Annotated in this window: 46 protein-coding genes (1 of these 46 running past the window's edge); 20 read left to right on the forward strand and 26 right to left on the reverse strand. The window is 60.0% G+C overall.

Annotated elements, in window-relative coordinates; all coding sequences use genetic code 11:
- Positions 1 to 564: 564 nt before the first annotated feature.
- The 9 genes from ABNT42_RS14605 to mltG all read right to left on the reverse strand — a co-directional run bounded on the left by ABNT42_RS14605 (position 565) and on the right by mltG (position 7,077).
- Complete coding sequence (locus ABNT42_RS14605) at positions 565 to 867, reverse strand: DUF5076 domain-containing protein (protein ID WP_348698126.1); 303 nt, start codon at positions 865 to 867, stop codon at positions 565 to 567.
- Positions 868 to 919: 52 nt separating this feature from the next.
- The gene (locus tag ABNT42_RS14610; protein WP_348698128.1) at positions 920 to 1,660 is read right to left on the reverse strand and encodes a CPBP family intramembrane glutamic endopeptidase; all 741 of its coding nucleotides are present in this window, start codon (positions 1,658 to 1,660) and stop codon (positions 920 to 922) included.
- Between the two features lie 307 nt (positions 1,661 to 1,967).
- Complete coding sequence (locus ABNT42_RS14615; RefSeq protein ID WP_348698130.1) at positions 1,968 to 2,654, reverse strand: ankyrin repeat domain-containing protein; 687 nt, start codon at positions 2,652 to 2,654, stop codon at positions 1,968 to 1,970.
- 15 nt (positions 2,655 to 2,669) lie between these two features.
- Positions 2,670 to 3,449, reverse strand: a complete 780-nt coding sequence (locus ABNT42_RS14620; protein ID WP_348698133.1) for a TatD family hydrolase — start codon at positions 3,447 to 3,449, stop codon at positions 2,670 to 2,672.
- Between the two features lie 56 nt (positions 3,450 to 3,505).
- A complete protein-coding gene (locus tag ABNT42_RS14625) occupies positions 3,506 to 4,027 on the reverse strand; it encodes an N-acetyltransferase family protein (RefSeq protein WP_348698135.1) in 522 nt (173 codons plus the stop codon).
- A 5-nt stretch (positions 4,028 to 4,032) separates the two neighbouring features.
- Positions 4,033 to 4,413 (reverse strand): PilZ domain-containing protein, encoded by a 381-nt coding sequence (locus ABNT42_RS14630; protein ID WP_348698137.1) that lies wholly within the window; start codon positions 4,411 to 4,413, stop codon positions 4,033 to 4,035.
- Positions 4,414 to 4,423: 10 nt separating this feature from the next.
- Positions 4,424 to 5,458 carry a DNA polymerase III subunit delta' gene (locus ABNT42_RS14635; RefSeq protein ID WP_348698139.1) on the reverse strand — a complete coding sequence of 345 codons (1,035 nt, stop codon included), beginning with the start codon at positions 5,456 to 5,458 and terminating at the stop codon, positions 4,424 to 4,426.
- A 2-nt stretch (positions 5,459 to 5,460) separates the two neighbouring features.
- Entirely contained in the window at positions 5,461 to 6,084 is a 624-nt protein-coding gene (gene tmk, locus ABNT42_RS14640; protein ID WP_348698141.1) for a dTMP kinase, read from the reverse strand.
- A gap of 3 nt (positions 6,085 to 6,087) precedes the next feature.
- Positions 6,088 to 7,077 (reverse strand): endolytic transglycosylase MltG, encoded by a 990-nt coding sequence (gene mltG, locus ABNT42_RS14645; RefSeq protein ID WP_348698143.1) that lies wholly within the window; start codon positions 7,075 to 7,077, stop codon positions 6,088 to 6,090.
- Positions 7,078 to 7,242: 165 nt separating this feature from the next.
- On the opposite strand from mltG, the gene ABNT42_RS14650 reads away from it, so the two are divergent.
- Genes ABNT42_RS14650 through ABNT42_RS14660 form a run of 3 tightly spaced genes read left to right on the forward strand, consistent with a single transcriptional unit; the run spans position 7,243 to position 9,282 of the window.
- Positions 7,243 to 8,259 (forward strand): folate-binding protein, encoded by a 1,017-nt coding sequence (locus ABNT42_RS14650; protein WP_348698145.1) that lies wholly within the window; start codon positions 7,243 to 7,245, stop codon positions 8,257 to 8,259.
- A 1-nt stretch (position 8,260) separates the two neighbouring features.
- Positions 8,261 to 8,548, forward strand: a complete 288-nt coding sequence (locus tag ABNT42_RS14655; protein WP_348698147.1) for a DUF4936 family protein — start codon at positions 8,261 to 8,263, stop codon at positions 8,546 to 8,548.
- Entirely contained in the window at positions 8,539 to 9,282 is a 744-nt protein-coding gene (locus ABNT42_RS14660; RefSeq protein ID WP_348698149.1) for an NRDE family protein, read from the forward strand. Before ABNT42_RS14655 ends, ABNT42_RS14660 begins: the two co-directional genes overlap by 10 nt.
- 27 nt (positions 9,283 to 9,309) lie before the next feature.
- Here the strand turns inward: ABNT42_RS14660 and ABNT42_RS14665 are convergent, their stop codons facing one another.
- The 6 genes from ABNT42_RS14665 to ABNT42_RS14690 all read right to left on the reverse strand — a co-directional run bounded on the left by ABNT42_RS14665 (position 9,310) and on the right by ABNT42_RS14690 (position 14,483).
- A complete protein-coding gene (locus ABNT42_RS14665) occupies positions 9,310 to 10,659 on the reverse strand; it encodes a 3-oxoacyl-ACP reductase (RefSeq protein WP_348698151.1) in 1,350 nt (449 codons plus the stop codon).
- A gap of 16 nt (positions 10,660 to 10,675) precedes the next feature.
- Positions 10,676 to 11,107, reverse strand: coding sequence for a GNAT family N-acetyltransferase (locus ABNT42_RS14670; protein WP_348698153.1), 432 nt, complete (start codon positions 11,105 to 11,107; stop codon positions 10,676 to 10,678).
- Positions 11,107 to 12,117 (reverse strand): NADP-dependent oxidoreductase, encoded by a 1,011-nt coding sequence (locus ABNT42_RS14675; protein WP_348698155.1) that lies wholly within the window; start codon positions 12,115 to 12,117, stop codon positions 11,107 to 11,109. Before ABNT42_RS14675 ends, ABNT42_RS14670 begins: the two co-directional genes overlap by 1 nt.
- Positions 12,114 to 12,896, reverse strand: coding sequence for an SDR family oxidoreductase (locus ABNT42_RS14680; protein ID WP_348698156.1), 783 nt, complete (start codon positions 12,894 to 12,896; stop codon positions 12,114 to 12,116). The genes ABNT42_RS14675 and ABNT42_RS14680 overlap by 4 nt, the downstream gene beginning before the upstream one ends.
- 3 nt (positions 12,897 to 12,899) lie before the next feature.
- On the reverse strand, positions 12,900 to 13,202 hold the full coding sequence (locus ABNT42_RS14685) for a Dabb family protein (protein WP_348698158.1): 303 nt from the start codon (positions 13,200 to 13,202) through the stop codon (positions 12,900 to 12,902).
- Between the two features lie 102 nt (positions 13,203 to 13,304).
- Positions 13,305 to 14,483 (reverse strand): acetyl-CoA C-acyltransferase, encoded by a 1,179-nt coding sequence (locus ABNT42_RS14690; protein ID WP_348698161.1) that lies wholly within the window; start codon positions 14,481 to 14,483, stop codon positions 13,305 to 13,307.
- Between the two features lie 194 nt (positions 14,484 to 14,677).
- Here ABNT42_RS14690 and ABNT42_RS14695 point away from each other — a divergent pair, with 194 nt between their 5' ends.
- A complete protein-coding gene (locus ABNT42_RS14695) occupies positions 14,678 to 16,387 on the forward strand; it encodes an MFS transporter (protein WP_348698163.1) in 1,710 nt (569 codons plus the stop codon).
- 12 nt (positions 16,388 to 16,399) lie between these two features.
- Here the strand turns inward: ABNT42_RS14695 and ABNT42_RS14700 are convergent, their stop codons facing one another.
- From ABNT42_RS14700 to ABNT42_RS14710, 3 genes are all read right to left on the reverse strand, one after another.
- Positions 16,400 to 17,041: a PEP-CTERM sorting domain-containing protein gene (locus ABNT42_RS14700; RefSeq protein WP_348698165.1), complete on the reverse strand. Its 642-nt coding sequence runs from the start codon at positions 17,039 to 17,041 to the stop codon at positions 16,400 to 16,402.
- A gap of 164 nt (positions 17,042 to 17,205) precedes the next feature.
- Complete coding sequence (locus ABNT42_RS14705) at positions 17,206 to 19,293, reverse strand: 3-hydroxyacyl-CoA dehydrogenase NAD-binding domain-containing protein (RefSeq protein WP_348698167.1); 2,088 nt, start codon at positions 19,291 to 19,293, stop codon at positions 17,206 to 17,208.
- 110 nt (positions 19,294 to 19,403) lie between these two features.
- Entirely contained in the window at positions 19,404 to 21,056 is a 1,653-nt protein-coding gene (locus ABNT42_RS14710) for a 3-(methylthio)propionyl-CoA ligase (protein WP_348698169.1), read from the reverse strand.
- 156 nt (positions 21,057 to 21,212) lie between these two features.
- On the opposite strand from ABNT42_RS14710, the gene ABNT42_RS14715 reads away from it, so the two are divergent.
- The 7 genes from ABNT42_RS14715 (at position 21,213) to ABNT42_RS14745 (ending at position 26,600) form a co-directional block, all read left to right on the forward strand.
- Positions 21,213 to 22,682, forward strand: coding sequence for a protein adenylyltransferase SelO (locus tag ABNT42_RS14715; protein ID WP_348698171.1), 1,470 nt, complete (start codon positions 21,213 to 21,215; stop codon positions 22,680 to 22,682).
- Positions 22,683 to 22,710: 28 nt separating this feature from the next.
- Positions 22,711 to 23,106: a peptide-methionine (R)-S-oxide reductase MsrB gene (msrB, locus tag ABNT42_RS14720; protein WP_348698173.1), complete on the forward strand. Its 396-nt coding sequence runs from the start codon at positions 22,711 to 22,713 to the stop codon at positions 23,104 to 23,106.
- A gap of 10 nt (positions 23,107 to 23,116) precedes the next feature.
- A complete protein-coding gene (locus ABNT42_RS14725; protein WP_348698175.1) occupies positions 23,117 to 23,746 on the forward strand; it encodes a septation protein A in 630 nt (209 codons plus the stop codon).
- Positions 23,743 to 24,015 carry a BolA family protein gene (locus ABNT42_RS14730; protein WP_348698176.1) on the forward strand — a complete coding sequence of 91 codons (273 nt, stop codon included), beginning with the start codon at positions 23,743 to 23,745 and terminating at the stop codon, positions 24,013 to 24,015. The genes ABNT42_RS14725 and ABNT42_RS14730 overlap by 4 nt, the downstream gene beginning before the upstream one ends.
- 122 nt (positions 24,016 to 24,137) lie before the next feature.
- A complete protein-coding gene (locus ABNT42_RS14735) occupies positions 24,138 to 24,917 on the forward strand; it encodes a peptidyl-prolyl cis-trans isomerase (protein WP_348698178.1) in 780 nt (259 codons plus the stop codon).
- 99 nt (positions 24,918 to 25,016) lie between these two features.
- Positions 25,017 to 25,793 (forward strand): peptidylprolyl isomerase, encoded by a 777-nt coding sequence (locus ABNT42_RS14740; RefSeq protein WP_348698180.1) that lies wholly within the window; start codon positions 25,017 to 25,019, stop codon positions 25,791 to 25,793.
- 63 nt (positions 25,794 to 25,856) lie between these two features.
- Positions 25,857 to 26,600, forward strand: coding sequence for a DNA alkylation repair protein (locus ABNT42_RS14745; protein WP_348698182.1), 744 nt, complete (start codon positions 25,857 to 25,859; stop codon positions 26,598 to 26,600).
- 75 nt (positions 26,601 to 26,675) lie between these two features.
- Here ABNT42_RS14745 and purL read toward each other — a convergent pair whose 3' ends face one another.
- Complete coding sequence (gene purL, locus ABNT42_RS14750; protein WP_348698184.1) at positions 26,676 to 30,725, reverse strand: phosphoribosylformylglycinamidine synthase; 4,050 nt, start codon at positions 30,723 to 30,725, stop codon at positions 26,676 to 26,678.
- Positions 30,726 to 31,017: 292 nt separating this feature from the next.
- Here purL and ABNT42_RS14755 point away from each other — a divergent pair, with 292 nt between their 5' ends.
- The gene (locus ABNT42_RS14755; protein WP_348698186.1) at positions 31,018 to 32,733 is read left to right on the forward strand and encodes a response regulator; all 1,716 of its coding nucleotides are present in this window, start codon (positions 31,018 to 31,020) and stop codon (positions 32,731 to 32,733) included.
- A gap of 208 nt (positions 32,734 to 32,941) precedes the next feature.
- Here the strand turns inward: ABNT42_RS14755 and ABNT42_RS14760 are convergent, their stop codons facing one another.
- Positions 32,942 to 36,553: a hydantoinase B/oxoprolinase family protein gene (locus tag ABNT42_RS14760; protein WP_348698188.1), complete on the reverse strand. Its 3,612-nt coding sequence runs from the start codon at positions 36,551 to 36,553 to the stop codon at positions 32,942 to 32,944.
- A gap of 99 nt (positions 36,554 to 36,652) precedes the next feature.
- Between ABNT42_RS14760 and ABNT42_RS14765 the strand changes: the two genes are divergently transcribed.
- Positions 36,653 to 38,182, forward strand: coding sequence for an NAD(P)H-hydrate dehydratase (locus ABNT42_RS14765; RefSeq protein WP_348698190.1), 1,530 nt, complete (start codon positions 36,653 to 36,655; stop codon positions 38,180 to 38,182).
- A gap of 16 nt (positions 38,183 to 38,198) precedes the next feature.
- Here the strand turns inward: ABNT42_RS14765 and ABNT42_RS14770 are convergent, their stop codons facing one another.
- On the reverse strand, positions 38,199 to 38,927 hold the full coding sequence (locus ABNT42_RS14770; protein ID WP_348698192.1) for an ABC transporter ATP-binding protein: 729 nt from the start codon (positions 38,925 to 38,927) through the stop codon (positions 38,199 to 38,201).
- 58 nt (positions 38,928 to 38,985) lie between these two features.
- On the opposite strand from ABNT42_RS14770, the gene ABNT42_RS14775 reads away from it, so the two are divergent.
- The 6 genes from ABNT42_RS14775 (at position 38,986) to ABNT42_RS14800 (ending at position 50,224) form a co-directional block, all read left to right on the forward strand.
- The gene (locus ABNT42_RS14775; protein ID WP_348698194.1) at positions 38,986 to 39,600 is read left to right on the forward strand and encodes an arylesterase; all 615 of its coding nucleotides are present in this window, start codon (positions 38,986 to 38,988) and stop codon (positions 39,598 to 39,600) included.
- Positions 39,597 to 40,655 (forward strand): tRNA 2-selenouridine(34) synthase MnmH, encoded by a 1,059-nt coding sequence (gene mnmH, locus ABNT42_RS14780; RefSeq protein WP_348698195.1) that lies wholly within the window; start codon positions 39,597 to 39,599, stop codon positions 40,653 to 40,655. Before ABNT42_RS14775 ends, mnmH begins: the two co-directional genes overlap by 4 nt.
- 452 nt (positions 40,656 to 41,107) lie before the next feature.
- Positions 41,108 to 44,119 carry a TonB-dependent receptor gene (locus tag ABNT42_RS14785; RefSeq protein WP_348698197.1) on the forward strand — a complete coding sequence of 1,004 codons (3,012 nt, stop codon included), beginning with the start codon at positions 41,108 to 41,110 and terminating at the stop codon, positions 44,117 to 44,119.
- A 62-nt stretch (positions 44,120 to 44,181) separates the two neighbouring features.
- Positions 44,182 to 45,783 (forward strand): DUF5597 domain-containing protein, encoded by a 1,602-nt coding sequence (locus ABNT42_RS14790; RefSeq protein WP_348698199.1) that lies wholly within the window; start codon positions 44,182 to 44,184, stop codon positions 45,781 to 45,783.
- Positions 45,784 to 45,797: 14 nt separating this feature from the next.
- Positions 45,798 to 48,677, forward strand: a complete 2,880-nt coding sequence (locus ABNT42_RS14795) for a TIM-barrel domain-containing protein (RefSeq protein ID WP_348698201.1) — start codon at positions 45,798 to 45,800, stop codon at positions 48,675 to 48,677.
- On the forward strand, positions 48,674 to 50,224 hold the full coding sequence (locus ABNT42_RS14800; protein ID WP_348698203.1) for a beta-xylosidase: 1,551 nt from the start codon (positions 48,674 to 48,676) through the stop codon (positions 50,222 to 50,224). The genes ABNT42_RS14795 and ABNT42_RS14800 overlap by 4 nt, the downstream gene beginning before the upstream one ends.
- A 9-nt stretch (positions 50,225 to 50,233) precedes the next feature.
- Here the strand turns inward: ABNT42_RS14800 and ABNT42_RS14805 are convergent, their stop codons facing one another.
- The 3 genes from ABNT42_RS14805 to ABNT42_RS14815 all read right to left on the reverse strand — a co-directional run bounded on the left by ABNT42_RS14805 (position 50,234) and on the right by ABNT42_RS14815 (position 55,114).
- On the reverse strand, positions 50,234 to 51,583 hold the full coding sequence (locus ABNT42_RS14805; RefSeq protein ID WP_348698204.1) for a tryptophan halogenase family protein: 1,350 nt from the start codon (positions 51,581 to 51,583) through the stop codon (positions 50,234 to 50,236).
- Positions 51,583 to 53,835, reverse strand: coding sequence for a glycoside hydrolase family 3 C-terminal domain-containing protein (locus ABNT42_RS14810; RefSeq protein WP_348698206.1), 2,253 nt, complete (start codon positions 53,833 to 53,835; stop codon positions 51,583 to 51,585). The genes ABNT42_RS14805 and ABNT42_RS14810 overlap by 1 nt, the downstream gene beginning before the upstream one ends.
- Before the next feature lie 112 nt (positions 53,836 to 53,947).
- Positions 53,948 to 55,114, reverse strand: coding sequence for a glycoside hydrolase family 5 protein (locus ABNT42_RS14815; protein WP_348698208.1), 1,167 nt, complete (start codon positions 55,112 to 55,114; stop codon positions 53,948 to 53,950).
- A gap of 221 nt (positions 55,115 to 55,335) precedes the next feature.
- Between ABNT42_RS14815 and ABNT42_RS14820 the strand changes: the two genes are divergently transcribed.
- Positions 55,336 to 56,244: an alpha/beta hydrolase gene (locus tag ABNT42_RS14820; RefSeq protein ID WP_348698209.1), complete on the forward strand. Its 909-nt coding sequence runs from the start codon at positions 55,336 to 55,338 to the stop codon at positions 56,242 to 56,244.
- A 29-nt stretch (positions 56,245 to 56,273) separates the two neighbouring features.
- On the opposite strand, the gene ABNT42_RS14825 is transcribed toward ABNT42_RS14820, so the two are convergent.
- Positions 56,274 to 57,635: a GDSL-type esterase/lipase family protein gene (locus ABNT42_RS14825; protein WP_348698211.1), complete on the reverse strand. Its 1,362-nt coding sequence runs from the start codon at positions 57,633 to 57,635 to the stop codon at positions 56,274 to 56,276.
- Between the two features lie 12 nt (positions 57,636 to 57,647).
- A protein-coding gene (locus tag ABNT42_RS14830) for an alpha-L-fucosidase (protein ID WP_348698212.1) crosses the window boundary here: on the reverse strand, positions 57,648 to 57,671 show its 3' end. 1,596 nt of this gene lie beyond the right edge of the window; only the last 24 of its 1,620 coding nucleotides appear in the window; the start codon falls outside the window, past its right edge — the gene reads right to left on this strand; its stop codon occupies positions 57,648 to 57,650.

Raw genomic sequence — 57,671 nt, forward strand, 5'->3', positions numbered from 1 at the left:
GCTTACCTGAGTGTGCGGTGAACAGAACTGTGAGTATCGTCCCCAATATAGCAATAACAATGGCGAACAACCTCCAAGGCTTACTGTCAAAAACATCCAACGTTATTGGTCATCCCTAAATTTATTGTGGCATCAGTCTGCTATTGGCCGAAGTCGGCCTCTACTACGAGCGTTATCAAAGTTGGATTTTCTTTGTTACAGATTCGCATCAGTGCTGGTTTTGGCTTCATTTATTAACAAGGATATAGTAAGCAAGGCCCAACATTAAGAGTGCCGAGAATAGGTACGCTAAAAGGAAGCAGTAAAATGGCCCCGGTGTATCGATCAACTTAATTATTGATGTCCCATAGGCTCGCGATGAAACTTCCAACTCACCGGTAAAGTAGGAATATCCCACATATCCTAATGTGCTGATTCCAGCCATCAGGACGAGCCAAGCCAAAACTCGAATATATCTAAGAGACATGCTTTATCTTTTGTAGTGAGCACATTGTTGCCGAATTGCACATCATTCCCCTGCGGCCCGCAAGAGGCAACGGTCTGTTAAGGGCCGGGTGGAGCCGCTTATACGAAGCCACCTTTGATGTCTGAGGTCGGCGCTGCAAGTTCCTCGTTTAACCGATTGAGCATTTTTTGCAAGGTAGCCGACTCCTCCGCAGCATTTTCAGGATGAAGGGCTCGCGCAATATGTCGAGCCGCATCAGCCAATATCACTCCCCAAGCCAGCTCCTCATCGACGCCCATTCCGTCCCGGTACATGCCGATCTTCAGCGAGCAATGTAGCTGCTTTTCAGCAACCCATACACGCAGCATTTCTACAGAAGCAGTATCTCTTTGTGCAGCGGCGGGTATTGGGCGTTCGTTCATAAAATCTATATTTAAAATTTCAATGGCTGCTTTTGGCCGAAGACCGCCGTCTTTATTCGACTGGAAGTGCTACAGCGTCGATTGATTTCGTTCGGTTTAACTTACGAACTGCAAATAGCATCGAAACTGGTACAGCAGCATGAAGCATAATTAGCCACCATAGGCTTGCAGTGTATGCATATCCAACAGTGAAAAGAAGTGACGTAATAATCGAGCCTGCAAACTGTTTTGAACTTTCAAAGCCATGTCCAGCTCCGTAAGCAATGGCCGCCAGAAGGATAGAAAATGGCAACCCCACCAAAGGTGTAAGCACCAGTATTAGATAGCCTCGAAATAGAACTTCCCACGTGGTAGTCATGCTGACCATGGTTATAAGGTAGGTCGCACTTTCCATTCGCGTCTGAGGCATTATGAACGGCAAATTTCGCAGTCTTTCGGCAAGCTTGTCGAGCTCTGCTGCAGACATCTTCGATTCCTGCCATGTCCCCAAAAAATGCATGACAGTTAATGCGATGAGAGCTATCCCTAGCCCCCAAGTCCCAGCGCTTGAGGGTGGAATAGCCAGCCCAAGCTGATGGGCAGAATGATTCTCTAGCCAACACACCAACAACAATGCTGCGAGATGAGCCAGGACATATCGCCCTTGTCTCCAGTAACTCTGTAGTGCAGATAGCTCTAACTTCGGTGCCTTTACCGATAAACTGCGCCGAATGCCATCAACCGGAAAATACACCAGCAAATACAAAGAAAATACTAGGTCGGCAAATGGTAGGCGAAAGAAATCTAGTGTCACTTCAATCCTCTTCGTGAAACGTGTGGCGATTGTGAGCTAAAAAACGTCTAATATTGGCCGATATGTTGGCCGCTCCGCGCTGGTGCTCAAAGAATATCATTTTGTCCATCTGAAAAATGCGCTAAATCTCACCGGCCTTAACGGCGACGGTGCACAAGAACCAGTGACTGCGGACGGTAAACGTAGGTGGCGGCACCCGATCAGAATGGGGGGCGGTGACTTATGAGAATTGGTGGCGGTGACTTATGAGAATTGGTGGCGGCAGTGATGAGAATATTTAAAGTGCCCACTAAGCCGATCTAGGCGCTTAGCGCTTACTCTGCCGGGCAAGGAAATCATTAATTGCCTTGGCGATCCAGGGCTTCTCGGCGCGCATGGCAAATTCGGCAGCAGTCTGATGGAAGCCGCCATCCTTGCGGCTGGCGTCGGCACCGCGTTCGAGCAGGAACATGACTGCCTTTTCCTGCCCCTCGCGCGCCGCCAGCATCAGCGGCGTCATGCCGGACGGCGCTTCCGCATCGATATGCGCATGGCGTTCCAGCAGTAGCTCCGCCACTTCGATACTGCCGGAAGCTACGGCATAGTGCAGTGCTGTCCAGCCCGCTTGCTCGACACGTGCGCCATGCGCCAGCATTTCCAGCACGGCGGGTTTGCTACCACGGAAAGCCGCCATCATCAGCGCCGTATTGCCATTCGGCGCCTGCGCTTCCAGATCGATGCGGGGATGCTTCATCAGTACGCTGGCGACGCGGTAGGCTTCGTAGCGCATCGCCACGATCAGCGCCGTCTCGCCAGCACTATCGCGCGCGTTCGGATTGGCACCACGGGCCAGCGCAGCGTTGACGCCGGAAACGTTATCCAGTTGCGCTGCACGCAGCAGCGTTACCTCGTCGTCCGTCTCGGCATGCGCCACCAGCGGCATCAGATTCCCAGCCCCCATCAGCGCCAGAACGGCTGAAGCAGCAAAACGGCGGCGACGCATGAAGATAGCCATGACGGAACTCCGGATTTAGGCCTGCAGTTTGAACAGTTGGAAGAAGTTGGCCGTGGTCTGCTGTGCCACCTGCTCGACCGGCACGCCTTTCAACTTGGCGATATATTCGCCCACATGGGCGACGAAGCCCGGCTCGTTCATCTTGCCCCGATACGGCACGGGCGCCAGATACGGCGCATCTGTTTCGATCAGAATGCGCTCCAGCGGCAGTTCCAGTGCCACCGCCTGTAATTCCTTGGCACTCTTGAAGGTCACGATGCCGGAGAAGGAAATATAGAAGCCCATCTCGATCGCTGCTCGCGCCACTTCCAGCGATTCGGTGAAGCAGTGCATCACGCCGGCCACGCCGCCCGCGTCAGTACCGGCGCCCTCTTCGCGCATGATGCGCAAAGTATCTTCGCTAGCGCTACGAGTATGGATAATCAGCGGCTTGCCGCACTGGCGCGAAGCACGGATATGGGTACGGAAACGCTCGCGCTGCCACTCCAGATCTCCTTGCAAACGGAAATAATCGAGCCCGGTCTCGCCGATGGCGATAATTTTAGGATCGTTGGCCAGTTCGACCAGCTGTTCCACGCTCGGTTCGGGCGTGTCCTCGTAATCGGGATGCACGCCGACCGACGCGTAGATATGCGGATACTGATGGGCCAGCGCCAGCACTTGGGGAAAATCCGGCAAATCCACCGATACGCACAGCGCATGGGTGACTTTGTTGTGGGCCATCTGGGCCAGCACTTCGGGCATGCGAGCAGCCAGCTCGGGGAAATTGATATGGCAATGGGAATCGATAAACATGCCGCGATTGTAACCCAAGCCGCCACTGCCCTGCAGCGCGGCAGCCACGCTACGCGTCAGGCTACCCGTTTGCCGAGAATGATCAGATCGCGCTCGACACCATCCAGATTGGCCACCTTGGGCAGCTGCGCCCACGTGGCAAAACCGAACTTATTGAACAAGCCCAGACTAGGCTGGTTATGCCCGAAGATGAAGCCGAGCAGCGTATGCACCTTGATGGCAGGTGCATGGGCGATAGCCTGCGCGATGCAGTAGCCGCCCACGCCTTTACCGCGCCACGCCTCGGCGATGTAGATGGAGATCTCCGCCGTGCCGGAATAGGCCGGACGGCCGTAGAAATTGGAGTACGACATCCAGCCCAGAATTTCCGGCTGCGCGGAACTATCGTCGGCACGCTCGATGATCCACAGCGGGCGCTTTTCCGGCGTATGGTCATGGAACCATGGCAGACGCGATTCGACCGAGACGGGCTCGGTATCGGCCGTCACCTCGCGCGATGCAATCGTGCTGTTATAGATGGCGACAATGGTTGGTAAATCTTCTAGATTGGCAATACGGTGGCGAAATTCGATGGTCATGGAATTCAGATGGTGTGGGTAGCGCGCGCAGAACGCAATGCCGCGCCAAGAAACTCTTCAATACGCTGACGGGCACGCTGGCCGCTTTCGTCGTCGGGGAAATGCACGCCTATGCCCTGCGCGCGGTTGTTATTGGCACCGGCAGGCGTGATCCACGCCACTTTGCCAGCAATCGGGTATTTATTGGGATCGTCCATCAGCGACAGTATCAGATAGATCTCGTCGCCGATCTTGTAAGGCTTCTGGGTCGGCACGAACATACCGCCATGCTTGAGAAACGGCATATAGGCCGCATACAGTGCGGCTTTTTCCTTGATCGCCAGCGACAGCACCGTCGGCCGCGGCTGGGCCGTGGCAGTCTGGGTGATGGGGTTGACGGTCGACATAATGGTTTCCTCAGGCACAGCTGGCCGCATAATCTAGCAGCATATCTTCCAGGAACAGCTTGGGCGACAGCGGATGTTCGGCCACGGCACGCCGCTCGTTGGCCCGCTTGATCACTGCCAGCAGCCGGCTCACATGGATCTTATCGGCCAATTGTGCCAGTTCCTTCTGATAGCGCGGATAGTAACGGATGTTTCCTGCCAGTTTGTAGGAAAACACATCATAAAGCCAGCGCTGCAAGCAGGAAACCTGCGTACTGAGTGGCAATTTCTGCAATTTATCGGCCACTTTCAGCGCACTTTCCACGCTAGGCCGTGCCAGCATCTGCAGCAATATCTCCAACTCCTCCCGATTACCGCCTTCCGACTGGGCCAGCGCCGTCAGCGGCGCACCGCCCTGCTCGCGCAGCCAGCTATCGGCATCCGGCACACCTTGCGCCTTGAGCCATGCCAGCGCTTCCTGATGGCTAGGCATGGGCAGGGCAAACTTGCGGCAGCGCGACAGGATGGTCGGCAGCAAGCGATCCAGACTGTTAGACGACAGCAGGAACACCGTACCCGGTGGCGGTTCTTCCAGCGTCTTCAGCAAAGCATTCGAAGCCGGCAGATTCAGCGCTTCGGCCGGATACAGCACCACCACCCGCAGGCCCTGCCGGTGAGTGGAAATGTTCATGAAATCGGCCAGATTGCGGATCTGCTCGATCTTGATCTCGCGCGAAGGCGCTTTACTGGATTTGGCCGATTTTTTCGTCTCGGCTTCCCCCTCTTCGCCTTCGGCCGGCAATTCATCTTCCAGCGCTTCGGGCCGCACACGGCGGTAGTCAGGATGGTTGGCTTGCTGGAACCAGCCGCAGGACGCGCACTGGCCACAGGCATGGCCATCGGGCAGCGCCGCTTCGCACAACAGGCTCTGGGCAAAGCGTTCGATAAAATCAGCTTTGCCCGTACCCGCCGCGCCATGGAACAGGATTGCGTGCGGCATACGGCTGCGCAGCGTCTGCAATTGCTGCCATGCGGATTGCTGCCATGGGTAGATGGAGTCGCTCATGCTCAGGCCGCAATCAACGCATCAAGAATACCGGCCAGTTCGAGCTGTATCGCTTCAATACTGCGGGTGGAATCGATGATGCGGAAACGCTCGGGGAACTGGGCGGCACGGCGCAGATACTCGTTACGGGTGGCAGCAAAGAAGTCCGCCTTTTCCTGCTCGAACTTGTCCAGATCGCGGGTGGCATCGAGACGGGCGCGTGCCACCTCTAGTGGCACGTCGAACAGAAAAGTCAGATCCGGTTGCAGGTCGGGATGGACCCACTGCTCCAGCGCATCCAGTTTCGCCAGCGACAGGCCACGGCCACCGCCCTGATAGGCGAAGCTGGCATCGGTAAACCGGTCGGACAGCGCCCACGCACCGCTGGCCAGTGCCGGCTCGATCACCTGGGCAATATGCTCGCGGCGGCTGGCAAACATCAGCAGTGCTTCAGTTTCCAGATGCATCTTTTCGTGCAGCACCAGATCGCGCAGCTTTTCGCCTATCGGCGTCCCGCCCGGCTCGCGCGAGCTGACCAGCGCGATGCCGGCGCGCTCGATATGCGCGCTGACAAAAGCGATATGGGTGGATTTGCCGGCACCGTCTATGCCTTCGAAAGTGATGAATTTACCGCGTTGTTGAGTCATTGATTATCTTTGGTACTTGTTGACGGCCCGGTTATGGTCCGTCAAATTATCGGAGAACTGGCTGGTGCCGTTGCCCTTGGAAACAAAATACAGCGCGCCCGTCTTGGCCGGCGCCAGTGCTGCGGCCAGCGACTGCAGACCGGGCAAAGCGATAGGCGTAGGCGGCAAACCATTGCGCGTATAGGTATTGTACGGCGTGTCCGTCTCCAGATCGGACTTGCGGATCTTGCCATCGTAGCGTGCGCCCATGCCGTAGATCACGGTCGGGTCAGTCTGCAGCATCATGCCGATTTTCAGGCGGTTGACGAACACACCGGCGATCATGCCCCGCTCGGACTTCTGCCCCGTTTCCTTCTCGACAATGGACGCCATGGTCAGCGCTTCATATGGACTCTTGTAGGGCAGCGCCGGATCGCGCTTGGCCCAGGCGTCGTTGAGACGGGTCAGCAGCATGGCGTGGGCCTGACGGAAGATATGCAGGTCGCTCGAGCCTTTGGCAAACAGGTAGGTATCGGGGAAGAACAGCCCCTCAGCCTGGGTATATTCGGAACCGATGGCGCTCAGCAGCTCCTTATCGCTGAGGGCGATGGAATCATGCTTGAGGCCCTGATGGGCAGCGACGGCGGCGCGCATCTGGCGGAAAGTCCAGCCTTCGATGATGGTCAGCTGTTCCTGCGCGAACTCGCCGCGCACCAGCTGGTCCAGCAGGCCCAGCGGCGTAGTGCCCGGTTTCAGTTCATAGGTACCGGCCTTGAGCTTGCCGCTCTTGCTGGTGATGCGTGCCAGCAAATTGAACAGCAAAGGCTGCACGGGGGCGCCAGCCTCGGCAATTTGCTGCCCTGCAGCATGCGCACCGCTGCCGGGTACGATGGAAAATTCTATCGGTTCCACTTCATCGCCGATGATGGGATGCTGCGACCAGTACATGAAATAGCCTGCGCTGGCCAGCGTGCCCAGAACGAGCAATATGAATATTTTCTTAACAAATGCCATGGTCAGAACCGGATGGTGGGTCTATTGTCGACTAAATCGCACAGCTTGCCAGTTCTTGGCTGACAGCGCCAGTGTCATGTTTTGCGCCGTGTCCGACGCGATCTGCTCGACATCACTATAATGAGCCCGTAATGATAATGCCTTAATCGTTAAATCGAAAAAATTATGTCTCTCTGGAACGAATTATTAGCGCCCAAGGCGCAGTCCCTGAACACCACCCAGCTGGCCGTCGGCTTTGTCGCGCCCATCCTCGATCAGGGCCTGATTGCGCTGGACGGCGAAGAATCCGCCCATTTCCTGCATGGTCAGCTGACCAATGACGTGGAACACCTCGGCAACGAGGAAGCCCGTCTGGCCGGCTACTGCTCGCCGAAGGGCCGCTTGCTGGCCTCCTTCCTGATGTGGCGTAGCGACAATACCCTGCTGCTGCAACTGCCGCGCGAAATACAGGCTGCCGTGCAGAAGCGTTTGTCCATGTTCGTGCTGCGCGCCAAGACTAAACTAAGCGACGCCAGCGAACTGCCTGCGCATCAGGTCGTTATCGGTCTGGGCGGCGGGCTGGCCGAAGCCGTGCTGCAGAACTGGTTCGAACCGCTGCCGGCACGTGCTTACGGCAAACTGAGCCACCCGCTCGGTACGCTGATCCGTCTGGCCGACGCGTTTGGCGCGCCGCGCTACCAGTGGCTGATGAGCGCGGAAGTAGCGCGCACCGTGCTACCGGAACTGGCCGAACGGCTGGCCGTGGGCGATGCAGCTAGCTGGCAGCTGTCGGCCATCCATGCCGGCGTGCCGCATATTAGCAAAGCGACACAGGAGCAGTTCGTGCCGCAAATGATCAACTTCGAACTGCTGGGCGGCGTGAGCTTCAAAAAAGGCTGCTACCCCGGTCAGGAAATCGTTGCGCGCAGCCAGTATCTGGGCAAACTCAAGCGCCGTACCACGCTGGTGACGATACAGGACGAGGCCGCTGTGGCTGGTGCCGAAGTGTTTGCCACGGCCGATCCGGAACAGCCCTGCGGCATGATCGTCAACACGGCGCCGAATGGTCGCGGCGGCATCGACGCGCTGGTGGAAATGAAGCTGGCCGCCATCGAAGCGGCATCGGTACGGCTCGGTTCGGCCAGCGGTACGCCGCTGGAATTCCACAGCATGCCTTACGTGCTGGACGCACTCGACGTCTGACATGGATCTGTATATCTATTACCGCGTCGCCGAGGCGCAGGCAGCCCCATTGCGGCCACAGGTAGAGGCCATGCAGGCGGCACTCGCTAGCAGCCACGGCGTGCAGGGGGCACTCAAACGCCGTCCGGACAGCAAGGATGGCTTGCAGACGTGGATGGAAGTGTATGGCGCTGTGCCGCCCGGATTCGACAGCGCGCTGGCACAGGCCGTAGCCGCCGCCGGTCTGGCCGAGCTGACCAGCGGCGAGCGCCATACCGAAGTCTTTGTGGATGTTCGCCCATGTGCCTGATCGTCTTTGCATGGCAGGTAGTGCCGGCCGTCCCCCTGATCGCGGCGGCGAATCGCGATGAATATTACCAGCGCGCTACGGCGCCGGCTGGCTACTGGCCCGAGCACCCGCGCATCTATGCAGGGCGCGACCTGCAGGCCGGTGGTAGCTGGATGGGTATCACCCGCGCGGAAGATGGCGGCGCCAGTTCGCGTTTCGCCGCCATTACCAATATCCGCGCACCGGCCGAACATCGCGACGATGCGCCGTCACGCGGCGGGCTGGTGGCCGATTTTCTGGCGGGCAGCATGACGCCGGAGCAGTACGTGGCCCAGATCCGGCCACAGGCGGACGCCTACAACGGGTTCAATCTGGTGCTCAGTGATGGTCACAGCCTGATCTGGTACTCGAACCGGGGCGACGGCGATGCCCGCAACGGCAAGCCGCTGGAACCGGGCGTGTACGGGCTATCGAATGCGCTGCTGGATGCGCCATGGCCAAAAGTCGTCAAGACCAAGGCGCAGTTTGCCAGCCTGCTCTGTCTGGGTGCGCCCGACGAAGCCTATTTCGAAATGCTGTCCGACACCACGCAGGCACCCGATATGCGCCTGCCAGAAACCGGCGTATCGCTCGATGTCGAACGCATGCTGTCGGCTGTGCGCATCGAAAGTCCAGCCTATGGCACGCGCACTTCAACGGTGGTAAAACTCTACGCGCAAGCGCCCGCCACTCTGCACGAAATGCAGGTGCACTAAGCTGTCAGGCCATGCACCTGATCGCTGTCAGGCGCCGATCAGGCCCTGACCGCAGACACGGATAGTGTTACCAGTAATGCCATACGCAGCGGGTGTGGCGAGGAAGGTAATCAGCTCGGCCGCATCGCGTGGCTGACCACCCTGCTGCACGGAATTCAGCCGCCGCCCCATCTCGCGCATCATGAATGGCATCTTGGCTGTCATGGCCGTTTCGATAAAGCCCGGCGCCACCGCGTTGATGCAGATGCCGCGCCCGCCTACACGGCCGGCCTGCGCCGCCACATAGGCGGTGAGCGCCGCCTTGGTATAGGCATAGTTGGTCTGGCCGAAATTGCCGGCGATGCCGCTAATCGACGATAGACAGACCACACGGCCGCCGTCGCGCACCGTGCCATCCTGCAGCAGCACACGGTCGATCTCGCTGATGGCGCGGAAATTCACCGCCAGCACCTGATCCCACTGCTGTTCGCTCATATTGGCGATGGTTCGGTCGCGGGTAATTCCGGCGTTGTGGATCAGAATATCCAGGCCGCCAAAACGTTCGCGGAAATAGTCTGCCAGTCGGGCCGGTGCATCCGCGCCAGCAATATCGAGGGCAAGCGGCAGTGCGCCGATACGGGCGCAGGTCTGCTGCAGTTCCTGTTCCATGGCCGGCACGTCGAGGCACACCACCTGCGCGCCTTCCTGTAGCAGACGCTCGGCAACAGCCAGTCCGATACCGCGCGCACTGCCCGTGACCAGCGCCACCTTGCCTGCCATTGCGGCGTTCAAGGGCAGCGCGGCCGGGGCCGTCGCAGTGCTGCGCACCGTCACCGCCTGACCGGATACATAGGTGGTCTGCACGCCGCAGAAGAAGCGCACCACGCCTTCCAGCCTATCGACCGCATCGCGCGCTACATAGGCCAGATTCACCGTGATGCCTTTGCGTCCCAGTTCCTTGCCCAGCGAACGGGCAAAGCCTTCGACGCCACGCGCCGTCGCCAGCGCAAGGGGATCGGCCGCCGCGTCGCACAGGGCCGCGACGATCAGTACCCGCCCATTCACGGCGATCTTGCGTGCTGCCGCGTGAAAAGCTTCATACAGCGCGCGGGCATCATCGGGCGTGGCGCAGCCGCTAGCATCGAACGCAACGATATCGAGTTTGGCCTCCGTTGGCGCTGCCAGCGGCTCGCCGCCACCATTGCGCAGCGCCTGTAGCAAGGCCGTTTCGGCATAGCTGTGTGCTGCCGCCTGTACCAGTATCCGCTTGCCCGCAAACGGCGTGGCCACGTAGCCGCCGTCGGCGCGTGCCAGCGTGACCGGATTGGGCAGCCCCAGTGCCCGTACCAGCGGGCCAGTCAGCGGATTGCGGTTCAGAGTAGAGAGAAAATCAGCCATCTTTGCCTTTCGGATGTCAGTAGCGGTAGACCATATTGATATGGGCGATGCCGGCTTCATAGAATTCGTCGCCTTCGATCACAAAGCCATGGCGCTCGTAAAACGGCGCGGCATGGCTCTGCGCACTGAGCGCCAGCACGCGGTCACCGCGCGCATGGGCTTGCGCCATCAGTGCCTGCAGCAACAGGCCGCCGACGCCCGCACCGCGCGCCACTTTGCGCACTGCCATGCGGCCTATGTGACCGTCCGGCAGTAAGCGTCCGGTACCCACCGGCTGACCGGCCCCGTTGTAGGCAATAGCATGCAGGCAGACGGCATCCATCTGATCCATCTCCTGTTCGGCAGGCACGTTTTGCTCCTGCACAAACACTTCCATGCGGATAGGCTGCGACAGTGCTTTCTGGCTAGCCCAGTCACCCACAGTCACGCGGTATTGTTGTTCGCTCATCAGATCAGTTTCACCAGTTGTTTGCCCAGATTCTGCCCTTGCAGCAGGCCCATAAAAGCGCGCGGCGCCGCCGCCAGCCCCGTTGCCACGCTTTCGTGGTACTTCAGCTTACCGTCGGCCACCAGTTGCGCCAGTTCCTGCAAGCCTTGTGGCCACAGATCCATGTGCTCGGTGACGATGAAGCCACGCAGACTGAGGCGGTTAATCAGCAGGATGCGCGAATTTTTAATTGGCATTTCCTGTCCGTTAAAGCCGCCGATCAGGCCACACAGCGCGATACGGGCAAACGCATTGGTACGCGCCAGCGCTGCCTCCAGCGTGGCGCCACCCACGTTTTCGAAAATCCCGTCCACCCCGTCCGGCGTTGCCGCTGCCAGATCGGCCTCCAGCTGGCCTGCCTTGTAGTCGATGCAGGCGTCGAAGCCCAGCACATCCACCACATGGGCACATTTTTCCGGCCCGCCGGCGATCCCCACCACGCGGCAGCCACGCAGCTTGGCCAGTTGCCCCACCACGCTGCCGACTGCCCCACTGGCCGCCGACACCACCACCGTCTCGCCCGCCTTAGGCAGAATGATATGGTTCAGCCCATACCATGCAGCCATGCCGGGCATGCCGGCTGCGCCCAGATAGACCGACAGCGGCAGCGCCGCAACATCGAGCTTGCGCAATGCGGCACCGTCGGCCACGCCCATTTCCGCCCAGCCCAGCAAGCCTGCGGCGTAATCGCCTACGGCGTAGCCTGCGTGACGGCTGGCTACCACCTGACCAACCGTGTTTCCTATCATGGTGTGATCAAGCGCCTGCGAACTGGCATAGCTCTTGGCTGCACTCATACGCCCCCGCATATACGGGTCCAGCGACAGATAATGATTGCGCACCAGAACTTCACCTTCGGCCAGTGCCGGCACCGCCACTGTCTCCAAGCGGAAATTTTCTTCGACGACAGGCCCACGCGGACGGGCAGCCAGTACGATGCGCTGATAATTTGCAGGAATTTCCAGCGTCATACTGCCGACACCCCGCCATCGACGGCCAGAATCTGGCCGGTAATGTGCTTGCCAGCGTCGGAGGCGAACAGCACGGCTGCCCCCTTGAGGTCTTCATCATCGCCCAGACGGCCCAGCGGCGCGTCTTTGGCCAGTTGATCGGCGCCCATCTGGGCCAGCAGACCGTTGGTCATCTTGGATGGGAAGAAGCCCGGCGCCAGCGCATTGACAGTGATGCCGAAACGGCCCCATTCGCCTGCCAGCGTACGGGTGAAGTTGACCACCGCACCTTTCGAGGTATTGTAGGCGATGGTCTGCATGGTGCCCGGTGGATTACCGGCCAGCCCGGCGATGGAGGCGATATTGATGATGCGGCCATACTGGCGCGGGATCATGGAACGCTTGCCCACCAGTTGCGAGACGAGAAAAATCCCGCGGATATTCAGATTCATCACCTTGTCCCACGCTGCAACCGGGTGATCCTCGGCCGGCGCACCCCAGCTAGCGCCAGCGTTATTAATCAGGATATCGATGTGTCCCAGTTGCGCTAGCGCCGCCGTGACCAGCGCATCGGCATCGGCCTCGCTGGACAGATCGGCCGCCACCGCGCTGGCATCGATGCCGCGTGCCTTGAGAAACTGCACAGCCTCATCAAGCTCGGCCTGCTTGCGCGCCGAAACCACCACACGCGCGCCCTGCTCGCCCAGCGCCAGCGCCATCTGCAGGCCCAGCCCACGGGAACCGCCCGTTACCAGTGCCGTTTTACCGGCCAGAGAAAACAATTCCTGAGTAGTACGCATAACTCAAACCTCGTAGTCCATGCACTGGCGCGCTTCGCGCACGGCGCCGAAGAACGGTTTCAGTGCCACATGTTGGGGATGGTGCTGGTAGGCGTCCAGCGCCGCCTTGTCAGCAAATTCGGAATACAGCAGCACATCGTAAGTGGCTTCCAGTCCCGGCTGCGCCACCACGGCTTCCAGCTTGAGGATGCCCGGCACCAGCGAGGCGCAGGCATCGAGCATGGTTTTCATCTTGACGGCATTGGTGGCGCGGTCGGCGCCCTCGGCATGCTCTTTGAGCTTCCACATGACGATGTGCTTGATCATAGTGTCCCTATCCGGCGCAGCAAGCGCCGTGCTTGTTGATGTCGCGCGCAGCATACCCCTTTTAGGGCGCCAGCACCACCGTCAGCAAGCAGGAATGCCCGCTCAGACCACCTCGAACAGACCGGCAGCCCCCTGACCGCCGCCGATACACATGGTCACCACCACGTATTTCACGCCGCGCCGCTTACCTTCGGTCAATGCATGACCGGTCAGACGAGCGCCGGACACACCATACGGATGGCCTACCGCAATCGCGCCGCCATTCACGTTCAGACGATCCATCGGAATGCCCAATCTATCGGCGCAGTACAGTACCTGCACGGCAAAGGCTTCATTGAGCTCCCACAGGCCGATGTCTTCCACCTTCAGACCGGCTTTTTTTAGCAGCTTAGGGATGGCAAACACGGGCCCGATGCCCATCTCATCCGGTTCGCAGCCGGCCACGGCAAAGCCACGGAAGATGCCCAGCGGTTGCAAGCCCTTGGCGGCAGCCGTCGCCGCGCTCATCACGATCGCCATCGAAGCGCCATCCGAGAACTGGCTGGCGTTGCCGGCACTGATCACGCCACCGGCCAAGGCGGTGCGGATCTTGGCCACGCCTTCGTACGTCGTATCGGCACGGATACCTTCGTCGGCACTGATGGTCACTTCGCGCGACAACAGCATGCCGCTGGCCTTGTCGGCCACGCCCATCACCGTCGTCATCGGCACAATCTCGGCATCGAAGCGGCCGGCAGCCTGCGCGGCCGCAGCACGCTGCTGGCTCTGCACGCCGTATTCATCCTGACGCTGACGGCTGATACCGTAGCGCTGAGCCACGGTCTCGGCGGTCTGCAGCATGGGCCAGTAGAGTTCAGGCTTGTGTTGCGCTAGCCACACTTCCTTGTACATGTGCAAATTCATTTCCTGCTGCACACACGAAATCGACTCAACGCCGCCAGCGGCATAGATCTCGCCTTCGCCCGCCATGATGCGCTGGGCCGCCGTGGCAATGGTCTGCAAACCGGACGAACAGAAACGGTTGATCGTCATGCCGGCCGTGGTGACTGGGCAACCAGCGCGCAGGGCAATCTGGCGGGCGATATTGCCGCCCGTAGCGCCTTCCGGATTGGCGCAGCCTACCAGTACGTCTTCCACTTCGCCCGCTTCGAGGCCGGCGCGGCTGATCGCTGCCTGCAGCGCATGGCCGCCCAGCGTGGCGCCGTGGGTCATATTGAAAGCGCCTTTCCACGACTTGGCCAGCGGGGTACGTGCCGTCGAAACGATTACAGCATCCATCATCGGAGTCTCCGTTATAGGTTAGATGAGCCAGCATAGCACACCTGACGCAGAATAAGCACGATCGTTCGATAAACCCTGTAAGCCGCCGGTAAGTTATACGCAAGCACTACGTAAGTTACGCGGCTCACACTGAGGCTAGGCTAGTGAAGTTGCAATCTTTCCGGCCATAACTATAAAAAATTCAGGAGACCAACATGGTGCGAGGCGCAACAAGTCGCCCACAGCATCCATCCGTGCCGCTATCTACCCAGGAGCGCAAGGTCATCATCGGATCGTCCCTCGGCACCGTGTTCGAGTGGTACGACTTTTATCTGTATGGTGCGCTGGCGCCGATTATCGCCAAACAGTTTTTTGTCGGCGATAGTACGACCAGTTTTATCTTCGCCCTGCTGGCCTTCGCTGCCGGCTTTCTGGTGCGCCCGTTCGGCGCATTGGTGTTCGGTCGCCTGGGCGATCTGGTGGGCCGCAAGCACACCTTTCTGATCACCATATTCATCATGGGCGGCGCGACTTTTCTGGTCGGGCTACTGCCGGCCTACCACGCTATCGGCATTGCGGCGCCCATCAGTCTGGTGATACTCCGGGTGTTGCAAGGGCTGGCGCTGGGCGGGGAATATGGCGGTGCGGCGACCTATGTGGCCGAGCATGCGCCGGAAGGCAAACGGGGGCTGTTCACCTCCTGGATACAGACCACGGCAACACTGGGCCTGCTGCTGTCACTGCTGGTGATACTGGGCACCCGCATGGCCACGGGCGAAGCGGAATTTGCCCACTGGGGCTGGCGCGTGCCGTTTCTGGTGTCCGTCATCCTGCTGGGGATCTCCGTCTGGATCCGCATGTCCATGGGCGAATCGCCCATGTTTGCCCGCATGAAGGCGGAAGGGCGCGGTTCCAGTGCGCCGATCAAGGAGGCTTTCGGCCACTGGCCCAATCTCAAGCTGGCCATCGTTGCCCTGTTCGGTCTCACCATGGGCCAGGCCGCCGTCTGGTACACCGGGCAATTCTATGCGCTGTTCTTCATGACCCAGACTCTGAAGATCGACGGCGCCACCGCCAATCTGATGAGCGCCATGTCGCTGGCGCTGGCCACGCCTTTCTTTATCGTGTTCGGCCGTCTGTCCGATCGTTACGGCCGCAAATGGATCATACTCAGCGGATGTGTGCTGGCGGCTGCCACCTACTTCCCCCTGTTCGGCGCGCTGACGCACTACGGCAATCCGGCGCTGGAAACCGCGCTGGAAAACGCCCCCGTCAAGCTGATTGCTGATCCCGCCTCCTGCCATTTCCAGTTCAGCCCTAGCAACACCATCCGTTACCCCTCCTCGTGCGACATTGCGGCCAGCCTGCTGTCGAATGCTTCGGTCGCCTATGCCCATGAGGACGCTCCCGCCGGCAGCATCGCCCGCATCCGCATCGGCAGCACCGAACTGCAAGCCTTCAACGCCAGTATGACGCCCAGCGGGCTGGATTTTGATCTGCCCAGCAAGCTGGCCGAAGCGCAGTTAAAGAAGGCGCTGGCCGTCAGTATCAAGGCCGCCGGCTATCCTAGCCGCGCCGACGAAAGCCAGATCAACAAACCCATGGTGGTGGCCGTGCTATTCGTACTGGTGCTGTATGTGACCATGGTGTACGGCCCGATTGCTGCCATGCTGGTAGAAATGTTCCCCACCCGCATACGCTATACGGCCATGTCGCTGCCCTATCATCTGGGCAATGGCTGGTTTGGCGGCCTGCTGCCGACGGTCTCGTTTGCGCTGGTGGCCTATAAAGGCGATATCTACTACGGCCTGTGGTATCCCATCGCCATCGCCTTGCTGACGGCGGTGGTCGGCACCCTGTTCCTGCATGAAACGCATGGACCGCTAAAAACAGCAAAGGCCGCACAGGGCGGCCTTGAGGATTAATCCCTGAGGGAATTAAGCAGCTTGCTTGCGGCGACGAGCCAGCGCGCCTACCATGCCCAGACCAGCCAGCAGCATGGCATAGGTTTCTGGTTCAGGTACGGCGGCCACGTTGGACGAAGTGAACTCTACGCGCAGGCCGGTAGGGTTGCCACTCGAACCAGCAAAGTTGGTTACAACGAATTCCAGCTTGTTATCACCGGCGACAAAACCATTGCCTGCGGTGGTGCTGAAGTTGCTCCAGCTGGTGAAACCGCCAGCGCTACCGATCTGGGTGCCGTTCAGCAGAACCACAGCCGAGTTATCGGCGGCAAAGCGGCCAGCCAGTGCAGCGCTGGTGGCGTCGTAGCCGGCCAGATTGAAGTTCAGGGTGTAGGTATAGGTGCCGTTCGACGATGGGTCGAAGCTCTGGGCCTGATTGCTGGTTGGCGTGATCCATTTGGAGTCAGCCGTGTTGGCCAGCCATGGGGAGATCGGCCATACGTTGTTGACCGTAATAACAGGGGTCGATACCACGCCTTTGTTGCTCAGCGAATAGTTGCTGTCTGCAGTGCCACTAGCGCCTACGCCGGTGTTGACCAGACCATTGATGCTGGCAGCGTGTGCCGAAGTGAAGGCGGTTACAGCGATGAAGGCGGCAATAATCGTACGTTTCATAATTTCCCCATGGATGTTTTGGATTAAAAAGGGCGCTAGCCTCACTCGTACAAACTTAACCGGAGGAAACTTTCGCTACCATGGAGAAATTATAGCAAGTATTTTGCAGAAATGTTCACGCAATGAAAAATAAATTTCAAAAAAACACGTAAACATTCCTCAAATCAACTATTAAAGCCCTTCCCCTGCGCTGCCAGCTCCACCAGCAACGGTGCTGGCTTCCATGCTTCGCCCTGATAGCCACGGGCATACCGCGCCATCGCCGCCAGCACATTGCTCAGCCCCACCGTATCGGCATACAGCATCGGGCCGCCACGGAACAGCGGGAAACCGTAGCCAGTCAGGTACACCATATCGATATCGGAAGCCCGCAGGGCAATGCCTTCCTGCAGGATGTGGGCCGCTTCGTTGACCAGCGCATACACGAGGCGTTCGACGATCTCCTGGTCGCTAATCTGGCGACGGCTCAGGCCCAGATCGGCCGAATGCCGGACTATCATGGCATTCACCTGCTCGTTGGCATAGGCTTTACGGTCGCCCGCTTTGTAGTCGTACCAGCCGCCGCCCGTTTTCTGGCCGAAGCGCCCCATTTCGCACAGCAGGTCAGCGCTACGGGAATACGTGATCTCTGGCGACTCCACGGCGCGCCGCTTACGGATAGCCCAGCCGATGTCGTTGCCGGCCAGATCGCCCATGCGGAAGGGACCCATGGCAAAGCCGAACTTCTCGATAGCCTGATCGACCTGTTCCGGCAGCGCGCCTTCGTCCAGCAGGAAACCCGCCTGACGGCTGTACTGTTCGATCATGCGGTTGCCGATAAAGCCGTCGCATACACCCGACACCACGCCCGTCTTCTTGAGTTTCTTGGCCAGTGCCAGTGCCGTCGCCAGCACATCCTTGCCGGTCTGGGCACCACGCACGATTTCCAGCAGCTTCATCACATTCGCAGGGCTGAAGAAATGCAGACCGATCACGTCCTGCGGACGGCTGGTAAAGCCGGCGATACGGTTCAGATCCAGCGTGGAAGTATTCGAAGCGAGAATAGCGCCCTGCTTCATTACGCTATCGAGCTGACGGAACACGCTTTCCTTGACGCCCATTTCCTCGAACACGGCTTCCACCACGATATCGGCCTGGGCGATATCGCCATAGCTAAGGGTACCGGTCAGCAGCGCCATGCGCTGATCCAGTTTCTCCTGCGTCAGCTTACCCTTCTTCAAGGTGTTCTCGTAGTTCTTGCGGATAGTGGCCATGCCCTTGTCCAGCGCTTCCTGCCGGGTTTCCAGCAACACCACAGCAATACCGGCGTTAAGGAAATTCATGGCGATGCCGCCCCCCATGGTGCCGGCGCCGATTACGGCGGCCTGCTTGATGCTACGAACTGGCGTATCGGCCGGCACATCCGGCACCTTGCAGGCCACCCGCTCGGCAAAGAAAGCATGCCGCAGGGCTTTCGATTCCGTGGTCTGCATCAGTTTGAGGAAGCGCTCGCGCTCGAACTTCAGCCCATCCTCGAATTTACGCGTGACGGATGCCGCCACGGTCTCGACACACTCGAGCGGCGCAGGGAACGGGCCAGCCATGGCTTTCACCGTATTGCGCGAGAATTGCAGGAAGGCTTCGTGATTCGGATAATCGACCTGTCGCTCGCGTACTTTCGGCAACGGACGCACATCGGCCACCTTGGCGGCAAAGGCCAGCGCCTGCGCCAGCAGATCGGAACCCGCATCGTACACGGCATCGAACAGCGCCGTAGCGGCCAGCTTTTCCGACGCCACAGGCGTACCGGAAACGATCATGTTGAGCGCCATTTCCAGCCCCAGCACGCGCGGCAGGCGCTGGGTGCCGCCCGCGCCCGGCAACAGACCCAGTTTCACTTCCGGCAGCGCGATCTGTGCGCCCGGCAACGCCACACGGTAGTGGCAGCCCAGCGCTAGCTCCAGCCCGCCGCCCATGCAGACGGTATGAATGGCCGCCACCACCGGCTTGGCCGAATTCTCCACCGTCGCAATCAAAGTGTGCAGACTAGGCTCGGCCAGTGCCTTGGGCGAATTGAATTCCTTGATATCGGCGCCGCCGGAAAAAGCTTTGCCGGCGCCCGTGATGACGATGGCCTTGACTGCCTCATCGGCCAGTGCCTGCTGTATCCCCTGCACGGCGGCCGTGCGGGTCGCCAGCCCGAGGCCGTTGACGGGTGGATTGTTCAGCGTGATGACGGCTACCGCGCCGTGAACCTGATATTCAGCAGTCATGTCTCTTCCTTATAGTGTGGTGCATCGAGTGCAGCCACTATACCGTATAAAAGAACGGTCGTATTATTATTTTTGGCAGTGCAGCGCCACCCTGCCTGCGTTTAGCCGGTTCAGCCGCCCGTCGCACCCAGCAGATGGCTGCGATAGCGTTCGCGTAGCCGGTTCTTCTGGATCTTGCCCGTGCCTCCCACCGGCAGGTGGTCGGTGAACACCACATCGTCCGGCAGCCACCACTTGGCCACTTTGCCGTCGAAATGGGCCAGCAACGTGGCACGATCCAGCGTCTGACCGGCACGCAGCACCACTACCAGCAGCGGCCGTTCGTCCCATTTAGGATGCGCCACCCCGATACAGGCTGCCTGCATCACGGCCGGATGCGACATGGCGATATTTTCCAGATCGATGGTGCCGATCCACTCGCCACCTGACTTGATGACATCCTTACTCCGGTCGGTAATCTGCATAAAGCCGTCGCCATCGATGGTCGACACGTCGCCGGTAGGGAACCAGCCATCCTCCAGCACCTCGCCGCCCTCGTCCTTGAAATAACGTGCCACCACCCACGGCCCGCGTACCATCAGGTGGCCATAGCTGATGCCATCCCACGGCAGTTCCTTGCCGTCGTCATCGACGATCTTCATATCCACGCCGAAAATCGCATGTCCCTGCTTCTGCAGGATCTTGCGCTGCGCCTCGCGCCCCAGCGAAAGATGCTTGTTCAACAGCACGCCGGTAGTGCCCAGCGGCGACATTTCCGTCATGCCCCACGCGTGGATAACCTCCACGCCGTAGGTGTCTATCAGGGTATCCATCATGGCCGGCGGACAGGCCGAGCCGCCGATCACGGTACGCCGGAAACTGGAAAACTTCAGCCCGTGCTCGGTGACATAATTGATCAGACCCAGCCAGACTGTCGGCACACCGGCCGAGAACGTCACGCCTTCACTCTCCATCAATTCGTACACCGACTTGCCATCCAGTGCGGCACCGGGGAATACCATCTTGGCGCCCGTCAGTGGCACTGAGTATGGCAAGCCCCACGCATTCACATGGAACATGGGCACCACGGGCAGCACCGTGTCGCGCGATGAAACGTTCAAACCGTTCGGCAAGGCCGACGCGTAGGCATGCAGTACCGTGGAGCGATGCGAGTACAGCACCCCCTTGGGATTGCCTGTGGTGCCGGAGGTGTAGCACAAGGTACATGCCGAGTTTTCATCGAACTGCGGCCACGGATAGTCGTCCGAATGAGCGTTGATCAGATCTTCGTAGCACAGCAGATTCGCTATGCTGCTTTGCGCCGGCATGCGCTCCTTGCCGCCCATCAGAATATAGCCCTTGATCGTGCTGCAATGGGGCGCAAATGCTTCCACCAGCGGCAGGAAGCAGAAATCGAACATCAGATACTGGTCTTCCGCATGGTTGCAGATATAGGCCAGCTGCTCCGGATGCAGACGCGGATTCATCGTGTGCAGCACGGCACCGGAACCGGATACGGCGTAGTAGGCTTCCAGATGGCGATAACCGTTCCAGGCCAGCGTCGCTACCCTGTCGCCCATGCGCACGCCCAGCGCATGCAGCGCATTGGCCAGTCGTTTAGCGCGCTGGTGGCATTCGCGGAAGGTATAGCGGTGGATATCACCCTCGACGCGACGTGACACGATTTCGCTGCTGCCGTAATGGCGCGCAGCAAATTCGAGAATGCTGGAAACAATCAGCGGCTGGTTCATCATCTGGCCCATGACAGGACTCTGAGGGTACATGGCGGTCTCCGGAAACATTGGTAATTGATGAACGAGTTTGGTTTGCCCGCAGGCGCAGCGTCAATGGTTTTCGATGCTGCAACGCAGCAGCGGCAAACACGGTAGAATCGCGCTCGCTGCAATCTGCACCACCATCTAACCGGAACCAATACCGCTATGTCGCTGCCGCTGGACAACAAGCTGGACAACTCCTACGCTGCTCTGCCGCCAGCTTTCTACACCCGATTAATGCCGACACCGCTGCCCGCGCCCTATCTGGTAGCGTACAGCGATGACGCGGCACAGCTGATCGGGCTGGATGCAGCACAGGCCGCAGCAGGACTCGACGTTTGGATCGGCAATGCCGTCCCGCAAGGCGCCACGCCCCTGGCTGCCGTGTATTCCGGCCACCAGTTCGGCGTCTGGGCTGGTCAGTTAGGCGATGGCCGCGCCATCCTGCTGGGGGATATCGCCACACCGCACGGCCCCATGGAGTTGCAATGGAAGGGCGCCGGCCAGACGCCGTATTCGCGCATGGGAGACGGACGCGCCGTATTGCGCTCCTCAATCCGCGAATTTCTGTGTTCGGAAGCCATGGCGGCACTGGGCATCCCCACCTCGCGCGCGCTGGCGCTGGCAGGCTCCGATCAGGGTGTGATGCGCGAAACCGTGGAAACTGCCGCCGTAGTCGTTCGCATGGCACCGAGCTTCGTGCGTTTCGGCTCGTTCGAACACTGGTATTACCGCAAACAGCCCGAGCAACTGAAAATACTGGCCGATTACGTACTCGCGCGCTTCTTCCCTGCCCTGCAGGCCGAGGCGCAGCCGTATGCCGCCCTGCTGCGGGAAGTCACCCAGCGCACCGCGCGCCTGATGGCGCAATGGCAGAGCGTGGGCTTCATGCATGGCGTAATGAACACCGACAATATGTCCATCCTCGGCCTGACCCTCGATTATGGCCCGTTTGGCTTCATGGAAAGCTTCGACCCCGGCCACATTTGCAATCATACCGATCAGCAAGGGCGCTACAGCTATGCCAACCAGCCCCAGATCGGGCATTGGAACTGCTACGCGCTGGCGCAGGCGCTGATGCCGCTAATCGACGACGTGCCGCTGGCGCAGGCCGCACTGGACAGCTACCAGCCGACGTTTGCCGCCGAAATGGATAGGCTGCTGCACGCTAAACTGGGACTGAGCCAGATACCCGAACACGCCGATGCCGACCGCAAACTGTTCGATGCCATGTTCGAAGTCATGGAAGCCAATGGGGCCGACTTCACGCTGTTCTTCCGCAACCTGTCGCAGTTGCAGCGCGACGATGCCGGTGCCGGCAGCGCCGTCCGCGACCTGTTCATCGACCGCGCCGCCTTCGACGGCTGGACCCAGCAATACCGTGTCCGCCTGCAGCACGAAGCGGCCAGCGATACCGCGCGCAGCGCTGCCATGAACCGCGTCAACCCTAAGTACGTGCTGCGTAACTACTTGGCGCAGGTGGCCATCGAAAAAGCGCAGAATAAGGATTTCAGCGAAATCGAGCGTCTGCTGTCAGTTTTACGCCACCCGTACGACGAACAACCGGAACATGCAGCCTACGCTGCACTGCCACCCGACTGGGCCAGCCATCTTGAGGTAAGCTGCTCATCCTAGCACCCCACTTTTAAGCGAGTGATAAGACATGCAAGATAAAGTCATCCGTACTGACGCCGAATGGCGCGCCATGCTAGAACCACTGGAGTATCAGGTCACCCGACACGCCGCCACGGAACGTGCTTTCACGGGCAAATTCTGGGATCACCACGCAGCCGGTGTGTACACCTGCGTCTGCTGCGAGACCCCATTATTCCGCTCCGATGCCAAATTCGATTCCGGTTGCGGCTGGCCCAGCTACTTCGAAGCCATCGATCCGCGCCATGTAATCGAAAAAGTCGACCGTTCCCATGGTATGCTGCGCACCGAAATTCTGTGCGCCGTGTGCGACGCGCATCTGGGCCATGTTTTCCCCGATGGCCCACCGCCCACCGGTCTGCGCTACTGTATTAACTCTGCATCCTTACGCTTCGATCCACAATAACCGAGACACCATGAAATTCCTGTTCGATCTAATTCCCCTGATACTGTTTTTCGCAGCATATAAACTGTCAGGCTGGAATGCCGAAGCGGCCCAGCACTTCATTAACACCTATCTGAGCGGCATCGTTTCGGGGGGCACCGTCACTCCGGATCAGGCGCCCATCGTGATCGCCACCCTGGTCGGCATCCTCGCCACCATGGCGCAGATCGGCTTTATCAAACTGCAAAAGCGCAAGGTTGACTTCGTGCTGTGGTTCTCGCTCGGCATGTTCATCTTCTTCGGCGGCCTGACCATCTATCTGCACGATGAAGACTTCATCAAATGGAAGCTCAGCATCGTCTACTGGTTCTTCGCCTCCGGCCTGCTGGTCAGCGATCTGGTATTCAAGAAGAATCTGATGCGCAAGTCCATGGAAGAAATCGTGGAACTGCCCGATCTGATCTGGGCACGCCTGAATCTGGCATGGATTTGTTTCTTTACCGCAATGGGCTTCCTTAACTGGTATCTGGCCTTCGTGCTATTCAAGGGCGACACCAGCGCATGGGTCAGCTTTAAGGCATTCGGCTCGACTGCCATCATGTTCGTATTTATCGTCGGGCAGACCATCTATCTGTCCCGCCACATCAAGGATCAGGCATGAGCGATACCCGTCTGGAACGCATGCGCGCCCGCATGCAGGCTGCCCTGCAGCCACAGGAACTGACACTGGAAGATGACTCCGCTCTGCACGCGGGCCATGCCGGTGCCGCTTCCGGTGGTGGCCATTACAACGTCAGAATTGTTTCGTTACAATTTGAGGGGCTAAAACTCGTCACAAGACATCGGCTCGTGTATGATTCTGTGCACGATATGATGCATAAAGAAATACATGCATTAGCCATTACTGCATTGGCACCGTCCGAAGTATGATGTAACGCGAGGTATGGGCGCTGGCCTATTCGTTTCAGAATAATTGAACAGAACTACAAATAGCTGATCCAACTCCCTGCCTAGCATTTTCGCTTAAACTTTTCCCCTTACAGGAATTAATAATGACTTTCAAGCCAGCCAAGTTGCTGATTGCACTTCTCGCCGTTATCGCCGTACCTGCTTTCGCCCAGAACGTTGCCGTTGTTAATGGCAAAGCTATCCCGACCTCGCGCGTGGACGCCGTGGTCAAGCAAGTTGTTGCTCAAGGCCAGCAGCCAGATTCGCCACAACTGCGCGATCTGATCAAGAAAGACCTGATCGGCCGTGAAGTGCTGATGCAGGAAGCTGAAAAACAGGGCTTTGCCAAAGACGCTGCGGTGAAAGCACAGGTAGAAAATGCCCGTCAGGCCATCATCATCAACGCACTGGTGGGCGACTACATTAAGAAGAACCCGGTCACCGACGCCGACATCAAAGCCGAATACGACAAGTTCGTGGCCCAGAACGGCGACAAGGAATACCACGTACGCCACATCATGATGGCAACCGAAGCGGAAGCTAACGACGTGATCGCCAAGATCAAAGGCGGCGCCAAGTTCGAAGAACTGGCCAAGAACTCGAAAGACACCGGTTCGGCTGCTAACGGCGGCGATCTGGACTGGGCAGTGCCAGCGGCCTTCCCGCCAGCATTCTCGGCAGCTTTCGTTGCCCTGCAAAAAGGTCAGGTCACCGAGAAGCCAGTGCAGACGCCGAACGGTTTCCACGTGATCAAAGTGGACGACATCCGCGCTGCCAAGCTGCCTACGCTGGAAGAAGTTAAACCACAGGTAGCCGAAGCACTGGCACAGAAGAAAGTTCAAGCCTATCAGGAAGAACTGGTCAAAAAAGCAAAAGTGCAGTAATGTTGCACTAGGCGGCGCCCTGCGGGGCGCCGTTTTTGATTTAGCGTTGGTACCATGCACCGCCGAGTGCGATTTCTTGTTTTTTTATAGGATTTAATAATGATGTTGAAGCCAACCCGCATGATGTTAGCCCTGATCGCTGTTGCTGCAGCGCCCGTTTTCGCGCAAAACGTAGCGACCGTCAATGGCAAAGCCATTCCAGCGTCCAAGGTTGATCAGGTGGTCAAACAGGTGGTGGCCCAGGGCCAGCAGCCAGACAGCCCGCAACTGCGCGAAATGATCAAGAAAGACCTGATCGGCCGCGAAGTGCTGATTCAGGAAGCGGACAAGCAAGGTTTCGGCACCAAGGCTGAAGTCAAAGCTGCTATCGAAAATGCCCGCCAGAGCATCATCATCAACGCCATGCTGGCCGATTACCTGAAGAAAAATCCTGTCAAGGAAGCCGACATGAAGGCCGAGTACGACAAGTACAAGTCCGCCATGGGTGAGAAAGAATACCACTCGCGTCACATTCTGGTGGCTACCGAGCAGGAAGCCAAGGACATCATCGCCAAGCTGAAAAACGGCGGCAAGTTCGAAGAACTGGCCAAAGTGTCGAAAGACGGTTCGGCCAACAACGGCGGCGATCTGGGCTGGATGACTCCGGGCAAACTGGTCAAGCCATTTGCGGACGCCATGGTGGCTCTGAAAAATGGCGAAATCACCCAGACTCCCGTAAAAACCGAGTTCGGCTTCCACGTCATCAAGATGGAAGAATCGCGCGCAGTGAAACTGCCATCGTTCGACGAAGTCAAAGGCCAGATCAACGAAGCCATGCAGCAGCGTAAAATCGCTACCCTGCGTGAAGAACTGACGGCCAAAGCCAAGATCCAGTAAACCGTTTATACGGTATGCTCAAAGCGCCTCTCGGGGCGCTTTTTTATTGCCGGCTCCAGCGCCATGACCACAGACCAGACCACCGCCCTGCCAAGCGAACTGCGTACCGCCCTGCTCTCAGTGGCCGAACCTGCCCACGCGCCCGCCATGCGTGCCTACATGCGCGATCAGTTCGCATTTCTTGGCGTACGTACACCACAGCGACGCAGCGCCTGCAAGCCCCTGCTCCTTGCGCTTAAGGGGCAGCCAGCAGCCCGATTACTGGAACTGTCGGCGCTACTCTGGGAGGAGCCGGAGCGGGAGTTCCAGTACGTCGCCATCGACCTGTTGGCGCTGCACTGGAAACAGTTCGATTGCAGCCACCTGCCTGCATTGCTGGCGCTGGTGCAACGGCGCTCATGGTGGGACAGTGTCGATGGTCTGGCGGGAGTGATAGGCGACGTGCTGCGCCATCGCCACGACGGCATGGATACTGCCATCATGCATGACAATCTGTGGGTGCGCCGCATCGCCCTGCTGCATCAGCTAGGCTGGCGCGCTCAGACCGATGCCGACCGCCTGTTCCGCTACGCGTTGCAATGCGCGCACGAAGACGAATTTTTCATCCAGAAAGCCATAGGCTGGGCGCTACGGGATTATGCCCGCCATGATGCGCAAGCCGTACTGAACTTTACGGCACAGCACCAGCAGCGACTGGCGCCGCTCAGCTACCGCGAAGCCAACAAACACCTCCAAAACCCGGGGTCAGGTCGGGCATCGGTGCAGCCTCAGCCTCAGCCTCAACCGTTGCCCCTCTGCCCGACCTGACACCTGCACTTTGCCCGACCTGACCCCGAATGAAAAAAGGCCGGCGGAAGCCGGCCTTGCTTGCAGTGTCGCGGCTTAGCCGACGAACTTGCGGGCGTTGCGGAACATGCGCATCCATGGCGAATCCTCGCCCCATGCATCCGGATGCCACGACTGCTGCACCGTGCGGAACACGCGCTCGGCGTGCGGCATCATCACGGTGAAGCGGCCATCGGCCGTCGTTACCGAGGTCAGACCCTGCGGCGAACCGTTAGGGTTGAACGGATAGGCTTCCGTCGCCACGCCACGGTTGTCGATGTAGCGCATGGCTGCCACGGCCTGCGTGATGTCGCCGGTCTGGCTGAAGTCGGCATAGCCTTCGCCGTGGGCGATGGCGATGGCCGTCTGCGTGCCAGCCATGCCGCTGAAGAAGATCGACGGCGAATCCAGTACTTCCACCATGGCAAAGCGGGCTTCGAATTTCTCCGACTTGTTGGTGGTGAACTTAGGCCATGCATGGGCGCCCGGAATGATGGACTTCAGGTTGCTCATCATCTGGCAGCCGTTGCACACGCCCAGACCGAAGCTGTCGGTGCGGGCAAAGAAGCGCGCGAACTGGTCGGACAGGGCGTTGTTGAACAGGATGGTCTTGGCCCAGCCTTCGCCGGCACCCAGTACGTCACCGTAGGAGAAACCGCCGACAGCGATGATGCCCTGGAAGTCATCCAGCTTGACGCGGCCAGCAATCAGGTCGCTCATGTGCACGTCGACCGCGGTGAAGCCAGCCTGATGCATCACGTAAGCCGTTTCGATATGCGAGTTGACGCCCTGCTCGCGCAGAATCGCCACACGCGGACGCACGCCCGTCGCGAGGAATGGGGCGGCCACGTTGTCGCTCAGATCGAAGGTAATACGCGGGGTCATGCCCGGATCGGTTTCGTCCAGCAGGCGGTCGTATTCGGCATCGGCACAGGCCGGATTGTCGCGCAGACGGGCGATACGCCAGCTGGTTTCGCTCCACAGACGGTGCAGCGCCGAGCGCGGCTGGGCGTAGATGGTCTTGGCATCGCGGGTGAATTCGATCACCCCACGGTCATTCGGCTTGCCGATGATGTGGCTGCAGGCACCGAGGTTGAAGCTGCGCAGTACATCCATCACCAGCGACTTCTCTTCTGCGCGTACCTGTATCACGGCGCCCAGCTCTTCCGAGAACAGCGCGCGCAGCGTCTGTTCATTGCGGCGTTCGGCGATCTGGCCAGCCCAGTTCTTGGCATCGCCCTGATCGGCACCATGGCCCTGATCCAGCGTCAGAATGTCGAGATTGATCGACAGACCGGCGCGGCCAGCGAAGGCCATTTCCGTCAGCGTGCCATACAGACCGCCGTCCGAACGGTCGTGGTAGGCCAGCAGCTTGCCGTCCTTGTTCAGTTGCTGGATGGCGGCGAAGAAGCCTTTCAGATCTTCCGGGCTATCCACGTCCGGCGTTTCGTTACCCAGCTGGCCCATCACCAGCGACAGTGCCGACGCGCCCATACGGTTTTTACCGCGACCCAGATCGATCAGAATGATGGAGGTATCACCGAGGTCGGTGCGGATCTGCGGCGTCAGCGCTTTGCGTACGTCGTACACCGGTGCGAACGACGATACGATCAGCGACACTGGCGACGTGACAGCCTTGCTCTCGCCTTCGTCCTTCCACGTCGTGCGCATCGACAGCGAATCCTTGCCCACAGGGATGGAAATACCCAGCGCCGGGCACAGTTCCATACCCACGGCTTTGACCGTGTCGTACAGCGCTGCATCCTGACCAGGCTGGCCGCAAGCCGCCATCCAGTTGGCCGACAGCTTGATGTCGGAGATATCGTTAATCGGTGCAGCAGCAATATTGGTCACGGCTTCCGCTACGGCCATGCGGCCGGAAGCAGCAGCGTCGATCACGGCCAGCGGGGTACGCTCGCCCATCGCCATCGCTTCACCCTGGTAGCCTTCGAAACTCATGGCCGTGACAGCGCAATCGGCCACCGGCACCTGCCATGGGCCCACCATCTGGTCGCGCACGGACATGCCGCCCACGCTACGGTCACCGATGGTGATCAGGAAGGATTTATCGCCCACGGTAGGCAGCAGCAGCACGCGCTTGGCGACTTCTTCCAGATCCATGCCGGTCAGATCGATGGCAGGGAAATCATTTTTCACATGGTGCACATCGCGCTGCATCTTCGGCGGCTTGCCGAGCAGCACTTCCATCGGCATATCGACTGGCGAATTGCCCAGTTCCGGATCGATCAGCTTGAGCTGACGCTCTTCCGTGGCAGTACCCACCACGGCGAACAGGCAGCGCTCGCGCTCGCACAGGCCTTTGAACAGTGCCAGATTTTCCGGAGCGATGGCCAGTACATAACGTTCCTGCGATTCGTTCGACCAGATCTCTTTCGGTGCCATGCCGCTTTCTTCCAGCGGAATCTTGCGCAGATCGAAGATCGCGCCGCGCTTGGCGTCATTGGTAATTTCCGGGAAAGCATTCGACAGACCACCGGCACCCACGTCGTGGATCGAGATGATCGGATTCTTGGGGCCCAGCTGCCAGCAGCTATTGATCACTTCCTGGGCGCGACGTTCCATTTCCGGATTGCCGCGCTGTACCGAGTCGAAGTCCAGATCCGCCGTGTTGGTGCCGGTCGCCATCGACGAGGCCGCCGAACCGCCCATACCGATACGCATGCCCGGACCACCCAGCTGCACCAGCAGGCTGCCGACAGGGATATCGTTCTTGTGGGTGTGCTGGGCCGAGATATTGCCGATACCACCGGCAATCATGATCGGCTTGTGGTAACCCATCACCGTGTCGTTTGCACCGGCGAACTGCTTGCCGATGTTCTGTTCGTAGGTACGGAAGTAGCCACCCAGTACCGGACGGCCGAATTCGTTGCTGAAGGCAGCGCCACCGAGCGGGCCTTCGATCATGATCTGCAGCGCCGAAGCGATGCGGTCTGGCTTGCCGTAGGCTTTGCCACTGTCGCGGTAATCGGCCGCAGGCCCCGTCACGCTGGCATCGTTTTCCCATGCCTGCACGGCACCGGGCAGCATCAGATTCGACACAGTGAAACCGGTCAGACCGGCTTTCGGCTTGGCGCCGCGGCCAGTTGCACCTTCGTCGCGGATCTCGCCGCCAGCGCCGGTTGAAGCACCGGGGAATGGCGAAATCGCGGTCGGGTGATTGTGGGTCTCCACCTTCATCAGGGTATGGGTCAGCTCCGTCACAGGCGCGTACTGGTGCGCTTCGCCCTGCGGGAAGAAGCGCATCACTTCGGCGCCTTCCATGATGGAGGAGTTGTCGCTATACGCCACCACCGTGCCTTTAGGCTGCAGCTGGTGGGTGTTCTTGATCATGCCGAACAGCGACTTAGGCTGGGCGACCCCGTCGATAGTCCAGTCGGCGTTGAAGATCTTGTGGCGGCAATGTTCACTGTTAGCCTGCGCGAACATCATCAGTTCCACGTCGGTCGGATTACGGCCGGCCTTGGTGAAAGCGGCGTCCAGATACTCGATTTCATCGTCCGACATGGCCAGACCGAGGTCGGTATTGGCTTTTTCCAGCGCGGCCTTGCCGGCGCCGATGACGTCCACGGTTTCCAGCGGACGCGCTTCCAGCGTACGGAACAGGCCCGCCGCTTCGTCCGGATGGCGCAGCACGGATTCCGTCATGCGGTCATGCAGTAGCGCCGCCACAGCCTGTGCCTGTTCGGCGCTCAGGTGCTTGGTGGCGCCGATGCTGCTACCCAGAATGCCGGCCTTCAGATTGATGCGGTAGGCAATCCCCCGCTCTACCCGCTTCACATGGGCCATGCCGCAGTTGTGCACGATATCGGTCGCTTTCGAGGCCCATGGCGAAATGGTGCCCAGGCGGGGAATCACGAAGAATTCCTCGACCGCGCCTTCGGTATTGTCTGCATGGGCTGGCTCACCGTAGGTCAGCAGCGCACCGAGACGGCGGCTGTCATCGTCGGACAGCGGCGCGGAGGCATCGATAAAGTGGACGAAGCGCGCCTGAACGGCGGCAATGGCAGGCAGCACAGCTTGCAGTTGGGTCAACAGGCGTTGGCTACGGAATGCGGACAGGGCGTTGGAGCCCGGCAGAATCAACATGGTTGGAAGATGGTTGATGCAGCAAGGCTGCGGATTAAAGGACGATGAAGCATGGGGACACGTATTGCAACTGATGTCTTATTACTTGAATGGCAGAATTCCTGTGCGCGCATTATACCCTTTACCACGCTGTCTATACAGCGCCAAATGCAGACAAAAACTACCTACAAAGCAACATTTTTCACCTTTTTAAGCCCAAAACTTGACCGAAAATGGCGCTTTCAGCGTGTTTTGGTAACATTTTAGGTTGCCTTGGAGTATGCTAGATTCAACTTTAACTTAATGCGCTAAGATGGCCGAATATAGTGATTTGTCAGTGTTGATCGTCGATCCCAATCCGGGCATGCGCGGCAACCTGCACAATATGCTCGCCCAGGCCGGCATCACCAAGATCGATTATGCGGTCAGTTCTGGTACTGCCATCCGGCAACTGGCGAAGAAACCGTTCGATATCGTGCTGTGCGAGTACGATCTGGGCAATGGCAGTGGCGAGCAGAATGGTCAGGATGGCCAGCAGCTGCTGGAGGACTTGCGCGCCCATAAATTACTGCCGCCGTCCAGCATTTTCATCATGCTGACCTCGGAAGGCGTGTACAGCAAGGTGATCGGCGCGGCCGAACTCACCCCTACTGATTACGTACTTAAACCGTTCACGGTGGATATGCTGCAGCAGCGCATGCGCCGCGCCATCGCCCGCCGCGCGGTATTTTTACCCGTGCACCAGCTAGCAGAAGCGGGCAACATCGCCAAAGCCATCACCGAATGCCGCAGCCGCGAAGCCGCCAATCCCGCCTATGCAACGGATTTTGCCCGTTTGCGCGCCGAACTGCTGATGAATCAGGGCGAATACGCGGAAGCGGAGCTGGTCTATCAGCTGATCGTCATCAATCGGGCTATCGCCTGGGCCCAGATGGGCGTAGCCCGCTGCCAGTTTGCGCAAGAAAAGTATCCTGAAGCCTGCACCACGCTGGAAAACCTGCTGGCCTCCAATCCCAAATTCATGTCGGCCTACGATCTGCTGGCGCGCACCCATGAGGCACTGGGTGCGCAGGAAACCGCCAAGAAGATCCTGGAAGATGCTGTCGCCATCTCGCCGAATCTGGTGGGCCGACTGCGCCATCTGGGCGAAGTGGCGCTGGAGACGGGCGACGTGGCAGCCGCCGAGAAAGCTTTCAAACAGGTGGTGGCCAAGGCCAAGTACTCGGAGTTCCGCGATCCGGAGGATCACGTCAAGCTGGTCAAGACGCTGGTCGCCAAGGGCGACACGGGCCAGATCAGCGGCGTGATCCGCGATATGGAGCGATCCTTACGCAGCAGCGCCAATGTGGACGCCTGCCGCGCCGTAGCCGCCGGCATGTTGCACGAAATGACAGGCAACCGCAAAGGCGCGGCTACCGAATTTACCAACGCCGTCAGCGCCATCGCCGTTAGCCGCGGCCTGTCGACGCAACTGAAAGTGGGCGTGGTGCATAGCTGCCTGAACGCCGAACTCGATGCGCAGGCGTCGGAACTGATGCTCAATCTGATGAATGACACGGAAAGTGGCGTGTCGATGGATGAAGCGGTGCAGGTGTTCGAGAAGGCGGGCCGGCATGATCTGGCCGAAGGCATGAGCAAGGAAATCAAGCATCAGGTGGACGAACTGATCGAGCATGCCACCGAGCAGCGCACTCAGGGCGATCTGCGCGCGGCCGTCGACACCCTCAACGCCGGTCTGCGCAAGGCGCCGGCCAATATGTCGCTGGCACTGGCAGCCACCTCGGCCATCCTCAAGCAACTCGACGATCTGGGCTGGGAAGCCCAGCTTGGTAAGCACTGCGCCACTTTGCTGGGCCGCATGCGCTCGCTCGATCCCCACCATGCCGCGCTGGCGCAACTGGAAGCCCAGTTTGCCCACACCCAGCGCAAATACGGCATATCGGCGCTGGTGGAATCAGAGCATCAGCGAACCGGGGATGTTGGACCAGTAGGCGATCAGATACCACGAGATAAAGTACAGAGCGCATAAGGCTGCCGCTGACTGAATGGCTGCATGGGTCTGGGCGCCGGCGCGCAATAATCGGGTAAGCGTACGCACGATGTTCTCCGCTAGTTAAAGTAGTTGAAGTCGCGACTGTACGCGCGCAGGTCAGCGGCTTCAAGCGCAGGCGGACGGGTATCGCCAGGCAGTACCATGGGTAGCATGCTCTGACGCTACCCTGCCTCGCCTGCTCCCTCTAGCTTTGATCTGCCTCGCCATAGCCGCCACCGCCCGGCGTTTCGATCACGAACATATCGCCGGCCTGCATGTCGGCCTTGCCGATGTGCGGCAAGTGTTCGACGCTGCCATCGGCACGCACCACGCTATTGCGGCCGCAAGCACCGGCATTGCCACCCGCCATCCCGAACGGCGCATACACACGGTTGTTGGACAGGATGGCGGCCGTCATGGTTTCGAGGAAGCGCACTTTGCGTACGCCGCCGTCGCCACCATGCCAGCGCCCCGCACCACCGCTACCGCGCCGTATGGTGTAACTCTCCAGTCGCACGGGGAAGCGGAATTCCAGTATCTCGGGATCCGTCAGGCGCGAGTTGGTCATATTGGTCTGGACCACGCTGGTGCCGTCAAAGCCGGGCCCTGCGCCGGAACCACCGCTGATGGTTTCGTAGTACTGGTAGCGCGCATTGCCGAAGGTGAAGTTGTTCATGGTGCCCTGCGCCGCCGCCATCACGCCCAGTGCGCCATACAGCGCATTGGTAATGCAGGTCGAGGTTTCCACGTTGCCCGACACCACCGATGCGGGATAGCGCGGATTGAGCATGGAACCGGCCGGTATGCTGACCTTGAGCGGCTTGAGGCAGCCCGCATTCAGGGGAATATCGTCATTCACCAGCGTACGGAACACGTACAGCACCGCCGCCATGCACACGGCAGATGGCGCATTGAAGTTGTTATCCAGCTGGTCTGACGTGCCGGCAAAATCGATTTCCGCGCTGCGCTCGGCCTGATTCACCCGGATCGCCACCTGTATCCGTGCGCCGTTATCGAGTTCCAGCGTATAGCTGCCGTCCTGCAGCGCACTGATTACACGCCTTACCGCCTCCTCGGCATTGTCCTGCACGTGCCCCATATAGGCCTGCACCACATCGAGCCCGAAATGCACCACCATCTTGCGCAGTTCTTCTACCCCCTTCTGGTTAGCCGCCACCTGCGCCCGCAAGTCGGCCATGTTCTGGTCGGGATTGCGGGCCGGATGGCGCGCCGACGCCAGCAGCGCACGGGTTTCCCCTTCGCGCAGCAGGCCACCGGCCGCACCATCGACCAGCTTGAAGTTATTGATCAGCACACCCTCGTCTTCGATCACGCGCGAATCGGGCGGCATCGAGCCCGGCGTGGTGCCGCCGATATCGGCGTGGTGCCCCCGCGAGCCTACGTAGAACAGCAGCGTGCTGCCGGTTTCGTCGAACACAGGAGTTATCACCGTCACATCGGGCAGGTGGGTGCCGCCGTTGTAGGGGTCATTAAGCATGTACACGTCGCCGGCCTGCATGCGGCCTGCATTCTCGCGCATCACCGTCTTGATGCTCTCGCCCATGGAGCCCAGATGCACCGGCATATGCGGCGCATTGGCGATCAGATTGCCGTCTGCATCGAAAATCGCACAACTGAAATCCAGTCGCTCCTTGATGTTGACGGAGTAGGCGGTGTTCTGCAGGCGCAGGCCCATCTGCTCGGCGATGGACATGAACAGGTTGTTGAAAATCTCCAGCATGACGGGATCGGCACTGGTGCCGATCGCGCGTCGCGCTGGCAGTGCTGCCACCCGGCGCAGCACCAGATGGTCTTGCGGCGTCACCTCGGCCTGCCAGCCCGCTTCCACAATAGTGGTAGAGTTCTGTTCGGCGATGATGGCTGGCCCTTTAATCAGATCACCGATACGGGTGTGCTCGCGCGCATACAGATTGGTCTGGTGCCACTTGCCGCCCGTGTACATCGGCACCACGGCCTGCGGCAACAACCCCGTCATACGGCGCGGCGCTGGCTCCACCATTTCGGCTGGCGCATCGGACTTGCCGATAGCTTCCACCGAGACGGCTTCGACCATCAGGCCGCGCGCCGGCATCAGGAAGGAGTAGCGCTTGCGATAAGCCGCTTCAAACTGTGCCTGCATGCTCTCTAGCGTATCAAACAGGACGATCAAGGCGCTGTCCGTGCCTTCATAACGCAAATGCACACGCTGCATCAGGCTGATGCGCTCCGGCGCCACACCCTGTGCCAGCAGATCGTCAGTTGCCAGCTGGCCCAGCTCTTGCAGCCGTTGGGCCACCGTCGGCAGCGCATCGGCGGCCAGCTTTATTTCTACCGCCGCCTCGCGCATGGCGCTTTGGTCGGCCAGCCCCATGCCATAGGCCGACATCACACCGGCCAGCGCATGCACGAAGACCGTCTTCATGCCCAGTGCATCGGCCACCAGACAGGCATGCTGGCCGCCGGCGCCGCCAAAACTGGTCAGCACATATTCGGTCACATCATGGCCGCGCTGCACCGAAATCTGTTTAATGGCATTCGCCATATTCCCCACCGCGATGCACAGAAAGCCTTCGGCCACCTGTTCCGCGCTGGTCTTCCGTCCTGTGGCGCGGGCGATTTCCTGCGCCATCTCGGCAAAGCGGCTGCGCACCGTAGCCGTATCCAGCGCCTGTTTGCCGTCCGCACCAAACAGATGGGGGAAGTAGCGCGGCTGGATTTTACCCAGCATGACGTTACAGTCGGTGACCGCCAGCGGGCCGCCACGGCGGTAACTGGCCGGCCCCGGATTGGCACCGGCACTATCGGGCCCCACCCGGAAGCGGCTGCCGTCGAAATGCAGAACCGAACCACCACCGGCGGCCACGGTATGGATACTCATCATCGGTGCGCGCATGCGCACACCGGCCACCTGCGTCTCGAACACCCGCTCGAACTCGCCGGAAAAGTGCGACACATCGGTCGAGGTACCGCCCATGTCAAAGCCGATCACCTTGTCGAAGCCGGCCAGCTGGCTGGCCCGCACCATGCCGACGATGCCGCCGGCCGGGCCGCTCAGTATGCTGTCCTTGCCCTGAAATGCGCGTGCATCCGTCAGCCCGCCATTCGACTGCATGAACTGCAGATTCACCCCCGGTAGCTGTTGTGCCACCATGTCCACATAGCGCCGCAGAATGGGCGACAGATAGGCATCGACCACCGTGGTGTCGCCGCGCGCCACCAGTTTCATCATGGGGCTGACCTGATGCGAAACGGAGACCTGGGTGTAGCCGATCTCGCGCGCCAGTGCGGCCACGCGGGCTTCATGTTCGGTATAGCGATAGCCATGCATGAAGATGATGGCCAGCGAGCGCAGGCCAGCATCGAACGCCGCTTGCAGACCGGCGCGGGCCTGTGCCAGATCGAGTTCCTGCACCGTGTCGCCATGTGCGCCCATGCGTTCGTCGATTTCGATCACGCGCTGATACAGCAGTTCGGGCAGCACAATGTGCCGGTCGAACAGGCGCGGACGGTTCTGGTAGGCGATACGCAGCGCATCACCAAAACCGCGGGTAATCGCCAGCGCCGTCGGCTCGCCCTTACGTTCAAGCAGCGCATTGGTCGCCACCGTGGTACCCATTTTGACGGCAGCAATCTGCTGCACAGGCACCTCGGCACCGGCCGCGACGCCCATCAGCTGGCGTATGCCAGCGACGGCGGCATCGGCATAATGTTCGGGATTTTCGGACAGCAGTTTCAGTGTACGCAAGCGGTTATCCGGCATCTTTGCCACGATATCGGTAAAAGTGCCGCCCCTATCGATCCAGAACTGCCAATCCATAACTGCCTCTCGATGATATAAAAACTGCGCCTATTGTAGTGGGTGTGGCAGCGCATGTGCACACAGGGACGGACATAATTTCAATGCTAGAATGACCCCATGAATCCACTCTATAGTGTTGCCGAAATTCGCAGCATCGAGCAGGCTGCTGCAGCTGCTTTGCCAGCCGGGGTACTGATGCAGCGCGCCGGACAGGCTGCCGCCAAGAAAGCGCTTGATTTGCTCCCTGCGACCGCACGCGGCACGCATGTGCTGGCACTGGCCGGACCGGGCAATAACGGCGGCGATGCACTGGAAGCTGCCGCCCATCTGGCACAGGCCGGTGCGCACGTCAGCATCGTCCACTTCCCACCTGCCGGCGCCAGTTCCGCCGAACGGCAAACTGCGCTGCAGCGCGCCAGCGCGTCGGCGGCCCAGCTCCTGCCCTACAGCGAAGAACTGGTCAACAGCCAGTCGTGGGCGCTGGTCATCGATGGACTGTTTGGCATAGGCCTGCAACGACCACTGGATGGCGGCGTGCGCCAGCTTGTGGCGCAGATCAATACGCTAAGCTGCCCGATACTGGCTCTGGATGTGCCGAGCGGGCTCGATGCCGACACCGGTCAGATAATCGGCCCGATCAAGGACGATGCAGGAGACCCTACAGAAATCGCTCTGCGTGCCAGCCATACCCTGACCTTCATCGCGGACAAGCCCGGCCTGCATACGGCCGAAGGACCTGACTTTGCAGGCCTGGTGCAGGTAGCCCGTCTCGAAATCGACGGTGCGCTGCTGCCTGCTGCGAACCTGCACCTCAACGATGCCAGCTATTTTTCCCGCCAGTTAAGCAGCCGCCGCCACAACAGCCATAAAGGCAGTTATGGCAATGTCGCCGTGCTGGGCGGCGCCAGCGGCATGCAGGGCGCCCCCATACTGGCAGCGCGCATGGCCTTACATGCTGGTGCGGGCCGTGTCTACGCGCTGTTCGCCGGCCTTCCCCTGCCCTATGATGCAGGCCAGCCGGAACTGATGTGCCGTAGCGCGGAGGACTACGACTTCAGCAGCGCGAGCGTCGTAGCCGGTCCCGGTCTGGGTGCCAGCGCACAGGCTAGTGCTTTACTGGCGCGTGCCATAGTGGCAGACACTCCGCTACTGCTGGACGCCGATGCGCTCAACCTGCTGGCAAGCGACAGCGCCCTTCAGCAGGCACTTGGGGCGCGTCGTCAACCTGCGATTCTGACGCCGCACCCGCTAGAAGCGGCGCGTCTGGCCGCCAGCAGCGTGAGCGAAATTCAAGCCGACCGCGTGCGCTCGGCGCGCCAGCTAGCGGAAAGCTATCAGGCCATCGTGGTGCTGAAAGGTTCGGGCAGCATCATCGCTGCCCCCAATGGCGATGCAGTGATCAACCCGACGGGCAACGCCGCGCTAGCGACTGCAGGAACGGGCGATGTATTGGCCGGTCTGTGTGGCAGCCTGCTGGCGCAAGGCTGGCCAGCATGGCAGGCCGCGCTGGCGGCTGTCTGGCTGCACGGCATGGCGGCCGACGTACTGGTGGCAGAAAGCGGCAATGCCATCGGCCTCACGGCCAGCGAGCTGATACCCGCCATCCGTACGGAATTGAACCGTCTGGTGGCGCGTAAATCAGCCTGAGACAGCTTTAGACAAGTTAAACCAGCCGTCCCGCTGCGATGGTCAGAATCCGGTCGCAGCGCGCCGCCATGCTCTGATCGTGCGTGACGAGTACCAGCGTGGAGCCATGCTGGCGATTCAGCTCGAGCATCAGGGCAATCACGGCTTCACCCGTCGCGGCATCCAGACTGCCCGTCGGTTCGTCGGCAAACAACAGCGGCGGCTGCGTCACAAACGCGCGCGCCAGCGCCACTCGCTGCTGCTCGCCACCGGACAGATATTTCGGATAATGGCGCAAGCGGCTAGCCAACCCTACCCGCTCCAGCATCGCTTCGGCGCGGGCACGGGCATCCGGCTCACCACGCAATTCCAGCGGCAGCATGACGTTTTCCACTGCCGTCAGGTGCGCCAGCAGCTGGAAAGACTGGAATACGAAGCCCAGCCCCTGCTTGCGCAACAGCGCACGGCCATCTTCATCCATGCCATAGATGTCCACGCCATCGATCAGCACCGTACCGGCACTGGGGCTATCCAGACCAGCCAGCAAACCAAGTAGAGTCGACTTGCCCGAACCCGAGGCCCCCACGATGGCAAGCGTTTCGGCCTTTTGCACGGTAAAATCGAGGGGATGGAGTATAGTCAGCTCGCCGCTGGCATCGACCACGCGCTTGGCGAGGCCGCGTACTTCGATGGCGGCACGGGAGTGCCCCGCAACTTGGCCATGCGCCACATTCGAATTGGCAGGACGTACAGGATGATCAGGCATGCTTAAAGTTTTAAAACGTTTATCGGATTTTACTCGCTGGGCGCGGCACGGCGGCACCATGCTGGCTCTCGCGCTGTTTACCACACTGTCCACTAGCGCCGGCAGTGCCTATTCTGCACCAAAAACCGTTCTGGTGCTGGGCGATAGCTTATCGGCCGAATACGGGCTGGCACGCGGCACGGGCTGGGTGGCGCTGGCGGAGGAAAAACTACGCGCACAAAAAATCCAAGCCACCATCATCAATGCCAGCGTCAGCGGCGAAACCACCAGCGGCGGGCGTAGCCGCCTGCCCGCACTGCTGGAGAAGCACAAGCCTGCGCTGGTGGTGATCGAACTGGGGGCCAACGATGGTCTGCGCGGCCTGCCCGTCGTCGCCGCCGAAGCCAACCTGCTGGCCATGACTAGCGCTGCCCGCAAGGCAGACGCCCGCGTTATGCTGATCGGCATGCGCATGCCACCCAATTACGGCCGTGACTATGCCGATAAGTTCTACGCCATGTATGGTTCGCTGGCCAGGCAGATCAACGCTCCGCTCGTACCCTTTATGCTCGAAGGTGTAGCGGATAAACCCGAGCTATTCCAGCCTGACCGCCTGCATCCTGTCGCCAGCGCCCATCCGGCGATACTTGCCAATATCTGGCCTACCCTGCAAAAGACGCTCAAAGCCAAATGAAATACCCCGAAGTTCTCAAGCTCGAACAGGTACTCCCCCAGCTCGACCAGTTCGATGCCATCATCGACGCCCGCAGTCCGTGCGAATATGCGCTCGATCATCTGCCCGGCGCGATCAACGCACCAGTGCTCGATGATGAACAACGCATCACGGTGGGCACCATGTACAAACAGGTAGGCGCTTTCGAAGCCAAAAAGCTGGGCGCAGCGCTGGTCGCCAAGAATATCGCCCAGCATATCGAAACCCTGTGGATGCAACAGCCGCGCGAATGGCGCCCGCTAGTCTACTGCTGGCGCGGCGGTAACCGCAGCGGCGCCATGGCGCACATCCTGTCCAAAGTTGGCTGGCCGGTGGCGCAGCTCGACGGCGGCTACAAAGCCTTCCGCGCCCACGTCAACGCCGAACTGGAACAAACGCCCGAATTCGATTTCAAAGTCATCTGCGGCACGACTGGCAGCGGCAAGAGCCGCATGCTGGAAGTACTCGCCACCCAAGGCGCACAGGTACTCGATCTGGAACAGCTGGCAGCCCATCGCGGCTCCGTGCTGGGCGGCATACCGAGCCATCCGCAGCCCAGTCAGAAGGCCTTCGAGACAGCGATCTGGGATACCTTGCGGCGATTCGATCCGGCACGTCCCGTGTTCGTCGAATCGGAGAGTAAGAAAGTGGGCAATCTGCGCGTACCGGCTGCACTGATGGAACGCATGCGCGGCTCCGACTGTATCGCCATGACGCTCAGCCGCACCGACCGCGTGCGCCTACTGATGGAAGACTATCAGCACTACGCCTGCGATGCGGCTGCGCTCAACGAACAGCTATCCTACCTCACGCCATTGCATGGTCACGAGCGCATCAAGCGCTGGCAAGCCATGGCCACGGCAGGCGACATGACGGTGCTGGTGGAGGAGCTGCTGATGGAACACTACGATCCCGCCTATCTGCGTTCGATAGACCGTAATTTCGTGCGCTACACGCAGGCGCAGGAACTCACACTGGATGCCATCGATCCGGACAGCTTCCGTGCCGGCGCCCTGCAACTTATTGCGCGTCACTGAAATGGCAGTGCGCCAGATTAAATTATATTTTTAGTACGATTGGTTTTTTAACATTGCTCGCTACACCGAATGTCGCACAGCGGCGACATTCGGCCTATCCGCCCCCTCTTCCGCGCCAATACACGGCGCGCCACGGCTACCTGCCGCCTGCCCTAAGATGCATTGCAATGATTGCTTATTATCATTCGCGACCTTGGTGAATTTCGCAATTGCGAGCCAGTTTGGTAAAAAGCACAATGGTTCGAGATCGCAAGCACTGGCACCCCGCCGGTACGACAGCGTGACAAAAATAAGAGAGCGAGACGACATCGAATGAATAGCAGAATCGGGCGCCCCTGCGCGCCAGCGGGCTAACTGAGCCTCGCATGCCTGAAGTCCCCCTAGACCTTGAGCAATACCTATAACAACTGGCTGAATAGCTAAGTAGCTTCGTATCCCCCTGGAGAACGTAGATGAAACAATTCAAAAAGACCGCAATCGCCATGGGCCTCGCCCAGATGACCATGATGCTGAGCAGCAGCGCCATGGCACGCCCCGCTGATGCCGACCAGCAGGCTAGCGGCAGTATCGAAACCGTGCAGGTGACAGGGCAGCGCGCTGCCCTGCAATCGGCCCAGAAGATCAAACAGAATTCGGACGAAATCGTCGACTCCATCGTGGCCGAAGACATGGGCAAGCTGCCGGATCGCTCGGTCACGGAAGTGCTGCAGCGCGTGGTGGGCGTTACCATCGACCGCACCATGAGCAAGAGCGATCCCGAGCACTTCTCGGTGGAAGGCTCGGGCGTCTCCATCCGTGGCCTCAGCTATGTGCGTTCCGAACTGAATGGGCGTGATTCCTTCTCGGCCAACGGCGGCCGTTCGCTCAACTTCGAAGACGTACCGCCAGAACTGGTGGCCGGCGTGGATATCTACAAAAACCCTTCGGCCGAACAGGTAGAAGGCGCAGTCGGTGGTCTGATCAATCTGCGTACTGCACTGCCGTTCGATTTCAAAGGCTTCAAAGCGGCCATCTCGGCAGACCGTACGTGGTCGGAACTGAAAAAAGGTAAAACTTCGCCGTCCGCCTCCGGTCTGGTTTCCAACCGCTGGAAAACCCCGGTCGGTGAAGTGGGCGCCCTGCTCGATCTGGCCTATTCGGAAAGCGGCACCCGTACCGACGCCTTCCAGGTCGAGCCTTACTACCCGCTCAAGGACGCCAAAGGTAATACGGTGTTCGTGCCGAAAGGTGCACAATGGCGTACGCTGGAGTTCAACCGCAAGCGTGAAGGTGCTTACGGCGCCCTGCAATGGAAGAAGGACGAATGGTCGAGCAATCTGACCTACTTCAAGTCGAAATACGAAATGCAGTGGGATGAACAGGCCATCTTCGCCCAGTCCAGCCCTTACAACATCAAGGTTTCGCCGGACGCCACCTTCAATTCGCGTGGCGCCCTGCTGACCGGCACGCTGACCGATCCATCCGACGGCGGCATCAACTTTGGCGACGATACCCGTACTTCCAACCGCAAATCGGATACCACCGATCTGTCGTGGAACCTGCGCTGGCGCCGTGACAACTGGACTGTCAGCACCGATCTGCAGCGTATCCGCGCCAGCACCCACAGTGTCGATTCCACCGTCGCAACCGGCGTCACCATGCCACAGGAGAAAGTCGACCTGAGCGGCAACGTGCCTAAACTGATCTTCACCGATGCCGATCGCGCCTATCTGGCAGATCCGAAGAACTACTACTGGGCCTTCACCATGGAGCATCTGGACCAGAGCCGCGCCAATGAAACGGCATGGAAGACCGACGTCAAATACGACTTCGATCATCCGGTGCTGCGCGACCTGCGCTTCGGTGTGCGCCTGACCGACCGTGACGCCGTCACGCAGAATTCCAACCCTAGCTATAACTGGTCGCCTATCAGCCAGCCATGGCAGCTGGGCTGGAACATCAGCGGTCTGGCCTCGCTGGGCGATCCTCGCTTCAGCGGCAATACCAATCTGCACAGCTTCAACAACTTCTTCAATGGCGGCGTCAGTGTCCCGTCGGTGGTATTCCCCGATGTCTCGCTGGCACAGGGCTTCCCCGCTTCCTACGCCAAGCTGCATGCCTACCACGACATCCTGTGTAAAGAACAGGTGGCCAAGCAGGGCTGGGGTAGCTGCGATCCTTGGACGGCTGCCAGCTTCGGCGCCAGCAACTACGCCGGCACCAACGATCAGTCGGAAAAAACTCAGGCCCTGTATAGCCAGCTGCGCTTCGGTCTGGATAACCTGAAATACCCGATCGATGGTAACGTCGGCCTGCGCTATGTGAAGACCGATTCGCGTGCCCACGGCTATACCGTATTCACTTCGACTGCGCCAAACGGCGGCGTGATGGTTGGTACGCCTGTGCCTAACATCAAGCCGTTCGCTGAAGTCAAAGACTACGAAAACAACTACCACAACTTCCTGCCTAGCCTGAACCTGCGCCTGAAAGCCAGCGACACCCTGCAGTTCCGCCTGGCGCTGGCCAAAGCACTGTCGCGTCCTGATTTCTCGCAGCTGCAGGGTTACACCAAGCTGGGCGAAAGTGCTGATTCGGCCACCAATCCAATTACCGGCGTTACCAAAGTCAACAGCGTGAGCCTGACGGGCGAAAGCGACGGCAACCCGATGCTGCGTCCGACCACTGCCACCCAGCTGGACCTGACGGGTGAATGGTATTTCGCACCGACCGGTTCCTTCACCGTGGCGCTGTTCAACAAGCAGCTCAAGGACATCATCGTCAAACAGATGTATATCAAACAGCTGGCAGACGTGAACGGCAAGCTGCATGACTTCACGGTGACGGGTCCGATCAACGGCGCCAAAGGCCATGCCCGTGGCTTCGAACTGGCCTTCCAGCAGTACTTCGATAAACTGCCGGGCGCCTTCTCCGGTCTCGGTGTACAGGCTAACTTCACCTTCGTCGACAGCAAGCGCGAACTGTACACCCCTGTGTATTCGCAATACTGCACGGGCGGCGATACGGCAGCCAACCTGAATCTGAACATGAACGGCTGCGACACTAATGGCACTACCTTCGGCAATCTGCCGCTGGAAAACCTGTCGCGTCAGACCTACAATCTGGCCCTGCTGTACGATAAAGGTCCGGTCTCGGCACGTCTGGCTTACAACTGGCGTTCCAAAGCCTTGCAGGGTGTGAACGTCAACGGCACCAAAGGTTCGGACGCTACCGACACCAATCCGGCCAGCGCCGACTACGGCAAGACCAATGTCGCATGGGCGCTGCCTACCTGGTCGGATGCGTATGGCCAGCTGGATGCCTCGATGTTCTACAAGTTCACCGACAAGCTGCAACTGGGTCTGGAAGCACAGAATCTGACCGATTCGACCTACAAGCAGCTGATGCAGCAGAATATCGGCATGATGGGTCGCGCGTGGTTCAAGACTGGCCGCCGCGTAGTAGCGAAACTGAGCTACGACTTCTGATCGAAAGGTAGAAATAGATGATGCCAACCGCCCGCCGGCTTGTTACCACCCTCCTGTTTTTGATGGCAGCAAGCAGCGCGGCGCTGGCCTCGGAAATCCCCCGCATCGTCAGCCATCAGGGTCGCCATGCCCTGATGGTGGACGGTGCCCCCTTCCTGATCCTCGGTGGACAGGCGCATAACTCCAGCAATTACCCGCAGGCGCTGGACCAGGTGTTTGCTGCCATCAAGGACATGCACGCCAACACGCTGGAGATTCCCGTGGCGTGGGAGCAGATCGAGCCGGTCGAAGGCCAGTTCGATTTCAGTTATGTCGACACCCTGCTCAAACAGGCGCGCCAGCATCAGGTGCGGCTGGTGCTACTGTGGTTCGGCACGTGGAAGAACACCAGTCCTAGCTACGCTCCCGAGTGGGTCAAGTTCGACAACGCCCGCTTCCCGCGCATGCTGGACCGCCAGGGCAAACCTATCTACTGCCTGTCGCCCCATGCCAGCTCTACCCTGCAGGCCGACCGCAAGGCCTTCGTGCGCCTGATGCAGCACCTGAAACAGGTCGACAGCACCGCGCGTACCGTCATCATGATGCAGGTCGAGAATGAAGTAGGCACCTATGGCTATGCGCGCGATTACAGCGCTACAGCCGAACAGCAATTCCGCCAGCCCGTACCGGCCGCCGTCCTGGCGCACAAAAAGCCACTGCAGGACCGGCCTGTAAGCGGTACGTGGCAGCAGGTGTATGGTGACTATGCCGACGAATACTTCCACGCCTACGCCATCGCCAGCTATATCGAGGAAATTGCCAAGGCCGGTCGCGCCGTGTATGACCTGCCCATGTATGTCAACAATGCCCAGCGCGATTCGACCGAAAGTCCGCTGCTGCCATGGCACGAGAACTTCGCCAGTGGCGGACCGACCTATGACGTGATCGATATCTATCGCGCCGCCGCACCGCACATCGATTTCGCCGGCCCCGACATCTACGATCCCGACTGGAAAAAATTCAACGCCAGCCTGCAGCACTTCCAGCGCGCCGATCAGCCTTTGATGGTGCCCGAAATGAGTAATGGCGCCAATTACGTGCGCTATCTGTGGCTGGTGCTGGGACGCGGCGCCATCGGCGTGGCGCCGTTCGGCATCGACTATGCCGAGTACAGCAACTTCCCGCTCGGCCACAAGGCCAGCGACCGCAGCATGGTGGCGCCGTTCGGCGCGATCTATGCCGCCTTCCGCCCCATGCAGCGCCAGTGGGCACGCTGGGCGTATGAAGGCCGTACCTACGGCGTGGCCGAAGGCGACGACCGCCAGCCGCAGAGCATCGCCATGAAGGGCTGGAACGCCACTATCTCGTTCCGCGAATGGCAGTTCGGTGAGCGCGAATACTTCAAGGATCTGAAAGACACACCGGCCGGCACGGAGATTCCGAATGGCGGCGTGGCTATCGCCCAGACGGGCGAAAAGGAATTCATCATCATCGGCCAGCGCGCACGCGTCAAGATCAGCCATGCAAAAGGCGAGCCGTCGATGTGGGCGCGGGTGGAACAGGGCCACTACGATGCCAGCGGCAAATGGATCATGGAGCGCAACTGGAACGGCGACCAGACCGACTACGGCCTGAATCTGGGCGCTACACCCACCGTACTCAAAGTAACACTGAACACCTATTAAACAGCGGAGACACTATGCGTATCAAGATCATGGCCCATGCAGTGGCCAGTCTGGCCGGCCTGGCCACCCTGACCAGCGTGCCGGCACTGGCGGGCAGCTTTGAAAAGACCGCCACCGGCCTGATCGTGCGGCCTGACAGCGGTGCAGCGAAAGAGGTGCGGCTGGAAGTCATGGCCGACAACATCATCCACGTGATCAAACTCGACCAGCCAAATAAGACGCTGACACCCTCGCTGATGACGGTAGCCCAGCCGCTGCAGGGCAGCTACAGCGTGACCGCCGCTAAAGACAAAGTAAAGCTCAAAGCCAAGCGCATGGCGGTGGAAGTCAGCCTCGCCACCGGCGCACTGCAGTTCTTCAACGCGGCCGGCAAAGCCTTCCTGACCCAGCACACGGAAAGCATGACGCCCGTATCCGTTGAAGGCCAACAGATGCTGGCGATTAAACAGGGCTTCAATCACGGCACCACCGACGCGCTGTATGGCCTGGGGCAGCACCAGAACCACCAGATGGACATGAATGGCGAAGACGTGCTGCTGATGCAGCACAATATGGCGATTGCCGTGCCGTTTGTCGTCTCCAGCAAGAATTACGGCGTCCTGTGGGATAACAACGCCATCTCGCGCTTCGGCGACAGCAAACCGTATGCGTGGCTGAGCCGCGATCTGCAACTGGCCGATGCCGATGGCGTGGCCGGCGGGCTCACGGCCAAATATTATGTGGACGGAAAACTGGTGTACAGCCGGCGCGAGAAGGATATCGCCTACCAGTATCTGAAGGATGTGGCCGAGAACTGGCCTAAGGATGCGGTTGATCCGAAAGCGGCCAATCTGAAAGTGGTGTGGGAAGGCACGATGCGCTCGCCCAAGGCTGGCGTGCACAAAATGCAGTTGTACTCGTCCGACTATGCCAAGCTGACTGTCGATGGCAAGGAAGTCATGGATGTCTGGCGTCAGGGCTGGAACCCGTGGTATCACAACTTTGAAGTAAGCTTCAAAGCCGACCAGCCAGTGCCGCTGCGGTTAGAGTGGCAGCCTAGCGGCGGCATGATTGCCATGACCCATAACGATCCCCTGCCCGCGCCCGAGCGTCATTCGCTGACCTTCTCGTCCGAACTCGCGCAGAGCATCAATTACTATGTGATCAACGGCGACAGCATGGACAAGGTCATCGCCGGTTACCACCATCTGACGGGCCGCGCACCGATGATGCCGAAATGGGCCTATGGCTACTGGCAGTCGCGCCAGCGCTACGAGACGCAGGAACAACTGCTTGGCGTGCTACGCGAATACCGCAAGCGTGGCTGGCCGATCGACAATATGGTGCAGGACTGGTTCTACTGGCCGGAAGATGGCTGGGGTAGCCACGACTTCGACAAAGCGCGCTTCCCCGATGCCAAGGCCATGGTGGATGAAATCCATCAGGCGCATGCACGCATCATGATTTCCATCTGGGGCAAGTTCTACGCCAATACCGCCAACTACAAGGAACTCGAAGCCAAAGGCCACATGTGGACCAAGAACGTCGAGAACGGCGATCTGGACTGGGTAGGCCCCGGCTACAAGAACAGCCACTACTCGCCGTATGCCCCGGAAGCACGCGACATCTACTACCGCCAGATGAAGCCTAAGCTGGTCGATCTGGGCTTCGATGCATGGTGGATGGACAATACCGAACCGGATGTCCTGTCGAATGCCCGTCCCGAGGACTTCAAGAAGCTGATCGGCCCCACCATCTACGGTGCCGGCGAGATCACCTTCAATCCGTATAGTCTGGTGCACACGGAAGGCTTCTACCAGCATCTGAAGCAGGACCGGCCTGACACGCGCCAGTTCATCCTGTCGCGTTCCGGTTTCGCCGGTATCCAGCGTAACGCCAGTGCTGTATGGAGTGGCGACACGGTGAGCCGCTGGAACAATCTGTATGACCAGATTTCGGCTGGCGTCAGCATTTCTATGTCCGGCATCGCCAACTGGACGCACGATATCGGCGGCTATGCGCAGGAAACCCGCTTCCAGATCGGCGAAGTCGGTTCGGCGCAGGAAAACCGCATTACCGGCACGCGTGCGGGCAATCCGGAAGATCTGAAAGAATGGCGCGAGCTGAATCTGCGCTGGTTCCAGTTCGGCGCTTTCTCGCCGCTATTCCGCTCGCACGGCGAAGTGGTCAAGCGTGAGATCCACGAAATCTCGCCGGAAGGCTCGCCGATGCGCGCCTCGATGGTGTGGTACGACCAGCTGCGCTACCGCCTGATGCCTTACATTTACTCGGCCGCTGCGGATATTCACTACGAATCGGGCGCCATCATGCGCGCGCTGGTAATGGACTACCCGCAAGACCCTGCGGTGCGCGATCTGAAAGACCAGTATCTGTTCGGCCGCAACCTGCTGGTTGCTCCTGTCACCACCTATGGCGGCCGTGCGCGCGATGTCTACCTGCCCAAAGGTAGTGACTGGTATGACTTCTACACCGGCCAGCTGCACCGCGGCGGCCAGAGCGTCAAGGTCGATGCGCCGGAGACGCGTATTCCTGTGCTGGTCAAGGCTGGTGCCATCGTTCCGTTCGGCCCCGTCACCCAGTATGTTGACGAGAAACCGGATGCGCCGCTCACGCTCAACGTCTACACGGGTGCCGATGGTCAGTTCACGCTGTACGAGGATGATGGTGTCAGCAATGGCTATCTGCGCGGCGAAGCCAGCCGGATTCCGTTCAGCTACAACCAGAAGACCGGCGTGTTCACCATCGGTGCGCGCAGCGGCCAGTACAAAGGCATGGTGGCAAAACGCCAGTTCAAGATCCGCTTCATCAAGCCCGGCGATTCGAGCAGCGACAACTTCGAACTGGCCGATCGCAGCGTAGACTACGATGGCCGCGCCATCAAGGTGCAGCGATGAAGGCCGCGCTGCTGATCTGCGGCACGGCACTGGCCTGCACGGCCAGTGCTGCCAACGTGTCCAATGTACGCGAAATCGTGCTCGATGCCGCGGCAGCGAGTACGCCACGCGACCATTTTGCCGACCTGTCGGTAGGATCCGACTACCCCGGCACGCTGATACGGGACGACAGTCTGGCCCAGCTCAAGACAGCACGGCAGGAACTGGGCTTTCGCTACCTGCGCTTCCATGCCATCTTCCATGATGTGCTGGGCACCTACCGTGAAGTAGATGGCCAGCCGGTCTACGACTGGAGCAAGCTCGATTACCTGTATGACCAGATGCTCAAGATCGGCATCAAGCCGTTCGTGGAACTGGGTTTCACACCGCTGGCCATGCGCAGTTCGGATCTCAGTATCTTCTACTGGAAAGGCAATACCTCCCATCCGCAGCCGGACAAATGGGTGGCGCTGATCGATGCTTTCATACGCCACGTACAGCAGCGCTATGGCGCAGCCGAAGTCCGTAGCTGGTTCTTCGAAGTGTGGAACGAACCCAATCTGGACGGCTTCTGGGAGCGCGCCGACCAGCAAGCCTACTTCGAACTGTATGCCCGCACTACCCGTACCATCAAGGCCATCGATCCCGCACTGCGGGTGGGTGGCCCATCCACGGCTGGTGCTGCATGGGTTCCGGAATTCCTCGCCTATATGCGCAGCAACGCTGTGCCGGTGGACTTCGTCACCACCCACACCTACGGCGTAGATGGCGGCTTCCTCGATGAACATGGCAAGGAGGATACCAAGCTGTCCGATTCGCCCGATGCCATTGTCGGCGATGTGCGCCGCGTGCGCGCGCAGATGCAGGCTGCGGGACAAGCCGACATGCCGCTCTACTTCACCGAGTGGAGCACCAGCTACACGCCGCGCGATCCCGTGCATGATGCTTATTTAAGTGCCCCTTACATCTTGCAGAAGCTCAAGCAAAGTGCCGGTCTGGTTCAGGGTATGAGCTACTGGACCTATAGCGATCTGTTCGAGGAACCGGGGCCGCCCACGGCGCCGTTCGAAGGTGGTTTTGGTCTGATGAATCCACAGGGCATACGTAAGCCCGCGTGGTTTGCCTACAAATATCTGAACCAGCTAGGCGAGGCGGAAGTGCCTACCGGCGACGCGCAGAGCTATGCCGCCCGTAGCAATGGCGCCACCCAGCTACTGGCATGGGACTTCCAGACGCCACAGCAGAAGCTTAGTAATCGCAGCTACTACACGCGGGTACAACCGAGCAAGGCTAGCCAGCCTTTACGGCTGGTGCTCAAGGGTTATGCTGCGGGCAAATACGCAGTGAGTATCTACCGCACCGGTTATCAGGCCAATGATGCGCATACGGCTTACCTGCGTATGGGGGCACCCAAGTCGCTGACTTCAGCCCAGCTAGAGCAACTGCAGGCGGAGACGCGTGATCCGCCACGCACGCAAGTTCTGAGTATTCCGGCCAGCGGCAAAGCCACGCTCAACGTGGCCATGCGCAGCAACGACGTAGTACTCGTCAAAATCGAGCGACGCTAGACGTTCCGCTCAGGCCAGCAGCTGATGCTGCTGGCCATATTCACGCTGTACCAGTTCCATCAACGCCGCCAGTCTGACACGGCGCGCATCACGCGCATGCAGTGCTTCTTCGCGCGTCAATTCCAGCAGTACCGGATCGCAGCGGCGCAGCACACAGCCGGTTGCCGCATAAATACCACCCCAGCTTACCCCATCCAGCCGCGCCGCCTCGTGTCGTGGCGGGTTCACGCACTCGCGCCAGGCCTGCAGACGCAGCGCCAGCGCATCCGGCAAAGCCAGCTTGCCCATATCCCGCCAGAACTGGCTATCCTGCCGCGTCGAGCGGGCATAGTGCAGAATCAGGCGGTCACGCTCGTAGCAGTAAAGCCGCTCCTGCGCACGGTTATATGCCGCAATGGCGTCTGCCTGTGCAGCCACGGGACTAGCCAGCACCTGCAGTAAATCCGTCAATCCGCGCTGTATTAACATTACTGCGGGCGCTTCCAGCGGTTCCAGCTGACCCGCTGCCTGCCCCAGTGCGACCACATTGTGCAGCCAGAAACGGCTACGGTGACCACTGCGCAAGCGCTGCAGACGGGGTTCCGCCAGTGCCGCGCCATCCAGCCGCGCTAGCAGACTGGTACGGGCAGTCGCATCATCGCAGTGCTTACGCGAGTAGATATAGCCATGTTCGCTACGATGCTGTAGCGAGATTTGCCATGCCCAGCCGGCATCCAGCGCAACCGCGACATTGCAAGGCGCGGGCGTGGCGGTACTGCGCTCGGCCGGACAAAGCCAGACCGCATCGGCGGACAGCCACTGGCTGAAGTCGACAAAAGGTACCGCCAGCTCTGCGCCCAGTAGCAGGGCTTCGCTACCGCTGCAATCAATGAACAGGTCCGCGCTTACGTTGCGACCATCACTCAGTTGCAGCGCGCTGATGCCGCCATCTGCACGACGAATCGCCTGCTCCAGTCGCCCCACATTGCGGTGCACTCCGCGCAGCATGGCAAGCCGGCGCAGATAGCCCGCATACAGCTGGGTATCGAACTGGTAGGCATATTGTGCCGCCGTGCCGTCCGGTTCCATGCCAGCGAGCATATCGAAATAGCGCTGGCCTAAATGCTGCCAGTCGCGCAGTTCCGTTCCTAGCCGGTAGCTCCCCAGCGTCGCGCGCAGGAAGTCCGCTTCGTCGATACCCACCATGCGATGGAATTCGCGCAAAGCCGCACAACTGGCCACACCGATGCCTATGCTACACGTAGGCGCAGCCTCCACCACCTCGACATCGACCGTGCGCTGGCTGGTGACCAGCGCCAGCGCCGCCATCCAGCCGGCCGTGCCACCGCCGAGTATGACTATGCGCTGATATGGCTGCATCAGTGCGATGCCTTGATGGCGCGACCCTGCACATCGTAGCTAGCCGCGTCAAGATGAATGACGACACTGCTGGCCTGTGCATCGCGTGCATGAGCAGCCAGTGTGACGCGGTAGTCGCCCGCAGCCACCAGCCAGCGCTTGCTGGCACTATCGAAAGTGGCCAGCAGACGTGGATCGACGCTCAGGCTCACGCTAGTGCGCGCACCGGAGGCCAGATTGACCTTACTGAAGCCGCCCAGACGTTTGGGGGCTTCCCAGCGCGCCTGCACGGGTGCCACATAAATCTGAGCCACCTGTTTGCCGGCCAGTTTGCCCGTGTTACGCACTTCAAAGCTGGCCTGCAGACGGCCATCGCGCACTTCTGCGCGCAGGCCCGACATGGCAAACTCGGTGTAAGACAGGCCAAAACCGAACGGGAACAGGGGCGTTTGCTGTTTCAGGTCGAACCACTTGTAGCCGACTGCTGCGCCTTCGTGATAGTCCACCTCGATGCGGGCATCGGCCTGCTCCGGATAGCCATCCAGTTTAGGGCGCGGCAGTTGCGCTTCGCTGACTGGGAAGGTCATAGGCAGGCGGCCGGACGGATTGACTTCGCCAGTAAGTACGCTGGCAATGGCTTCGCCACCCTGCGTGCCTGGATACCACGCCTCCAGCACGGCGCCTGCCTGTTCCAGCCAGGGCATGGTCACCGGGCCGCCCGTCTCCAGCACTACCACGGTACGTGGATTCGCTGCCGTAACGGCGCGGATCAGCGCATCCTGCTGCTTGGGCAGCGCCAGATCCGGCACATCCATGCCTTCGCCCGTCCACTGGGTAGCGAACATCAGCACCACATCACTGTCGCGCGCCAGCGCTGCGGCACGCACAGGATCACGGCCGTCATCAAAGCGCAGCGTGGCTTTGCCCAGCTTGCGCTGCAAAGCCTGATACGGCGAAGACGGATAAATCATCACGGGGCCAGGCCAGACTTTCGGTTCCAGCTCCGGTACCGCATTGCCTCCTTGCGGATACACCAGCGAGGAACCACCACCCGCCATCACGCCCTTGTCGGCATAGCCGCCTATCACGGCAATGCGGCGCGCACCATCTGCCAGTGGCAGCAGCTTGTCGCGGTTCTTCAGCAATACCATACCTTCCTGTGCGGCGTGCTGGCTGGCCGCGCCGTGTGCGCGAAAATCGATCTGCTGCGGCGCCACCGTCACCGGATGGTCTATCACGCCATGCTCGAACATGGCACCGACGATGCGCAATGCCATGTCATCCAGCCGTTGCTGCGGCACCCAGCCGTTGAGCACAGCTTCCTTGAGCGGCGGGCCAAAATAGTCGGACAGATCGAACGGCATGCCGGACTGCTGATCCAGCCCTGCATTGGCGGCCGGTATCGTGCTGTGAGTGGCGCCCCAGTCCGACATGACCCAGCCCTTGAAGCCCCACTCCTGCTTCAGCACCGTATTCAGCAAGTAGCTGTTCTCGCACGAATAGGCACCGTTCACGCGGTTGTAACCGCACATCACGGAGCCGGGCTGGCCATCTTCATAGGCGAGCTGCAAAGCCAGCAGATCGGACATGCGCGCGGCGCTATCGTCGATCTTCACATTCAACGTAGTGCGGTTGGTTTCCTGATCGTTGAGCGCAAAGTGCTTGAGCGTTGCTACCACCTTTTGCGACTGGATGCCGGCAATCTGGGCACCTACGATGCGCCCCGCCAGCAGCGGGTCTTCTCCAGCATATTCAAAATTACGGCCATTGCGCGGCTCGCGCAGCAGATTGACGCCGCCCGCCAGCAGCACATTGAAACCGAATTTGCGCGCCTCATCGCCTATCAAAGCGCCGGCCGCACGCGCCCCTGCCGTGTCCCAGCTGGCCGCCGTACTCAGACCGGAAGGCAGCGCCGTACCTTTGCGCACGTCTGGCCCCGGCTGACTGGCTACACCCAGACCCGCATCGGTTTCATATAGCGGCGGTATGCCCAGCCGTTCTATCCCGTCGATGTAGCCAGCCGACTGCGGCCGCGATCCGGCTGGCCGTTTGCTCTTTTTCCAGTCCGAGTCAGCACCTAGATAGCCATACACCAGCCGCAGCTTCTCATCCAGCGTCATCGCCTGTACCGCCAGTGCGGCCCGCTGTGCCGCGGGAAGTTTGGCGTTCATCCACGGCTGCGCCGGCGCAGGCGCATCGGCATAAGTGGTAGTAGCGCTGCAGCACAGCAGCACAGCGGCGCAAATCTGGCTTAACGGGGTGGAGATTTTCATATTCACTCAAATAAAAAAGGGGCAGCAGCGGCTGCCCGAACTACCCTTGCGGGGCAGAGGGAGATGTCTACATCCGCCAACAGGGCCGGACGACGACAGCACAGCTACCAGTTCATCGGCTGGCACTCACCAGCGCTTCGATAATGTCACCATATACGGGCACGGCGCGGCCGCGATCGAACAGGCCAGACTGATGGTTAGTCGTATAGCCATTGTCCCAGTACATCGGCACAATGCCACGGCTATGGGCGGCGCGCGTCATGTAACTGTCCCAGTACTTGCGCTGGCTGCCGGACGGATCAAACTCGCTGCGCAGAATCGCCGAGTATTCACCCAGCAGCACCGGTATGCCCTGCGCGATAAAGGCTTTGCGCAGCTTCTCGAACTGCCCGTCCGTATAAGCTTCGTTAGCCCAGCCGGACGGATTGGCGGCACTGCCCCAGCGCCACACGCCGCTCTTTTCATCCAGCGCGAAATCGTAAGGATCATAGTCATGCACTTCCATCATCATGCGCTGTGCCGTGCTGTCATGCGGCAGCGTGGCATTGCACTTGAGGGTGTAATTGATGTTGGTATTAAAGCCCTGTACCACCAGATGGCGGCGCGCATTGTTGCCACCGGTAGCGCGCACTGCATCGATAAAGGTCTGGTTATAGCTATTCTGAACGGCGCAGTATTCACTGGTCGGGGCGCCATAATCGCCGTCCACCATGACCTCGTTGGTACCGGCAAACAGCAGGGTATCGCCATAGTCGCGGAAGCGGGTGGCTATCTGCTGCCAGAACTTGCGCGTACGCGCCTGCGCCATGTTCTGGGCTGCGTAGGTCGGCTGCATCCAGCCGCCGTCCCAGTGCAGATTGATCATCACAATCAGCCCGGCCGCGCGTGCATCATCAACCACCTGCGCTACCCGCTCCATCCATTGCGGGCTGATATTGTCCTGCGCGTCTGCATACACTTTCCACGATACGGGAATACGCACGCTGCGGAAGCCGGCCGCCTTCACGGCATCGAATAGCTGGCGGGTCGCGGGCGGATTACCCCACGCAGTCTCCTGAAATGCCTTACTGCCCCAGACATAGGGATGCTTGCTATCGATCGCTTCCAGCGCATTCCCGAGATTCCAGCCCGGCGACATCAGCGACGAGAACTGCATGCTGGTCAGTTCGCGCATGGGCTCCGCTGCCGGGGCGCTGCCCGTTTCTGCAGCACTGGCCGGCAGCATAGAACCGCCTGCAAACGCCAACGCCACACTCAGGGCAGATAGAAATAATTTCATTAAAGTCTCCGTTCAGGTTACGGGCGCTCTGGCGGCGCCACCGCGCCGGCCCCGTAGCGACGTCGCGCCAAGGACCAGTTCTATACTGGCATTGTGCGAGCCGCGCCGTGCACCAGCAATTGCGAAATCCCGCAACCATTCAAACGAAATTGCGCAGCGATGGTTGCAGCGCGCCAGATTGAGTACTATCGCAACATCTCTACAAGACAGGAGTTTGATCCATGCGTTTATCCCGCTTCCGCCTGCTGCCTTTGCTGCTGGCTCTCAGCTGGCAGGCCCACGCCCAGACGGCACAACTCGACCTGTGGCCGGAAGGTGTGCCGAACTATCGCGCCAACGCAGGCGCCGAGCATCATGATGGCGAGCGTATCAACAATATCTCGCACCCTAGCCTGACGGTCTATCCCGCATCGGTCGACCGGCCCGCCCGCACGGCCGTGATTATCTGCCCCGGTGGTGGTTACGCCTATCTGTCCTACACTCGCGAAGGCCAGCAGTACGCGCAATGGCTGTCCGGCCTTGGCGTGACGGCCTTCGTACTGAAATCACGCCTGTCGGACTATGGTCATCCAGCGCCGCTGCAGGATGTGCTGCGCGCGATCCGCACGGTGCGCGCCCATGCAGCGGACTATGGCATTGCGCCTGACCGCATCGGCGTAATGGGTAGTTCAGCGGGCGGCCATCTGGCGGCCAGCGCCGCCACGCTATACGACAATCCGGCAGGCCGCACCGGCGCGGCGCTCGACAGCATCAGCGCGCGGCCCGACTTCCTCATGCTGATGTACCCCGTGATTACGATGGCACCTGCAACTACTCACATGGGTTCGCGCCAGGCGCTGCTGGGGCAACAGCCGAGTGCAGCACAGGTACAGCTGATGTCGACCGAGTTACAGGTCAACGCAAAGACCCCGCCCACTTTGCTGATTCACAGTCAGGATGACGATGTGGTGCCGGTCGAGAACAGCATCCTGTTCTATCAGGCGCTGACCCGCGCCCGTGTACCGGCCGAGATGTATCTGTTCGAGCGGGGCGGACACGGCATGGCGCTGCGCCCCGGTCTGGGCAATGCCTCGAACTGGACCAAACGTGCCGAAGACTGGCTGGCTAGCCGCAAGCTGATCGTCCAGTAAGCGCGGCGCGTGAAAACTGGCAAACCAGCTCAGGGCTGGCTTGCCAGCATACGGGCGAGTATAGGCTGCATGGCTTCGGCCCAGATGGTATAGCCCTGCTGCTGCGGGTGCAGCAGATCTGGCATCACGCTCGTGCTCAAGCTGCCATCAGCCGCCAGCATCGCGCTATTCAAGTTAGCAAATACCACCTTGTCGCCGCCGGCCAGAGCCGCCAGTTTCAGGTTAATCTGCTCGTTGATACGGCGCAGTACTGCATCGGCACTGGCTTCACGCGGGAAGATAGCCAGCAGCAGCACGCGCGTCTGCGGCAAGCGTTGGCGCAGTTCCTGCAAAATGTGCTCAACTCCTGCTGCCGTCACTTCGGGCGGATCCTGCCGGTCACCCGTATTGTTTGTGCCGATCATGAGCACGGCCACCTTGGGCTGCAGGCCATCCACCTCGCCATGCTGCAAGCGCCACAGCACATTCTCCGTGTGGTCGCCGCCATAACCCAGATTCAGCGCGTGATAAGGCGCGTAATACTGCTGCCATACCACCTTCCCCGCATTTTCCCAGCCTTCCGTAATCGAATCACCGATAAACACAATCTGCGGCGGCGTGCCAGCCGCCAGCATCTGCTGCTTGAGCGCCAGTTTCTGTTCATGCCGCTGCATCCAGCGCGGCATCGCCCACGCCTGATTGAGCGGGCTAGGTTCAAACGCGATACGGCGGTAGTCGGGGCAAGACTGGTTAGGCTTGCCGTGCGCAACGATGCGTACATTCGCCAGTGCCACTTCGCCTGCGCCATTGGCTTCCAGTGCGAACGGCACTTCCACCTTGCTGAAATCATCTTCGCTGCGGGCAAAGCAGCTCAGCGAGAACGATAGATGCTGCCAGCCTTTGCCCTGCAATGCGCGCCCGGCCACAACATAAGCCACTTTGCGCTGGCAGCTTGCGCCACAAGCCAGCTTGAAGTCTATGCCGCCCTGCTCTAGCTGCGCCACACGCAGATCCAGTTCCAGCGTGGCGTGTGGCACCAGTGCCCGCAGATCAAGTGGTTTCGCCGGCGTTATGCGCAGCGCCGCGTACCAAGCCTGATCCCACTTCAGTAGCAGTGCATTGCGCCGCTCAGACTCGTGCTGCTGCACACTGGCGCTGCCACCGGGGCCGCTCAGTGCCAGCGGAGCGCCCGCCTGCATAGTCCCGGACTGGTCGTGCGCCACCAGTATAACGGGCAGCGAACCCGACTTCTGACCATTGTAAAGCGACAGATCGGCAGTACCAGCCTGCGCCGCAGGCTGCATGCCGACAGCTAAGATACCTACCGCCAGCAGATGCCCCGCCAAGCGCACTAGCCAATGGGAAGCGAGGCGAGGCGATACCGGCATATTCCGGTGCAGAGTTTTACGCATTGGGCTAGCCTTTCAGACAGTGATTTTCAGGGCGAA

This window comes from Duganella fentianensis (genome assembly GCF_964031615.1).
GTDB classification, from domain to species: domain Bacteria; phylum Pseudomonadota; class Gammaproteobacteria; order Burkholderiales; family Burkholderiaceae_D; genus Rugamonas; species Rugamonas fentianensis_A.

Bases quoted from the DNA above. Each gene is read 5' to 3' on its own strand.
- ABNT42_RS14690 (WP_348698161.1), bottom strand. From the start codon at position 14,483: ATGATGGATGCTGTAATCGTTTCGACGGCACGTACCCCGCTGGCCAAG.
- ABNT42_RS14710 (WP_348698169.1), bottom strand. From the start codon at position 21,056: ATGTACCCTCAGAGTCCTGTCATGGGCCAGATGATGAACCAGCCGCTG.
- tmk (WP_348698141.1), bottom strand. From the start codon at position 6,084: ATGACTCAACAACGCGGTAAATTCATCACTTTCGAAGGCATAGACGGT.
- ABNT42_RS14670 (WP_348698153.1), bottom strand. From the start codon at position 11,107: ATGAGCGAACAACAATACCGCGTGACTGTGGGTGACTGGGCTAGCCAG.
- ABNT42_RS14825 (WP_348698211.1), bottom strand. From the start codon at position 57,635: ATGCGTAAAACTCTGCACCGGAATATGCCGGTATCGCCTCGCCTCGCT.
- ABNT42_RS14770 (WP_348698192.1), bottom strand. From the start codon at position 38,927: ATGCCTGATCATCCTGTACGTCCTGCCAATTCGAATGTGGCGCATGGC.
- mltG (WP_348698143.1), bottom strand. From the start codon at position 7,077: ATGGCATTTGTTAAGAAAATATTCATATTGCTCGTTCTGGGCACGCTG.
- ABNT42_RS14605 (WP_348698126.1), bottom strand. From the start codon at position 867: ATGAACGAACGCCCAATACCCGCCGCTGCACAAAGAGATACTGCTTCT.
- ABNT42_RS14740 (WP_348698180.1), top strand. From the start codon at position 25,017: ATGATGTTGAAGCCAACCCGCATGATGTTAGCCCTGATCGCTGTTGCT.
- ABNT42_RS14715 (WP_348698171.1), top strand. From the start codon at position 21,213: ATGTCGCTGCCGCTGGACAACAAGCTGGACAACTCCTACGCTGCTCTG.
- ABNT42_RS14620 (WP_348698133.1), bottom strand. From the start codon at position 3,449: ATGTTTATCGATTCCCATTGCCATATCAATTTCCCCGAGCTGGCTGCT.
- ABNT42_RS14660 (WP_348698149.1), top strand. From the start codon at position 8,539: ATGTGCCTGATCGTCTTTGCATGGCAGGTAGTGCCGGCCGTCCCCCTG.
- ABNT42_RS14685 (WP_348698158.1), bottom strand. From the start codon at position 13,202: ATGATCAAGCACATCGTCATGTGGAAGCTCAAAGAGCATGCCGAGGGC.
- ABNT42_RS14635 (WP_348698139.1), bottom strand. From the start codon at position 5,458: ATGAGCGACTCCATCTACCCATGGCAGCAATCCGCATGGCAGCAATTG.
- ABNT42_RS14680 (WP_348698156.1), bottom strand. From the start codon at position 12,896: ATGCGTACTACTCAGGAATTGTTTTCTCTGGCCGGTAAAACGGCACTG.
- ABNT42_RS14650 (WP_348698145.1), top strand. From the start codon at position 7,243: ATGTCTCTCTGGAACGAATTATTAGCGCCCAAGGCGCAGTCCCTGAAC.
- ABNT42_RS14775 (WP_348698194.1), top strand. From the start codon at position 38,986: ATGCTGGCTCTCGCGCTGTTTACCACACTGTCCACTAGCGCCGGCAGT.
- ABNT42_RS14725 (WP_348698175.1), top strand. From the start codon at position 23,117: ATGAAATTCCTGTTCGATCTAATTCCCCTGATACTGTTTTTCGCAGCA.
- ABNT42_RS14665 (WP_348698151.1), bottom strand. From the start codon at position 10,659: ATGGCTGATTTTCTCTCTACTCTGAACCGCAATCCGCTGACTGGCCCG.
- ABNT42_RS14765 (WP_348698190.1), top strand. From the start codon at position 36,653: ATGAATCCACTCTATAGTGTTGCCGAAATTCGCAGCATCGAGCAGGCT.
- ABNT42_RS14800 (WP_348698203.1), top strand. From the start codon at position 48,674: ATGAAGGCCGCGCTGCTGATCTGCGGCACGGCACTGGCCTGCACGGCC.
- ABNT42_RS14695 (WP_348698163.1), top strand. From the start codon at position 14,678: ATGGTGCGAGGCGCAACAAGTCGCCCACAGCATCCATCCGTGCCGCTA.
- ABNT42_RS14755 (WP_348698186.1), top strand. From the start codon at position 31,018: ATGGCCGAATATAGTGATTTGTCAGTGTTGATCGTCGATCCCAATCCG.
- ABNT42_RS14730 (WP_348698176.1), top strand. From the start codon at position 23,743: ATGAGCGATACCCGTCTGGAACGCATGCGCGCCCGCATGCAGGCTGCC.
- ABNT42_RS14795 (WP_348698201.1), top strand. From the start codon at position 45,798: ATGCGTATCAAGATCATGGCCCATGCAGTGGCCAGTCTGGCCGGCCTG.
- ABNT42_RS14805 (WP_348698204.1), bottom strand. From the start codon at position 51,583: ATGCAGCCATATCAGCGCATAGTCATACTCGGCGGTGGCACGGCCGGC.
- ABNT42_RS14790 (WP_348698199.1), top strand. From the start codon at position 44,182: ATGGCAGCAAGCAGCGCGGCGCTGGCCTCGGAAATCCCCCGCATCGTC.
- ABNT42_RS14705 (WP_348698167.1), bottom strand. From the start codon at position 19,293: ATGACTGCTGAATATCAGGTTCACGGCGCGGTAGCCGTCATCACGCTG.
- purL (WP_348698184.1), bottom strand. From the start codon at position 30,725: ATGTTGATTCTGCCGGGCTCCAACGCCCTGTCCGCATTCCGTAGCCAA.
- ABNT42_RS14675 (WP_348698155.1), bottom strand. From the start codon at position 12,117: ATGACGCTGGAAATTCCTGCAAATTATCAGCGCATCGTACTGGCTGCC.
- ABNT42_RS14655 (WP_348698147.1), top strand. From the start codon at position 8,261: ATGGATCTGTATATCTATTACCGCGTCGCCGAGGCGCAGGCAGCCCCA.
- ABNT42_RS14810 (WP_348698206.1), bottom strand. From the start codon at position 53,835: ATGAAAATCTCCACCCCGTTAAGCCAGATTTGCGCCGCTGTGCTGCTG.
- mnmH (WP_348698195.1), top strand. From the start codon at position 39,597: ATGAAATACCCCGAAGTTCTCAAGCTCGAACAGGTACTCCCCCAGCTC.
- ABNT42_RS14815 (WP_348698208.1), bottom strand. From the start codon at position 55,114: ATGAAATTATTTCTATCTGCCCTGAGTGTGGCGTTGGCGTTTGCAGGC.
- msrB (WP_348698173.1), top strand. From the start codon at position 22,711: ATGCAAGATAAAGTCATCCGTACTGACGCCGAATGGCGCGCCATGCTA.
- ABNT42_RS14735 (WP_348698178.1), top strand. From the start codon at position 24,138: ATGACTTTCAAGCCAGCCAAGTTGCTGATTGCACTTCTCGCCGTTATC.
- ABNT42_RS14785 (WP_348698197.1), top strand. From the start codon at position 41,108: ATGAAACAATTCAAAAAGACCGCAATCGCCATGGGCCTCGCCCAGATG.
- ABNT42_RS14700 (WP_348698165.1), bottom strand. From the start codon at position 17,041: ATGAAACGTACGATTATTGCCGCCTTCATCGCTGTAACCGCCTTCACT.
- ABNT42_RS14625 (WP_348698135.1), bottom strand. From the start codon at position 4,027: ATGACCATCGAATTTCGCCACCGTATTGCCAATCTAGAAGATTTACCA.
- ABNT42_RS14630 (WP_348698137.1), bottom strand. From the start codon at position 4,413: ATGTCGACCGTCAACCCCATCACCCAGACTGCCACGGCCCAGCCGCGG.
- ABNT42_RS14760 (WP_348698188.1), bottom strand. From the start codon at position 36,553: ATGGATTGGCAGTTCTGGATCGATAGGGGCGGCACTTTTACCGATATC.
- ABNT42_RS14615 (WP_348698130.1), bottom strand. From the start codon at position 2,654: ATGGCTATCTTCATGCGTCGCCGCCGTTTTGCTGCTTCAGCCGTTCTG.
- ABNT42_RS14745 (WP_348698182.1), top strand. From the start codon at position 25,857: ATGACCACAGACCAGACCACCGCCCTGCCAAGCGAACTGCGTACCGCC.
- ABNT42_RS14820 (WP_348698209.1), top strand. From the start codon at position 55,336: ATGCGTTTATCCCGCTTCCGCCTGCTGCCTTTGCTGCTGGCTCTCAGC.